Genomic DNA, 56,910 nt, shown 5'->3' with positions numbered 1-56,910 from the left:
CATGTATCTGGCGATGCAGAACCCCAACATGACGTCGGAGCAGCTCACCGAATATATCGAGCGCGTCATCCGGCCGCGCGTCTCCACCATCGAGGGCGTGGCCGAGGTGCAGGTGCTGGGCGCCGCCAACTATTCGATGCGCGTGTGGATCGATCCGGTGCGGCTGGCGGCGCGCGGCCTCGCCGCCTCGGACGTGCTCGCGGCGATCAACTCGTCGAACTTCCTGGCCGCGCCGGGCAAGACCAAGAACGAATACGTCGCCTACGCCATCACCATGAAGTCGACGCTACAGACCCCCGAGGCCTTCGGCGCGCTGCCGCTCAAGTCGGCCGACGGCAGCGTGGTGCGCCTGCGCGAGGTCGCCAATGTCGAGCTCGCCGCCGAAAGCACCGATACGATCGTGCGCTTCAACGGCCAGCCGGGCACCTTCATCGGCATCTTCCCGACGCCCGCCGCCAACCCGCTCGACACGGCTGGCGCGGTCATAAATGAACTGCCGGCGCTCCAGGCGAGCCTGCCCGAAGGCATGACCATCACCATGGTCTACGACGCCACCGAGACGATCAGCGCATCCATCCGCGAGGTCTTCACCACCATCGCCGAGGCGGTCGCCATCGTCGTGGTGGTCATCCTCCTGTTCCTAGGCTCGTTCCGCTCGGTGCTGATGCCGGTGGTCACCATCCCGCTGTCGCTGATCGGCGTCTGCTTCCTGCTCTTCGCCGTCGGCTATTCGATCAATCTGCTGTCACTGCTGGCCATGGTGCTGGCCATCGGCCTGGTGGTCGACGACGCCATCGTGGTGCTGGAGAACGTGCACCGCCACATCGAGGAAGGCCTGTCGCCGATGCAGGCGGCCTTCGTCGGCATGAAGGAGATATCCGGGCCGGTCGTGGCGATGACCATCACGCTGGCCGCCGTGTTCGCGCCGCTGATGTTTACCGGCGGCCTCACCGGGGCGCTGTTCCGCGAGTTCGCCCTCACCCTGGCGGGCGCGGTCGTCATCTCCGGCATCGTGGCGCTCACCGTCACGCCGATGATGTCGGCGCGCATCCTCAAGGCCGGTGGTCACAGCCGCTTCCAGCAGTTCGTCGACCGCACCTTCGACCGTCTCGCCAACGGCTACGAACGCCTCGTCTCCGGCTCGCTGAACTACCGGCCGGTGACGCTCATGGTGGTCGTCGCGCTGGTCGCGGTGACCGGCTACATGTTTACCAAGACTTCCAGCGAGTTGGCGCCGGAAGAGGATTCCGGCGCGCTGTTCTCGCTGATGACCGCTCCGCGCTACGCGACGTCGGACTACACGGCGCGCTACGCCCAGCAGATCTACGAGCTGACCAAGGACATCCCCGAACTCAGGGCGACTTTCTCCATCGTCGGCATCGGCGGGGCCACCAATTCCGGCTTCTCGGTGTGGGCGTTCAAGGACTGGGCGGAGCGCGGCCGCTCGCAGAAGGAGCTGCAGGCCGACATCCAGGCGCGGCTGTCGCACGTGGCCGGCGTCGAAGCGCTGGTGTTCGCGCCGCCTTCGCTGCCGGGCGCCGGCGGCGGCCTGCCGATCTCGATGGTCATCCAGTCGACCGGCTCGCCCGACCAGGTGTTCCAGGTCGCCGAGGAGATCAAGAACCAGGCGCAGGCCTCCGGCCGCTTCATCGTCGTGCAGAACTCGCTCAGCTTCGACGCGCCCGAAGTGACGGTGACGATCGACCGCGACCGCGCCGCGGCGCTCAACCTGCCGATCAGCGACATCGCCTCGACGCTCGGCCTGCTGGTCGGCGGCGGCAAGATCGCGCAGTTCGACCGCGACTCCAACAGCTACGACATCATCATGCAGGTGCCGGACAATTACCGGCACAATCCGGAATCGCTCGGCAAGTATTATGTACGCAGCATCAGCGGCGACATGGTGCCGCTGTCGGCGGTGGTGAACATCGCGGTGAACTCGTCGCCGGCGTCGATCGAGCAGTTCAACCAGTTGAACTCGGCGACCATATCGGCGCTGCCGGTGCCCAGCGTGACCACCGGCGACGGGCTGGCGACCATCGAGGACATCGCCCGGCCGCTGCTGCCGGAAGGTTTCTTCGTCGACTATGCCGACCAGTCGCGGCTGGAGCGCGACCAGGGCAACACCATCATGATCGCCTTCGGGCTTGCGGTGGTCGTCATCTACCTGGTGCTCGCCGCCCAGTTCGAGAGTTTCCGCGATCCGCTGATCATCATGATGTCGGTGCCGCTGTCGATCTTCGGCGCGATCGTGCCGCTCAATCTCGGGCTGGGCACGCTCAACATCTACACCCAGGTCGGACTGATCACGCTGATCGGGCTGATCACCAAGCACGGCATCCTTCTGGTGGAATTCGCCAACCAGCAACGCGAGGAGCACGGGATGAGCCGGCATGACGCGATCATCGCCTCGGCCAAGGTGCGGCTGCGGCCGATCCTGATGACGACGGCGGCGATGGCGCTGGGCGTGGTGCCGCTGATCATCGCCCAGGGCGCCGGCGCAGCCGCGCGCTACTCCATGGGCCTGGTCATCTTCACCGGCATCCTGGTCGGCACGCTGTTCACGCTTTTCGTGGTGCCGATGTTCTACACCTACATCTCGCGCCGGGAGCTGGCGGCCAAGGTTGAGGCGCCGACGGCTCGGCCGCCCGGCCACGGGGCACCGGTGCCGCACTGAGGGATCGGCCCGCGGTCGATCCGGCAAGGCCCGCCCGCCAGGCGGGCCTTCGTTTTTCAGGACGCGGGATGCCGGCAGGGGCCGATCAGACGATGAAGTCGCTCACATCGAGAACGTGGCGGCCGATCAGCACGATCTGGAACTCGGCTGATGTATCGTTGTCGATGTTGCCGACAATGACGGTGTCGCCGGCCGAATTATACGTATAGCGTAGCTCGCCCGGGCTGTTGGCGACAAAGCTGTCCCGGCCGATGAAGTCGAACGCCTGGTTGCCGGCACGCGTCAAATCGGCGTCGAGCTTCGAGAGATCGATCAGGTCGTCATAGCCGGCGCCGTCGTTGATCTGGAAATCGGCGATGACGTCGCGGCCCGAGGCACTGGTCATCTCGGAGACGCTGACGAAGCGGAAAACGTCGTCTCCAGAGCCGCCCGACATCAGGTCGCTGCCGACCCCGCCCCAGATCTGGTCGTTGCCGCTTTCGCCATAGATGTCATCGTCGCCGAGACCGCCCAGAAGCTTGTCGCTGCCGCCATTGCCGTCGATCAGGTCGTGGCCGCGGCCGCCGAACAGCACGTCGGCGGAATTCGTGCCGGCGATGTCACGGCCCCGCGTCGAACCGTCGAAGACGAAATCGGCGGAGACGAACTCGCCGCGGGTGACGTCGGCGATCTCGATGACATGGTTCACGCCGCCGTAGTAGGCATTGAGGAGCGAGCCGCCGTCCGAGGTGTTGCCGAGCAGCGCCTGCACCTGGCTGAAATCGGACACGCCCCATTCGCGCAGGTCGATGCGGTCCTGGCCCAGCTCGAAATCGGCAATGAAATCGTCGCTCAGGCCGGTCGAGCGGTCGCTCGAGCGGAACCAGTCCGCGCCGGAGCCGCCATAAAGCGTATTGATGCCGCTGTCGCCATAGATGTCGTCGTCGCCGGAGCCGCCGTAAAGCGTGTCGTTGCCGGCCCCGCCGGAAACAAGATCGTGGCCCTCATAGCCGTAGATCCTGTCATTGCCGCCGAAACCGTAGATCTCGTCGCTCGCGGTCGTGCCGCGAATGACTTCGCCGCCATTGGTGCCCTTGATCAGTGCCATGAACAAATCTCCTCATCGCCCCGCGGCGACCGTCCTACAGAGAGCCTGGTGAACCGGGAATGAATGGGGGGCGGCTGGTCGCGGGGTAGTCGCCGTCAAACCGACAGGCCGATCGAAGCGGGACCGGGTTTACGGTCCGCTCCTGCTGGTCATGCGCGGGCAGATATCGTCCATGGGCTTTCAGAGGCCGTGTCGAAGCGATTGCTGATGTGGATGAGATCGATCTCGATCTCTGCGGCGACGCGGCCCGGATTGGAGGAGAAGATGAGGATGCGGTCGCGATGCAGGGAGTCTTTTCCTTCAGGATGCTACCTTCAGCCCGCCTCCCCCACCACCCGATTCAGATAGCTCGCCAGCGCGGAAAAATCCTCCCCCGCCCCCCTCGCCGCGACGACCTGGTCGGGCCGCACCAGCACCCAGCCCGGCGCCGAGACGTGGTAGCGGTCGCGCACCTCGCCTTTCGGGTCGCTCGTCTCGTCCAGCGCCACAATCCTCATCGCATCGGAAAAGCCCTCCGGGACGCCGCCGAGCCCGATCGGCTTGCCGGGTTGCGAAAACAGCAGCAGCGTGTGGCGGGTCGGCGAAAATTCGCCCCACAATGCGCGCGGCTCGCCGCTCGCGGCGTCGAGGAACGTCGCGTCGAGCGCGCGCGTGCCGACGTCTGTGCGCTTCGGCCGCCGCGGCGGGTTGCCCAGCGCCACCAGCGGGCCGTCCTCGTAGACGATCGTCGTCTCCGACAGCTCGACCGTCAGCATCTTCTGCACCGCCGGCAGGTTGCCCACCACCGTCACCGCGATGTCGCGCAGGAAGGTCGCGACCTTGCCCGGGGCGAAGGCGACGTGCAGCCGCTGCGCCGAGCCGCGGATCACCTCGCGCGCCACCGGCCGGCGCTCCGCTTCATAACTGTCGAGCAGAAGCTCGGCATCGCCGCGGCCGTGCAGAACGTGGCCCAGCTTCCAGCCCAGATTGAAGGCGTCCTGGATACCGGTGTTCATCCCTTGCCCGCCCGCCGGGCTGTGGATGTGAGCGGCGTCGCCGGCCAGGAACACGCGGCCGACCCGGAATCTTGCCGCCAGCCGCTCGTTGGTGCGGAAGGAGGAGAGCCAGGTCGGGCCGCTGATGCGCGCGCCGGGCGGGCCATGCCGGTCCATCAGCGTCTGCAATTCCTCCAGCGTCGGCGGCGACGCGTCCTCGCTGTTCTCGCGCATGGTGAAGATGCGCCAGATGCCATCCTCGAACGGGAACAGCGCCACCGTGTTGCCGCCGTGCCACCAGATGTAAAGGCTGCGCCGGTCGAGGTCGGCGCCGTCGATCTTGACGTCGCCGAGCAGAAACATCTGCGGCTCGGTATAACCCTCGAACGCGATGCCGACGCCGTGGCGCACGGCGCTGCGCGCTCCGTCGGCACCGACGAGGTATCTCGTCCGCACCCTCTCCTCGCTGCCATCGGCATGTTTCAAGGCCGCGCTCACGCCGTCATCGTCCTGGTCGAGGCCAGTCAGCTCGACGCCGCGCTCCACCGTGGCACCGAGTTCGGCCAGCCGTGCGGTCAGGATCTGCTCGGTGCGCGACTGCGGCAGAAGCAGCGGATAGGGATAAGGGCTGTCGATGCCGTCGCCGACCGAAATCGCACCGAGCCGGCGCCTGCCGTCGCCGGCGATCAGCGATTTCAGCCGCACCCCGCGTTCCAGAAATTTGTCCACCACGCCCATGGCGTGCAGCGCCTCGAGGCTGCCGCTCCACACGGCCAGCGCCTTCGACACGGCAGCCGGCGCGGCGTTGCGGTCGACGATGCGCACGGGCACGCCGTGGAGCCGCAGCATGATCGCCAGCGACAGGCCGGTCGGGCCCGCGCCGACGACGAGAACCGGAATTTCCGACGCCATGACGATGCCCCTCCCCCGCGAGCGCCTGGCGTTCGCGCGTCGAGAATGACCGAGCCGTGCCGGAATTCAAGCGGTCTGGCCAGCCCGGGCATGTGTTCGCGCGCCCAAGTCACGCCATCGTATACGCAAGCTTAACGGCGGCGGAAACGGCGGGGATCATCGGGATATCCTTGGCCCACGTGATCTGGACAGATCGAATTCGCCATCTGCTCCACTGGCCACAAGCAGGAATTGCAGCTAGAAATTCTCCTACAATTGCCAACGGGGGTTGGGGACAATGATGAAATCGTGCCTTCGGGCGGCGCTGGCTATTCTCGCCGCCTCTATTCTGGTCGCCGGTCCGGTCCAGGCGGAGTCACTTGCCGGGAAGATCGGCAAGAAGCGCTATCCCGTGCAGTTTCCGGTCGGAATGAAAGGACCCTGCCAGCAGGTCTACGAGGCTTATATCGCGGCGCCCGGCCACTCGGCCTATGCGCAGACGCCGCTCAGCTACAGCGTCGAAGCCTTCTTCTGCGGGCGCGCCTTCAATGCGCCGTCGCAGAAGGAAGCCGAAAGGCGCGCCCTCGCCGACTGCAATTCCGTCGGCACGAAATACAAGCTGAAGGTCGCCGGCGCCTGCGCGGTCTACGTTTCGAAGTAAGCACCGCAGCGCGAGCGCCGGACACGCTGGGGACGGCGGCGCCGGCGTGCGGCCTCCCGGCGAATGTTGCCCGACGGCCGGAGGCCGCCCGGGATCGCAATCGTTGCCGGCTACGGCACCGCTACGCCGGGCAACGGCGCCACGCCCGGCAAGGGTGCCACGTCCGGCAGCGGCATCTCCCCCGGAAGGGGCATCGCTTCGGGCGGCATCGCGCGGTCGCCGTTCACCAGCCTCAGCACCAGCCGGTGCACATTGCCGCCGTCGCGCAGCTCCTGCCTGTCGAAGTCGCGGCCGCGCGTCCGCTGCTCCTGCGACAGGGCCGCTAGGTGCTTCGTCAGTTCCTCGCGGATCTTCGTGCATTTGCGATCGTCGGCCACGGTGAGGCCGACCGACACCGCCTCGATCTTCCTGACCATGTCGACGATGAATTCGCCATGCACGCGCTCATGCGCCTCGATGCCGGCGATGAAGTAGCCCCACAGCGCCTGCGTGGCCGGCGGCAGTTTTTTGGCCGGTTTCGGCAGGTGGTAGACGATCGTCAGCTTGGGTTTTGCCGCGGCGAGACGGCAGCCCCCGCCTTCCGGCCGGTAGTCGCGCGACCAGGTCAGCTTGAAGGTGGTGACCGCGACGGCGCGGCCGATGCCGGCCTTGGGCCCACGCTCGCCGATCGATTCGTAGAGCTCGATGCCGCTCTGGCCGGTAATGGCGTAGGCCTCGATCTTCTCCACCGGCTGCCAGGCCTGCTGCGCCGCCAGGGGCGAAGGCGCGAAGCAGGCGGCGGCGAATGCCAGCCGCAGGCCTGCCTTCATCGGAAACGTCATGTCCATCCCTCCCCATCGTCAATGAGCTGCGGTTTGGCAACCGGCGGGCGCCGCAGCCAGCTCACTTTTCCGCTTATCCGGCGCGAATTTCTGTTCTTCCCGGCACGAATTTCTGCTCTCCCACGACGAAAAATTCCTCGGTTCCCACGAAAACAAGGCCAAATCCGTCCGCCGGCATGCTGTTTGGCACCGTATGCGCCCCAGTCATGCCGCTGTCGCCATCGCGCTGTCAGCATGCTCGCGCCGGTCGGTTGCCGTTTGCCGTGGGCAGGCGCATCGTCCGGTACAGCAGCGGGCGGCGGACGCGGACAACAAGGGAGCGAACCATGGCCTCGAATTTCGTCTGGTACGAACTGATGACAAGCGATGTGGAGGCGGCGGAAGCCTTCTACACCAAGGTAGTGGGCTGGACTGCGGAAGCCTTTCCCGGCTCCGACTTCCTCTACAGGATCATGAAGACCGGCGAGGTCGGCCTCGGCGGGATCATGGAGATACCGCAAGAGGCGCGCGCCATGGGCCAGCCGCCCGCCTGGCTCGGCTATATCCATGCCGCGAATGTCGACGGGGCGACCGAGGGCGTGCGCAAGGCCGGCGGCGCGGTGCATCGCGAGCCCTCCGATATCGCAGGCGTCGGCCGCTTCTCCGTCGTCGCCGATCCGCAGGGCGCCGTGTTCCTCCTGTTCGCACCGCAGGGCGATGGCGGGCCGACGCTGCCCGCCACGGCTCCCGGACGCGTCGGCTGGCACGAGCTCTACACCAGCGACTGGCAGGCGGCGCTCGACTTCTACTCCGGTCAGTTCGGCTGGACCAAGGACGAGGCGATGGACATGGGGCCGATGGGCACCTACCAGCTGTTCGCCGTCGACGGCCAGCAGACCGGCGGCATGATGAACATGCCGGAGCAGGTGCCCGCGCCGGCCTGGCTGTTCTATTTCAACGTGGAGGCGATCGACGCCGCCGCCGAGCGCGTCAGGTCGGGCGGCGGCCAGGTGCTCAACGGACCGATGGAAGTGCCCGGCGGGAGCTGGATCATCCAGTGCATGGACCCGCAGGGCGCCATGTTCGCGCTGGCTGCGCCCGCAAGGTGAGGCGTCGTCCGGACCTTCCGCACGCGGGGAGAAGGTGGCCGAAGGGCCGGATGAGGAGCGGCTTGCACTAACAGGCACCCCCACCCCTAGCCCCTCCCCACAAGGGGGAGGGGGACTTTGCGGCCGCCATGCAACGCAAAACCGTCGACGATTAGTGCTCGGCGGAAAGGTCAGCCGGTCCCCCTCCCTCTTGTGGGAAGGGGTTAGGGGTGGGGGTAAAACCCTGCCCGCCGAGGGGGAGAAGAAAGCCCGCCTTCTCACGCCTCCTGGATGGCGGAAAGCTTCCAGTCGCCGCCGCTCTGGCGCACGAAGGTCCAGAGTTCCGTCGTCTCGGTGATCTCGTCGGGGTCGCCGGACACGATCTCGCCGCTGGCACGGTCGCGCATCACGTCGCGGGATTCGTAGCGGAACGCGGCGGTGGCGTAGTCGCGGCCGTCCTCGCGCCAGCTTTCGGCGACATCGGCCTGCAGCAGGTGCACGTCCGTGACCTCGTTGCGGACGCCGTTCTGCGCGTTGTCGGCGAGTTCCTCGGAGAGGAACGACACCATCTCAGGGGTGACGAGGCGGCGCAGCGCCGCATGGTCCTCGGCGGCGAACGCCCCCTGCACTTCGGCCAGCAAGTGCTGGAAGGTGTCGAGGTCGCGCTGGTCGAGCGAAATGTCCTCGCTGACGGGCGCAGCCGGCGCGGCAGACCCCGAGCCGATGCTCGGAATGCGGAAGCCGCCGCCGGTGCCGCCTGCCTCGCGCGGCGTCTCGTCGCGGGCGTAACCCATCGGCGCCCCGGCGCCGGCCAGCGCCGGCTGTTGCCGCGAGCGGAAGAAACGCAGCGCCAGCATGACCAGGCCGCCGATCAGCAGCACCTGCAGGATGAGGCCGAGCATGCCGGCCAGGCCGCCGAAACCCTGGCCGAGCAGCAGGCCGATCAGGCCACCGATCAGCAGGCCGCGCATCATCGTGCCGCCGAACCCGTTCATGAAGCCCGGCCGCAGAGGCCCGGCCTGCGGCTGGCGCGCGGCGCTGTTGGTGGTGGACGGGCCCGGATTGGGGGTCATGGTGCGCTCGACCGGGGCTGCCGGCTGCGGTGCCGTACGGGTCGGCGGCGCCGACTGGAAAGTGCGCGTGCCCCGGCTGCCGAAGCTGCCGCCGCGGCGCGCTTCGGCGTAATCCACCGCGACCACGGACAGCGCCAGCGACAGGCCTGCGAACAACACGGCCAACCGCGGCCAGCGGGACAATTTCATCGCACCTTCTCCTCTTGCGAATGCATCCGCCTCCATATGGGGAGGCGGTGTGGAGATTTCAGCGTTTGTATGAACTGTCAACCGCATGGCAGGCGATGACGGTGCGTCAATCCGCCATTGCGGTTCGCGTCAAAGCGCAGCACCATGCGCCTTGACGCTTCCGGAGGATCGATGTTCCAAAAAATCCTGATCGCCAACCGCGGCGAGATCGCCGTCCGCGTCATGCGCACGGCACGGCGCATGGGCGTGCGGACGGTGGCCGTCTATTCCGACGCCGACCGGCGGGCGCTGCATGTCGGCCTCGCCGACGAGGCGGTGCATATCGGTCCCTCCCCGGTCGGAGAGAGCTATCTCCGGGCGGACCGGATCATCCAGGCGGCGCTCGAGACCGGCGCCGAGGCGATCCATCCCGGCTACGGCTTCCTCTCGGAGAATCCGGATTTCGTCGACAAGGTGACGGCGGCCGGCCTGGTCTTCATCGGCCCGTCGGCCAAGGCGATCCGCGCCATGGGCCTCAAGGACGCCGCCAAGACACTGATGGAGAAGGCCGGCGTTCCGGTGGTGCCGGGTTACCACGGCGACACCCAGGCGCTGGTGCTGCTTGCCACCAAGGCGCGCGAGATCGGCTATCCCGTGCTGATCAAGGCGCGCGCCGGCGGCGGCGGCAAGGGCATGCGCCGCGTCGACGACCCCGACGATTTCGCCGATGCGCTGGCCGGCGCCAGGCGGGAGGCGAAATCCGCCTTCGGCGACGACCATGTGCTGATCGAGAAATATGTCGAGAAGCCGCGCCACATCGAGGTGCAGGTGTTCGGCGACAATCTCGGCAACGCGGTCCACCTTTACGAGCGCGACTGCTCGGCGCAGCGCCGCCACCAGAAGGTGATCGAGGAGGCGCCTGCCCCCGGCATGACCGAGGCGATGCGCGCCGCCATGACCGACGCCGCGGTGAAGGCGGCCAAGGCGATCAGATATTCCGGTGCCGGCACGATCGAGTTCATCGTCGACGCCTCCGAAGGGCTGCGGCCCGACCGCTTCTGGTTCATGGAAATGAACACACGCCTGCAGGTCGAACACCCGGTCACCGAGATGGTCACCGGCATCGATCTGGTCGAATGGCAGTTGCGGGTGGCGTCCGGCGAGCCGCTGCCCAGGGCGCAGGACGAGATAAAACTGTCCGGCCACGCCTTCGAGGCGCGGCTCTATGCCGAGGACGCCGCAAAAGGTTTTCTGCCGGCCACCGGCACGCTGCATCACCTGAGCTTTCCCGACGCCACGGCAGCGGGCACCGCCCTGCGTGTCGAGACCGGTGTCGGAGCGGGCGACGCGATCTCGCCCTATTACGACCCGATGATCGCGAAACTGGTCGCGCATGGGCCGGACCGCCCCGGCGCGCTGGCCGCGCTGGCCACAGCTTTGGAGGCGACGGAGGTCGCCGGCTCGGTCACCAACCTCGCCTTCCTTGCGGCGCTCGCCGCCGATGCCGACTTCGCCGCCGGCGACGTCGATACCGGCCTGATCGGCCGCAAGCAGGAGGCGCTGACGCAGCGTCCGCCGCCGGACGAAACGGTCGTCGCCGACGCGGCGCTTGCCGCGTCAGGTCTCGACGAGCGGGCTCCGTCGGCCGATCCTTGGTCGGTGCTGGCCGGCTATGCCCATTTCCATGCCGCGCCGTGGCGGACGACGCTGCGCTACGGGCAGGAGGAGATTCTCGCGCGGATCGCGGTCGAAGGCGGTACGGTCAAGGTGGCGATCGAAGGTGCTGCGCCCTCCCTCCCCCTCGAGGGGAGGGTCCGGCCGAAGGCCGGGGGTGGGGTCGTCCCGGCCGTGCGCGACGCCACCGTGCAACCTGCGGGGAAAGCGGGGTCGAGCACGGCCGTACCGACCCCCTCTGTCGGCTTCGCCGACATCTCCCCCTCGAGGGGGGAGAGGCGCGTGGTGCGTTGGCCCGGCCACGTCACCGTGTTCCGCGGCGCCGTAGGCTACGACTTCATCGTCGCCGATCCGCTTGAGCGCAGCGACGACGCGGAGGCGGCGGGGTCGATGCGGGCGCCGATGCCGGGCCTGGTCAAGGTGGTGCGCGCGGCGGCGGGCGATGCGGTCAAGAAGGGGCAGCCGCTGCTCGTCCTGGAGGCCATGAAGATGGAGCACACCATCGCCGCCGCGCATGACGGCGAGATCGCCGAGATCGCGGTCGAGGGGGCGCAGGTGTCTGAGGGTGCGGTGCTGGTCAGGTTCGCGGAGTGAGCGAGCAGCGAGCGGCCGTCCTCCAGGGCGAGCTTCGAAGGACGCACCGTCATAAAAGCAAACGGCCGGGACGAAGCCCGGCCGCCGGCTGCCTGAGACCGCAAACCTACTGGGCGATCGGCGCGTATTTGCCGTCGTGCCACTGGTTGATGTCGTAGCTGGCGTTCTTCAGGTCGCCCTTCTCGTCGAAGGTGACCTCGCCGACCACCGTGCTGATCGGCTCGCCGTTCTTCAGCGCCTCGGCGACCTTCATCGGATCGTCGCTGCCGGCGCGTTCGACGCCCTGCGCGATCGCCTGGACCACCGCGTAGGAGAACAGCGTAAACCCTTCCGGCACGAAGCCGCCGGCCTTGATCTTCTCCACTGCCTCCTTGGCCTCCGGCTTCGCCTGCGGGTCGGACGGGAAGACGAACATGGTGCCTTCGCCGGCCGGGCCGGCGATCTGCCAGAATTCCGGCGAGGCGATCGAATCCGGCATGATCAGCTGGAACTTGAAGCCCTGCTCGGCCGACTGGCGCAGCATCAGGCCGGCCTCCGGGTGATAGCCGCCGAAGTAGACGACGTCCGCCTTCAGCTCCTTCAACTTGGTGACCAGCGCCGAATAGTCCTTCTCGCCGGCGTTGAGGCCCTCGTAGAGGATTTCCTTCAGGCCGGCCGTGTTCATGGTCTCTCGCACCGCGTCGGCGACGCCCTGCCCGTAGGCGCTCTTGTCGTGCAGCACGACGACGTTCTTGCCCTTGAATCTCTCGGCGATCCACGGGCCGATGAAGGCGCCCTGCGCGTCGTCGCGGGTATAGAGACGCATGATCGTCGGCCAACCCTTCTCGGCCGCCGCGTCGGTCAGCTCCGGATTGGACGAGGCGGGGCTCATCATCAGCACGCCGCTTTCGGCATAGACGGCGGAAGCCGGGATGCTCGATCCCGAGCAGGCATGGCCGTCGACGAACTTGATGCCCTCGGCGACGATGCGGTTGGCCACCGACACCGCCTGCTTGGGGTCGCACACGTCGTCCTCGATGACGATGTTGATCTTGCGGCCGCCGACGCCGCCCTTCTCGTTGATCGCCGCCGCGGCCGCCTGGGCGCCCTGCTTGAACTGGTCGCCGATGTTGGCGAGCTGGCCCGTCATCGGGCCGACCACGGCGATCGAGATGTCCTGGGCGAAGGCGGGGCCGGCGAGAACAAGGCTGAGCGCGGCCGCGCCGAAGAGATGTTTCAGTCTTTTCATGGAAAACTCCTCCCTTTTGTCGCCGCAGGATAGTCGAGCGGCGTCCCCTTGTCAGGTGGCTGGGATGCCATGATGGGGCGACGCAACGTCAGCGCCAGCGACGGCCCGGCAACTGGTCCATGAGCCTGCCCGGAAAAGCGCGATGCCGCGACCGGCGGAGGAACCGGTCGCGGCATCGGGGCAAGCTCTCGCCATGCCTCGCCTGTCGTGCCGCGCGGTCTGCCGCCGCGCTGGCGGTCGATCGGATACCGTCGCCCGGGACGGTTTTCCGCCTCCGGATCGTATCCGAGCCTGCCGCGAACGCGTTGGAGCGCGTTTGCCGCGGCGGGAATTCCCTGTCAGTGGGTCGTCATCCACTCGCGCGCCTGGCGCAGCGCCAGCGCGATCTCCTGCTTCGACATGCCGGCCGAAAGCTCGGAGCGCAGTTCCGCGGCGCGGACCGAGCCCTTGATCGCGGCGATGTTGAACCACTTGTGCGCAGCAATCGTGTCGACCGCGCAGTCGCGGCCGGTCGCATACATCAGCCCGAGCTCGCACAGTACGTCTGCCTGGGCCGAAGCGCCGAGGGTTCCGCTGTCGACGTCGAATATCTCAAAGCGTGCCATTTGCCTGTCCCTGTCCCTTGTCCCGAGAGCCCGGCTGTCCCGTCCGGTTCGCTCGTTCGATGGTTCGAAGGATGCCGGGGAGGCTTGAAACCGGCGTTAAGCGGCGTCGTTAACCGGCGGCAAACAAAACCCAAACAAGCGGTAAACCTCGGAATTCATTAAGGATCGTATCCCTTGCAGACTGGGCGGTGCCGTGAAAATTCTCCGAAAATTTACGCTGCCGCCGTCAACGCTTCCTTCACCACGAATGCGCTTCGCGGCCGGTGCCGAGGGCGTGAGGCGTCGAAAAAATTACGGCGATCTGCCGCAGCGGCACCGGCTTTCCGCCGGACCGGACTTCGATTAGCTTACGTTTTCGTAAGATGCCGGAACGTGAAACCACGCCGGATCGATGGGAGGACGGAAATGTTTCGCAGGACGACGATGATCTTCGCGGCCATGATGCTGACGGCCGGGACAGCCTATGCCGACCCGATCGAGGGCAACTGGCGCACCCAGAGCGGCGAGACCGCGGCGATCGGCGATTGTGGCGGCGGCTACTGCATCACGCTGAAGACCGGCAAGCACAAGGGCAAGGGCATCGGCAAGGTGTCGGCGCAGGGCGGCGGCCAGTATTCCGGCACCATCACCGATCCCGCCACCGACAAGACCTATTCCGGCAAGGCGACGCTGACCGGCGGCAGCATGAAGATGCGCGGCTGCGTGCTCGGGGGCCTGATCTGCCGCAGCCAGACGTGGACGAAGCAATAGGGAATAGCGAATAGCGAATAGCGAATAGCGAATAGCGAATAGCGAATAGAAAACAGGTTGCGACTGTGGGGGGCTCGCGCAAGCCAAACCCTATTCGCTACTCCCTATTCGCTATTCGCTCCTTCGATCGCTATTCGCTCCATTTCACGCTCTCGCCCGCTGCCCGAACAGCACCTTCTGCGCTTCCTTGTCGTCGGCGATGTTGCGGCGGTGCTCCTCGCCGACGGCCAGGCCGCGCTCGACGGCGGGGCGCGCCAGCAGGGTCTCGAACCAGCGCTTGAGGTTGGGGAATTCCTCCAGATCCTGGCCCTGGTTCTTGTAGGGCCTGACCCAGCCGATGCAGGCCATGTCGGCGATCGAATAGGCGCCGGCCAGGAAATCGCGGTCGGCCAGCCGCTTGTTCATGACGCCGTAGAGGCGGTTTACCTCGTTGGTGTAGCGGTTGATCGAATAGTCGATCTTTTCCGGCGCATACTGGCGGAAATGATGGGCCTGGCCGGCCATCGGCCCGAGCCCGCCCATCTGCCAGAACAGCCACTGGTCGACCTCGGTGCGCTGGCGCTCGTCGGCGGGATAGAATTGTCCAAACTTCCGGCCGAGATATTGCAGGATGGCGCCGGACTCGAACACCGAGATGGGCTCGCCGCCCCATTTTCCGCCTGAAGAAGGCCCTTCCGGATCGACGATCGCCGGCATCCGGTTGTTGGGCGCGATCTTGAGGAAGGCCGGCTCGAACTGCTCCCCCTTGCCGATGTTCACGTATTTCACCGTGTAGGGGACGCCGAGCTCCTCCAGCATGATGGAAATCTTCCAGCCGTTCGGCGTCGGCCAGTAGTGGAGCTCGATCGGCTGCGTCTGCGTGGTCATGCGAAAAGTCTCCCGGTTTGCGCTGCCGAAGACTTAGGCGGCGAAAGCCCCCACGCAAGGCGCTGGGCGGCTGTGCTTCGATGAAAAAAGCTGAACGCCGAATGAACGGCGCTCTCAGGACGGGTTCAGCGCCGGACCGGCATAGTCCCGTTACAAACAAGACGTAGTCTCCACGACTGAGGGCAAAGACATGCTCCGCCTCGCCGCCAAGACGCTGAAGATCGTGCCGCTGATGGCTCGCGCCGCGCTCGTCAGCCTGCTGCTCGCCGCGCCGGTTCTCGCCGTCCCGGCCGTCGGCGGCGACCGCAGCCTGCAGATCGAGGCGCCGCAGGCCAAGAAGATGGGCGCCGGCTTCGTCCTGCTGGTCAGCCTGCAGCGGGGCTAAGCCGCAAGGAGGCCGGACACGGCCGCGAGGCATTTCCAACTCGCGGGAGCCTCTGCCTCAATCGATCGGCCGCTCCAGCCCTCTCCCGGTTGTCATGTTTGCCCTCTATAATGGCTCATGGAAAAGCGAATCTATCCCGAACCTGCCCAGACCATCGTCTCGCCGGAGCCCTTTGTCCGGCAGACCTTCACCGACGCCACCAAGGCGGTCGAGGCGCTGAAGCGCCTTTATGCCCGCAATACGGAATTCCTGCGCTCCTCCTTCGCCGGCATCGGCAGCGACAAGGACCTGAAGGGCCGCTACCGCGCCTATTATCCGGAGGTGGGCGTCACCACCCTCTCCTATTCCCAGGTCGATTCCCGCCAGGCCTACGGGCACATGTCGGTGCCCGGCCACTTCACCACCACGATCACCCGGCCCGACCTGTTCGAGACCTATCTCGTCGAGCAATTGCAGCTCATCATGAAGAACCACGGCGTGCCGGTGGTGGTGTCGGAATCGGATACGCCGATCCCGCTGCATTTCGCCTTCCTCGAAGGCACGCATGTCGACGGCTCGGTCGCCGAGCGGCTGCGCCGGCCGATCCGCGACTTCTTCGACGTACCGGACCTCGACGGCACCGACGACCTGATCGCCAACGGCACCTACGAGCCGATCCCCGGGGAGCCGCGGCCGCTGGCGCCGTTCACCGCGCAGCGCATCGACTATTCGCTGCACCGGCTGCCGCACTATACGGCGACCACGCCCGACCATTTCCAGAACTTCGTGCTGTTCACCAACTACCAGTTCTACATCGACGAGTTCTGCATCTACGCCCGCGACCTCATGGCCAAGGGCGGAGGCGGCTATTCCGAATTCGTCGAGCCGGGCAATCTTCTGACCCCGGCGGGCGCCACCGCGCCCGTCTCCGGCGCGCTGCCGCCGCGCACGCCGCAGATGCCGGCCTACCATCTGAAGAGACCGGGGCATGCCGGCATCACCATGATCAACATCGGCGTCGGCCCGTCCAACGCCAAGACCATCACCGACCACGTCGCCGTGCTGCGGCCGCACGCCTGGCTGATGCTCGGCCACTGCGCCGGCCTGCGCAACACCCAGGCGCTGGGCGACTACGTGCTGGCGCATGCCTATGTGCGCGAGGACCACGTGCTCGACGCCGACCTGCCGGTTTGGGTACCCATTCCGGCGCTGGCCGAGATCCAGGTGGCGCTGCAGGAGGCCGTGGCCGAGGTCACCGGGCTGGAAGGCTACGACCTCAAGCGCATCATGCGCACCGGCACGGTGGCGACCATCGACAACCGCAACTGGGAACTGCGCGAGCAGCGCGGACCGGTGCGGCGGCTTTCGCAGTCGCGGGCGATCGCGCTCGACATGGAATCGGCCACCATCGCCGCCAACGGTTTTCGCTTCCGCGTGCCGTACGGCACGCTGCTCTGCGTCTCCGACAAGCCGCTGCATGGCGAGCTGAAATTGCCGGGCATGGCCAGCGAATTCTACAAGCGGCAGGTCTCGCAGCACCTGTCGATCGGCATCCGCGCCGTCGAGAAGCTGGCCGAGATGCCGCTCGACCGGCTGCACTCGCGCAAGCTGCGCAGCTTTCTGGAGACGCCGTTCCAGTAGGGCCGTCCTTCACCGGCTCGCTTCGCTCGCCACCTCTCCCCTGTCGATCGGGAGGGATTTTCACCAGAGGTGGCGACTTGCCACCGCGGCATGATCGCCCGTCGACGGTTTGCTCTTGCGTCCACAGGCAGCATTGGCTTGAAGATCAGCATCGATGATCATCCTCAAGCCGCTCCGTCCCCTCATCCTTCTGGCCGCGCTCGCCGTCGGCGTGCCGCTCGCCGCCGGCTTCTTCAACGCGCTGCATCCCGCGCTCGATTCCTTTGCGCATTTCAGGGCGCATCTTGCCGTGCTGCTTGGGATCGCCGCGCTGGCGCTGCTGGCTGTCAGGCTCTGGGCGTTCGGTGCGACAGCGCTTGTTGCGGCGGCGCTTACCCTGGCGACGACCTCGGGCAGCTTGCCCGCCATCGGCATGCGCTACGGAGCGCTGCACCCGGCCGACCCGGAACGTCCCGTCTACAGGCTGCTGCAGTTCAACCTGCGCTACAACAATCCGGAGCCGGCGCAAGTGCTGTCGCTGATCGGGCGTGAACAGCCCGACGTGCTGACGCTCGACGAGGTCACCGCCGCCTGGAGGGAGAAGCTGCGGCTGATCGAGGCCACCTACCGCTACAGCCTGTTCTGCCCCTATCCGAACGGCCTGTTCGGCGTGGCGATCCTGTCGCGTCGGCCCTTCGTCGAAGGCAGCGAGCCGTTCTGCGACGGACGCGGCGCGCTCGGCATCGCCGCCGTCAATTTCGGCGGCCAGACCGTCGACGTCGCCGCCCTGCATCTCGGCTGGCCGTGGCCGTTCCCGCAATATTGGGAGGTCGGCGGCCTGTGGCCCTCGTTCGGCCGGCTCGGTCCGACGGCGATCCTGGCCGGCGATCTCAACGCGACGCCATGGAGCCGCACACCCGCCCGCGTCGCCGAGGCCGGCGGGCTGACGCTGATGCAGTCGCCCGGCCCGACCTGGCTGTCGCGACACCTGCCCAAGGCGCTGTTCTTCGCCGGCCTGCCGATCGACAACGTCTTCGCCAAGGGCGACGTCGAGATGCATTCGATCCGGACGCTCGAGCCGACAGGCTCGGACCATCTGCCGGTGCTGGTGGAATTTTCGCTCAGGTCGAGCCCGGCCGACCCTGGCACCGACGTCGCGGCACTACCAGGCGCCGATCCTGGTTAGCGCATGATCCCGACAAGTTGCAGACTTTTCGGACAAAGATCATGCGGCAAAACAAGAAACAGAGCGGAATCCCGATCATCCTGATCGGGTTCCGCTCTAGCGCCGGCGGCCGATCAGGGCACCGACCATCCGGTCGACCGGGCCGCCCGGCTGGTGTTCCAGGACGTCGAACCGCTCCTGCCGCGCCTCGTAGTCGGCATAGACATCCCGCACGACGCGCGCCACCTCGCGCTTGGCGCTCCAGCAGCAGCGGATGCAGAACCAGTCGTCGTCGGCAACCACGCGCAGCGCCGCCCGGCGCGCCTTGACGGTCATCTGGCGGGCGAGGCGCCCGTGCGTCTCCTCGTGCCGTCGCACGCCGGCGAGAAAGCGAGCCCAGCGTTTCCGCAGGGCCGGCGACGCCTTGCCGACAAGCTCCGGATAGCGATAGTTGACCGACAGGGTGACGTCGGCAGCGTCCAGCCGGCACTGCCCATCCTCCACCTTCCAGCCCATTTCCCAAGCGACGGAATAGCGGGTCTGGGCAATGGCGCGCGCGGCAAAGCCGTGGCTGGGGCCGTTGCGATCCATCGCCGCCATCAGCGCCTCGCCGCTGCCGCCGCTGACCCGGTATTTCTCGATCCTGACAAGCGTCTTGACGTCCGCCGCGGCGTCAGCCGCCGCAAGACAAGTCATCGCCAACACCACCAAACCGAGCGGCCGCACCGAACTCTCCGAAGCCGAGAGGGCATTATGCGCAGCCGCCGGGCCGGGCGCAACAACGTCGGAGCCGGCGCGCGACGCAACCGGTCACAAGCTGGTATAGACCGGTCCCTCGCCGCCCTGCGGCGGCACCCAGTTGATGTTCTGGTTCGGATCCTTGATGTCGCAGGTCTTGCAGTGGACGCAGTTCTGCGCGTTGATGACGAAGCGCACGTCCTTGGCATTCGGATCGGCCGCGGCATTGCCGTCAGCGTCGACCCACTCGTAGACGGCGGCCGGGCAGTAGCGGGTGGACGGGCCGGCATAGACGTCGTGCTCGGAACGAACCTGCAGCGCCATGTCCTTCACCTGCAGGTGGACCGGCTGGTTTTCCTCGTGGTTGGTGTTGGAGAGAAACACCGAGGACAGCCGGTCGAAGGTGAGCACGCCGTCCGGCTTGGGATAGTCGATCTTCTGGTGCTGCGCGGCCGGTTCCAGCGAGGCGGCGTCGGTCTTGCCATGCTTCAGCGTGCCGAACGGCGAGAAGCCGAACAGCGTGTTCAGCCACATGTCGAGACCGCCGAGCCCGACTCCCACCAGCGTGCCGAAGCGCGACCACAGCGGCTTGACGTTGCGGACCTTCTTCAAATCCTTGCCGATGTCGCTGCCGCGCCAGGCCTGCTCGTAGCCCGAAAGCTCGTCATTGGCGCGGCCCTCGGCGATCGCCGCCGCCACGTTGTCCGCAGCCAGCATGCCGGACAGCACCGCATTGTGCGAGCCCTTGATGCGCGGCACGTTGACGAAACCCGCCGCGCAGCCGATCAGCGCGCCACCCGGGAAGGACAGCTTCGGCACCGACTGCCAGCCGCCCTCGGTGATGGCGCGGGCGCCATAGCCGATGCGCTTGCCGCCCTCGAAGGTGCCGCGCACGGCCGAATGCGTCTTGAAGCGCTGGAACTCCTCGAAGGGAGCGAGATAGGGATTCTTGTAGTTGAGGTGGACGACGAAGCCGACGGCTACAAGATTGTCCTCGAGGTGGTAGAGGAAGGAGCCGCCGCCGGTCTTGAAGCCGAGCGGCCAGCCGAAGGAATGCTGCACCAGGCCGGGCCTGTGGTTCTCCGGCTTCACCTGCCACAACTCCTTGAGGCCGATGCCGTACTTGCCGGGCTCGCGCCCCTCGTCGAGCTTGAATTTCGCGATGAGCTGCTTGGCGAGCGAGCCCCGCGCGCCCTCGCCGATCAGCACGTATTTGCCGAGCAGCGCCATGCCCGGCGCGAAGGCGGGTCCGTGCGAGCCGTCGCGCTCGACGCCCATGTCGCCGGTGATGACGCCCTTCACAGCGCCCGCCTCGTCATAGATCAGGTCGGCGGCGGCGAAGCCCGGATAGATCTCGACGCCGAGCGCCTCGGCATGGCCGGCAAGCCAGCGGCAGACATTGCCGAGCGAGACGATGTAGTTGCCGTGATTGTTCATTAGCGGCGGCATCAGGAAGTTGGGCAGCCGCACCGAGCCCGCCGGCCCGAGAACGAGAAACTGGTCGTCGGTCACCGGCGTCTTGAAGGGATGGTCGGTCTCGGTGCGCCAACCGGGCAGCAGCCGGTCGATGCCGATCGGGTCGACGACCGCGCCGGAGAGGATGTGGGCGCCGACCTCGCCGCCTTTTTCGAGCACGACGACGGAAAGGTCGGGATTGATCTGCTTGAGGCGGATCGCCGCCGCCAGCCCCGCCGGCCCGGCGCCGACGATGACGACGTCAAACTCCATGCTTTCGCGTTCGATCTCGCTCATCGATCCTCCGAACTGGCTGCGCTATCCCCGGCGCTTGCTGGTCATCGGCTCCATAGCGCATCGTCGAGTGTGACGAAACCGCATCGGCGAAAAGGCAAGGCGGCAAAGTGACGCTTCGGTGACTGGCTCTCCTCTCCGGTGAACAAGGCAAAGGGATTGCAATCCCAGTATTCGCCGGGTTCTTTATCCGGCATAGTTCGCAAATGCCGTCGGCCGCCCGCTTCCGCCACCCGGTGCAGCGCCTGCGTTCGGTCCGTCTTCTGGTTCGGACCCTCGCAGCAACAGCCTGGCTTTTTGCCTTCGCCCTCCCCGCCTATGCCCAGGACGAAAGGCCGTTCGAATGGCTGGCCGGCGCCTATTCCTTCTCCGACGAACTGGGCGGCTTCGTCATCGATTCCGTCTCCGGAACCGGCACACGCACCGACCCCATCGTCATCCGCGAGACCTTCGTCTCGGCGTCGCCGGCCACCCTGGTGATCCGCGCCAGACGTCCCATCCGGTTCTTCGACACCGGCACCTTCTACGCCAACGGCATCCTGCACATGCGCATCCTGGCGCGTAACGGCAGCGGTCATGGCTGGGTCGAGTTCGAGTTCGAGCTTCAGGAGATCCTGCACAAGGCGAGCGTCTTCGGCGACGGTCTCTCCTTCGACCAGCGCAGCGAGAACAGGGAACTGATCTCGTCCGACAGTTTCGCCGAGTTCAGCCGCGACTTCGAACCTTACGACAAGCTTTTGTTCCGCAACGGCAAGATCGACCCCGGCCGGACCGGGGGCTTCTCCTTCCTCATCACCGACTTCACGCCGAGGAGCCAGTTCTACCTGGTGCAGGATCCACGCGTCCCGTCGACCTGACTTGCATTCGGCGGCCCGGCGCAGCATGGTCCGGCCATGTCCATGTCGATCGAAGGAGAGCGCGAGACGCTCAAGAGCCTGCTTGCCTTCTATGCCGAGGCGGGCGTGGACGAGCCGTTGCTCGACGATCCGGCCGACCGCTTCGCCGAGACGGAGCGGGAGAAGGCGCGGCGGACCGCGGCGAAGCCGGCGGAGCGGCCGGCCCCTCCGCCGATGGCCGCAGGCGGCGAGGCGAACCGACCAATCCCGCAAAGGCCCCCGGCCCCCGCGCCTGCCGCGCCGCGGCCGGCAACGGCCGCTGTCCCCGACGGCGCCCAGGCGGCGCTGGCGCGCGAGCTCGCCCGCTCGGCCGGCTCGCTCGAGGAACTGCGCCAGATCATGCTCGGCTTCGACGGCTGCAACCTCAAGACCACGGCGAAGAACCTGGTGTTCGCCGACGGCAATCCGCAAGCCGACCTGATGCTGGTCGGCGAAGCGCCTGGCCGCGACGAGGATCTGGAGGGCCTGCCCTTCGTCGGCCGCTCGGGGCAGTTGCTCGACCGCATCCTGGCGGCGATCGGCCGCGACCGGACGTCGGCCTACATCGCCAACGTCATCCCGTGGCGGCCGCCGGGAAACCGCACGCCGACGCCGCACGAGACGGAAATCTGCCGCCCCTTCATCGAGCGGCAGGTGGAGCTCGCAAACCCCAAGGTGCTGGTGACGCTGGGCGGACCGTCGGCGAAAGTGCTGCTCAACACCACGGATGGCATTTTGCGCACCCGCGGCGCCTGGCGCGATCATGCCACGGCATCGGGGATGTCGATCCCGACGATGCCGACGCTGCACCCGGCCTATCTGCTGCGCAACCCCGCGCACAAGAAGCTCGCCTGGCGGGATTTTCTCGAGGTGCGGGCGCGGCTTGCGGCGCTTTCCTGAGAGGCTGATTCAGATCGCGGTGCTTCCCTCCCCTTTGCGGGAGGGTGGTTGCGAAGCGGCCGGGTGAGGTCGCCGCGGCAGCGCTCTACGTTCTTTCGGCGTCGCGGCCGGCCGCATGTACCCCACCCGGCCGCTTCGCGGCCACCCTCCCCTCAAGGGGGAGGGAGGCGTCGGCGCTCAGGCCGCGACCGCCTGCGCACGCCGCATTGCGACGAGCTGCAGCTCGGCGAACAATGCGACGGCCGCTGCCTGGGCGATGACGAAGGCGTAGCCGAGCATGGTCGGCGCCACCCAGCCGGTGAACAACAGGCCGATGCTTGCCGCCACCCACAGCGCGTTGATGCCGATCACGTCGACCAGCAGCAGCCGCGGGACCGAGGGGCGGCGTGACAGGACGACCAGCAGCGCCACGAACGGGACGAGCGCGATGCCCGCCCAGAACAGCAGCGGCTCGGGCAGGCCGAGAAGCGGCGAAAGCAGCGCGGAGCCACCGGCCATCAGCACGGCCGCGGCACCCGAGACGACGGCGTCCAGCAGAAGCGCGTTGCGCAGGAACGGCGTGATGGAAATGGTCATGGCATCATCCTTTCGGTTGGACCGGCCTTTCGCCGGGATGCTTCCAGGATGGCCGAGGCCCTGCTGCCTGGCGATTACGTCGGAGGTAATGGAATTGATCCCGGCAGCCGCCTAAACTCCTCGCCATGCGTACCGCCCTCGCCTCCCCCGGCCCGCTCATCCGCGAATGGCGCACCCGCCGCCGCATGAGCCAGCTCGACCTCGCCTTGGAGGCCGAGATCTCGCAGCGGCATTTGAGCTTCGTGGAGAGCGGGCGCGCAAAACCGTCGCGCGAGATGGTGCTGCTGATCGCCGAGCGGCTCGGCCTGCCGCTGCGCGAGACCAACCGGCTGCTGCTCGCCGCCGGCTATGCGCCGGGCTTCGTCGAGCGCGGCCTCGACGAGGCGGCGATGGCGCCGGCGCTGGCCGCGGTCGAGATGGTGCTGAAGGGCCACGAGCCGAATCCCGCGCTCGCCGTCGACCGGCACTGGAACCTGGTGCGCGCCAACGCAGCCCTCGCGCCCTTCCTCGCCGAGGTGGCCGACCCGGCGCTGCTGGCGCCGCCGGTCAACGTGCTCAGGCTCAGCCTGCATCCGCAAGGCGTGGCGCCGCGCATCGTCAACTTCACCGAGTGGCGCGACCACATCGTCGAGCGGCTGCACCGGCTGAACCAGGCCGTCGCCGACCCGGAGATCGTCGAGCTGGAGCGCGAGCTGCGCGGCTACCCCGTGCCGAAGCGGACCGGCCCGCCGCCGTCCCCGCAGAACTACTCGCCGATCGCCGTGCCGCTGCGGCTGCGCATGGGCGACGCCGTGCTGTCCTTCATCTCGACCATCACCGTGTTCGGCACGCCGCTCGACGTGACGCTTTCGGAGCTGGCGATCGAGTCGTTCTTCCCTGCCGATCCGGAGACGGCGGAGACGATGCGGCAGGCCTTCCCTCCCCCTTGAGGGGAGGGTGGCCGCGAAGCGGCCGGGTGGGGTGGCCTCAACTGCCTCGACGCAGAAAGAACGTAGAGCGCTGCCGAAGCGACCCCACCCGCCTCGCTTCGCTCGGCACCCTCCCCTCGAGGGGGAGGGAAGGTGCGCCCTATTGCGGCGGGGCGGCCTCGCGCGCTTTCGCCCGCTCGATGCCGAGCTGGCGCTCGCGCAGGATGATGAACAGGCCGGCGCCGACGACGATGGCGCCGCCGACCAGCATGTGCAGCGTCGGCACGTCGCCGAACAGCAGGTAGCCGACGGCGATGCCGAAGATCATGGAGGTGTATTCGAACGGCGCCACCACCGAGGCCTCGGCATGGCGATAGCCTTCGGTCATCAGCAATTGGCCGATGCCGCCGCATATGCCGGCGCAGACCAGCAGCGCGGCCTGGCCGGCGGTGAGCGCGCTCCAGCCGAACGGTATGGTCACCAGCGACAGCACCGTCGCCGACAGCGAAAACCACAAAACGATGGTGCCGGTCTTCTCGGTGTGGACCAGGCTGCGCACCAGGATCATCGCCAGCGCCGACGCGCCCGCCGCGGCGAGAGCGGCGATCACCCCCGCCGCCTCGTCGCCGCCAAAGCTGCCGGCACCGCCGAACAGCGTCAGTTTCGGCCAGGCGATGATGAAGACACCGAGCAGGCCGACCACGACGGCGCTCCAGCGATAGACGCGGATGGTCTCGCGCAGGATGATCGCGCTGAAGACGACGACCAGCAGCGGCTGGGCGTAGTTGAGCGTGATCGCCTCGGGCAGCGGCAGCCGCGCCAGCGCGTAGAAGCCGAGGCCCATGGCCGTGACGCCGACGCAGCCGCGCGCCACATGGCTGAACGGCCGCGCCGTGTGGAAAGCCTTCGCCAGGTCGCCGCGCAACGCCAGGAAGGCCATGATCGGCAGCATGGCGAAGAACGAGCGGAAGAACACGACCTCGCCGGCCGGCAACGGGCCGGCCGCCTTGATCGTGCTCGACATGGCGACGAAGGCCACCACGGAGGTGACCTTGAAGGCGATCCCGGTGAGCGGCCTGTCGGGGTGGGCGCTGCCGCCCGGACTCACCGCGCAGACGCTTCGGCGATCGCCGCCCACACCCTGGCCGGCGTCGCCGGCATCTCGATATGGCCGATGCCATAGGCACGCCACAGCGCGTCGGTAACGGCGTTCATCACTGCCGGCGTGCCGCCGATCGTGCCGGCCTCGCCGGCGCCCTTGATGCCCATCGCATTGGTGGTCGAGGGCACGTTGCGCGTCTCGAAATGGAAGGACGGCACGTCGTCGGCACGCGGCATGCCGTAGTCCATGAAGCTCGCGGTCAGGAGCTGGCCGTCTTCGCCATAGACGGCATCCTCGGTCAGCGCCTGGCCGAGGCCCTGGACGACGCCGCCATGCACCTGGCCGGCCAGCAGCAGCGGGTTCACCGTCACGCCGAAATCGTCGACGATCGTGTAGGCGACCACCGCGGTGCGGCCGGTGTCCGGGTCGATCTCCACCTCGCAGATATGGGTGCCGTTCGGATAGGTGCATTCCTCCTGCACGAACTCGCCAAAACCCTTCAGGTCGTCGGGGCGCTTCGCCGCCTTGGCAAGCGCGGCGAAGCTCATCGCCCGGTCGGTGCCGACGATGCGCGCCTCGCCGTCGACGAGCTCGATGTCGGAGGCCGAGGCCTCAAGCTCGTCGGCCGCAAGCCTGCGCAGCTTGACGGCGAGGTCCTCGCCGGCGCGCGACGCCGAGACGCCGCCGAGCGGGATCGAGCGCGAGCCGCCGGTGCCGCCGCCGTCGTCCAGCTTGTCGGTGTCGCCCTGGTGGACGATCACCTTTTCGATGTCGAGGCCGAGCTTCTCCGAGACGAACTGGGCATAGGCGGTGGCGTGTCCCTGGCCGTTCGATTGGGTGCCGATGAACAGGGTGACGGTGCCTTCCTCGTTGAGCTGGACATGCGCCGGCTCGGAGCCGGGGAAGGCGCAGGCCTCGATATAGGTCGCCATGCCGATGCCGCGGATTTTTCCGTTCGCCCGCGCCGCCTCGGCGCGGGCGTCGAAGCCGGCCCAGTCGGCGCGCTCCATCGACTGCGTCATGTGGCCGTCGAACTCGCCGACGTCATAGAGGCGCCCCGTCGCCGTGCGGTAGGGGAACTGCTCGGGCCTGATGAAGTTGCGCCGCCTTATCTCCTCGCGCGGCAGGCCTAGGTCGCGGGCGCAGGCATCCACCAGCTTCTCCAGCAGGAAGGCCGCCTCGGGCCGGCCGGCGCCGCGATAGGCGTCGACCGGGCAGGTGTTGGTGTAGACGCCGGCGATGGCGACATCAAGTTCGGGGATGTCGTAGACGCCGGTCGACATGGTGGCGCCGACATAGGGGATGAACGGGCCGTACTGCGAGATGTAGGCCCCGATGTTTGCGGTGAGCTTCACGCGCAGCGCCAGGAAGCGGCCCTCGGCATCCATCGCCATCTCGGCCTCGACGACATTGTCGCGGCCCTGCGCATCGGTCAAAAAATGCTCGGTGCGGTCGCCCGTCCACTTGACCGGCCGGCCGAGCCGCCTAGCGGATTCCAGCACCAGCGCGTATTCGCGATAGACGAAGCTCTTAGGGCCGAAGCCGCCGCCGACGTCGGGCGTGATGACGCGAAGCTGTCCGGGATCGATGTCGAACACCTGCTTCGCCAGGATCGTCCGCATCGAATGCACGCCCTGCGAGCCGGTGGTGAGCACCAGGCGGCCGCTGCCCTCCTCGACCTCGCCGATCGCGGCACGGGCCTCCATGTAGTTGCAGACCAGCCGGTTGTTGTAGAAGGCGATGCGCGTGACGCGCTCGGCCTTGTCGAAGACAGCCCCGACCTTTGCCGGCTCGCCGAACTGGTAGGTGAAGGCGCGGTTCGAGCCGAGCTCCGGCCAGACCAGCGGCGTCTCCGGATCGAGCGCCGTGGCCGTCTTGCCGGCCGCCTCCTCCGAATCATAGTCGATCTCGATCAGCTCGGCCGCGTCCTGCGCCAGAGACCGGCTGTCGGCCACGACGAAGGCGACGGCGTCGCCGACATAGTTCACCCGGTCGGTGCACAGGATGGGAATGTCGCGGGTCGGCGCCTTGCTGCCGTCGGGCTGGCGCTGCATGACGCCGGATTTCAGCGCGCCGAGCTTGCGAAGGTCGGCGCCGGTCAGCACCAGATGCACGCCGGGCGCGGCGCGCGCCGCCTCGGTCGAAATTATGCGGAAGGAGGCCTTGGCAGCCGGCGAACGCAGCACGTAGCCATGCAGCTGGCCTGGCCTGGAGATGTCGTCGGTATAGCGGCCCTTGCCGGTGATGAAGGACTGGTCCTCCAGACGCGTCACGGACGCGCCCATCCCGAACTTGGGTGTAAAGACGGTCATGTCGGCTCCGGGAAATGTGTGGCGGGTTACGCTCTGGAGATAAGAGCTCCGTCAGTTTTGTCGAGAGACGGTTTCGTGTAAAGAGCAACACCCCGGATTTGTTGGGCCAGTTTCGCACTGGCCGTCGCCCCCAACAGGAATGCCCGATGATGCGTACCGATACCGGCCAGGTCTTCCGGCTTGAGGATTACCGGCCGAGCGACTACCTGATCCCGCGCACCGAGCTTCGGTTCGTGCTTTCCCCCGACAGCACCATCGTCACGGCAACGCTCACCATCCGCCGGCGCGATCCGAGTGAGCGCGGCGCGCCGCTGACGCTCGATGGCGACGGGCTGGTGCTGCGCCGGCTGGAACTGGACGGCATGCCGCTTGCGCAGGACGCCTATGCGGCGACGCCCGACCAGCTGGTGATCCATGCGCCGCCCGCCCAGGCGGAGTTCACGCTGGCCATCGAGACCGAGGTCGCGCCGTCGCAGAATACCGCGCTGATGGGCCTCTACCGCTCCAACGGCGTCTACTGCACGCAATGCGAGGCGGAAGGTTTTCGCCGCATCACCTATTTCCTCGACCGGCCGGACATCCTGTCCGTCTACACCGTGCGCATCGAGGCGCTGCGCCAGGAGGCGCCGCTGCTGCTCTCCAACGGCAATCCTACCGAGAACGGTGATCTCGGCGGCGGCCGGCATTTCGCCGTCTGGCACGATCCGTTTCCGAAGCCGTCCTACCTGTTCGCGCTGGTGGCGGGCGACCTCGGCGTGGTCGCCGACCATTTCACCACCATGTCGGGCCGCAAGGTATCGCTCGGCATCTATGTCGAGCACGGCAAGCAGCACCTCGCCGGCTATGCCATGGACGCGCTCAAGCGCTCCATGACGTGGGACGAGCGGGTGTTCGGCCGCGAATACGACCTCGACGTGTTCAACATCGTCGCCGTATCCGACTTCAACATGGGCGCGATGGAGAACAAGGGCCTCAACATCTTCAACGACAAATACGTGCTGGCCGACGAGAACACCGCGACGGACGCCGATTTCGCCAACATCGAGGCGATCATCGCGCATGAGTATTTCCACAATTGGACAGGCAACAGAATCACTTGCCGCGACTGGTTCCAGCTCTGCCTGAAGGAGGGGCTGACCGTTTTCCGCGACCACGAATTCTCCGCCGACCAGCGTTCGCGCCCGGTCAAGCGCATCGCCGAGGTGCGTACGCTGCGCGCCCACCAGTTTCCGGAGGACCAGGGACCGCTGGCGCATCCGGTTCGGCCGCGACGCTATCGCGAGATCAACAACTTCTACACGGCGACCGTCTACGAAAAGGGTTCGGAAGTCGTGCGCATGATCCGCACGATCCTCGGCGCCGAGGATTTCCGCAAGGGCATGGACCTCTATTTCGAGCGGCACGACGGCGAGGCCGCCACCATCGAGGATTTTCTCAAGGCGTTCGAGGACGCCGCCGGCAAAGATCTCGGCCAATTCGCGCTGTGGTACCATCAGGCCGGCACGCCCAACGTCACCGTCACCTCCTCGCATGACGCCGCTGCCGCGCAGTTCACCCTGCAGATCGAGCAGTCGGTGCCGCCGACGCCGTCCGAGAGCCGCAAGCGCCTCATGCACATCCCGCTGGCCTTCGGCCTGGTCGGGTCGGACGGGCGCGATCTTGCCTATGCGGCGGCGGACGGCGCGGCGGTGGAGGACGGCGTCATCCACCTGCGCAAGCGCCGGCATACGGTCACCTTCTCCGGCATCGACGAGCGGCCGGCCATCTCGCTCAACCGCGGCTTTTCGGCGCCGATCACGCTGTCGGTCGAGCAGCGGCTCGAGGACCAGCTCTTCCTTGCCCGCCACGACGGCGATCCGTTCTCGCGCTGGCAGGCCTTCAACACGGTGATGACCGATGCGCTGATCGCCGCCTCCAGGCACATCCGCGACGACCGGGCGCCGCCGTTTTCGCCGGCGATCGCCGAACTGGCCACTGCGGTCCTGGGTGATGACGGTCTGGAGTGGGCGTTCCGGGCGCTGGCGCTGACGCCTCCCGGCGAGGCCGACATCGCCCGCGAGATCGGCAGCAATATCGACCCCGATGCCATCTTTGCCGCCCGCGAGGCGCTTCTGCGCGGCATCGCCCAGGTCAATGCGGACCTCTTCGCGGCCGCCTATGAGCGCCTGGCGGACAGCGGACCGTTCAGTCCCGACGCGGCAAGCGCCGGGCGCCGGTCGCTGCGCAACGTGCTGCTCGACTACCGCTCGACGCTCGCCGGCGGCGCCGATCTCGCCGCCCGGCATTTTCATGCCGCGAGCAACATGACCGACCGTGCCGCCGCGCTGACCGTTCTGGCGCACCGCCATCAGGGCACGCCGCAAGCGCTGGAGGCACTGACCCGGTTCGAAAAGACCTTCTCCAGCGACGCGCTGGTGATGGACAAGTGGTTCGCCATCCAGGCGGCGGCGCCCGGCCCGGCGGCGGTCGAGGCGGTGCGCGGCCTCTCCGCCCATCCGGCCTTCTCCTTCGGCAACCCCAACCGGCTGCGCTCGCTGTTCGGTACCTTCTTCAGCGGCAACCAGACCGGCTTCCACCGCGCCGACGGCGCCGGCTACGCGCTGTTCGCGGAAACCATACTGGAGATCGAGAAGCGCAACCCGCAGGTGGCCGCACGGCTGGCGACCGGCCTGCGTTCATGGCGCTCGCTCGAGCCGAAGCGGCAGGAGTTGGCGCGCCAGGCGCTGGTCCTGATCGCCTCGACGCCGGGACTGTCGGCCGATCTCAGCGACATCGTGGAACGCACGCTGGCGTGAGCGTATAGTGGCCCAAACGGCCTTTTCGCGATGGACGAGACAAGCAGCCAAAGCCACTGGCAGAAAACCTATTCGGAGAAGGGGGAAGCCGGCGTGAGCTGGTTCGAGGACCGGCCCGCCGTTTCGCTCGACCTGATCGGACGGACTGGAGCGAACGCCGCATCCTCGCTGATCGATGTCGGCGGCGGCGCCTCGCGCCTGGTCGACGCGCTGCTCGGCCATGGATGGCACGCCCTTGCCGTGCTGGACGTCTCGCAGACGGCACTCGATGCGGCGAAAGCCAGACTCGGCGGGGCTGCGGACGCTGTCGAGTGGATCGTTGCCGACGTGACCCGGTGGCGCCCTGCCCGCACCTATGATGTCTGGCACGACCGGGCGGCCTTCCACTTCCTCACCGAACCGGACGAACGGGCCGCCTATGTGGAGCGGCTCGCGGCAGCGGTGAAGCCCGGCGGACATGCCGTCATCGCGACCTTCGCGGCCGACGGTCCGGAACGCTGCAGCGGACTTCCGGTAATGCGCTACGAGCCGGCAGCGCTCGCGGCGACCGTCGGATCCTCGTTCCGACTCGTCGACGAGCGCCGCCATGTCCACACGACACCCTGGGGCACTAAGCAGGCGTTCCAGTTCAGCGTGCTGCGCCGCTGCGGACCCTGACCGGTCCGCTCACGCCGAACGGGCAACCTCCGCCTGATAAGCGGCAAGCAGGCCCGGCCATCCACCTTCGGCGTCATAGGCGCGGCGCGCCGCTTCGGCGGCATCGCCCATGTTCTCGAGCAGCCGGTGCTCCAGTTCGACACGCGTCTGCTGGTCGCCGACCGGGACGAAGCGGACTTCGACCTCGGTGTGCAGCGCGGCGTCGTAGCGCCAGTCGGCGCCGATCCGCCAGGCAAGCACGAGCAGCGTCGGCGCCTCCCATCTCAGCACCTCGCCCCAGTCGCATTCGCTTCCGTCGTCGCCGATCTCGTACCAGCGGCCTCCGGCGCGCGGCTCGATAACCGCCTTCCTCAGCGGCGAGGTGCCGATCGAATGCGTGGCCGGCCACCAGCGGCCAAAGCCGGCCGTGAACACGTCGAAGGCCTTGGCGATCGGCACTTCGACGGTCGTGGATTTCCGTACCGGCGCGGACTTGATCATGGCGTTCATCGCTCCTTCTCCCTGCTGTCGTTGATCTCCTTGCGAAAAGCGTCCAGCGCTTCCCCCCATATGTGGTCGAGCCAGGCGCGCATCTCTCCCAGCCCGTGCGGATCGATATGGTAGATGTTGCTCGCGCCACGCGGCTCGGCGTGCACCAGGCGCGCGTCCTTCAGGACCTTGAGATGCTGCGAGACCGCCGGCTGCGACACCGGCAGGCAGCGCGTCAGTTCGGCAACCGAGCGCGGCTGCTCCGCCACGAGTTCGAACACCTGGCGGCGCGTGGGATCGGCGAGCGCGATCATCGCGGCATAATCATAAGACATTGCTTATCATAAGCATAAACTTATTCTTCTTGCAACAGTATCCTGGGTGCGGTACGCGAGCCTGCGCGCAAATTGTTCACATCCGCAGGGATCGGCTTGACGGTTTTTTAACAGCCCACTGGACAAGGCGAATCGCGTCTGATTCTTTAGGGCAGATTCGGGCGTGCGGCTTACCCGGATCATCTGGAAAATCGGGGAGCCATTCTCATGGCAAGGACGGACGCGTGGATCGCGCCCGACAGATCGGCTTTTGCCGGGCGCAAGGGGGTCCGCACCAGCGGCAGCCTGTTCCTGGCCCCCACCTATCGCCGGCTGCTGGCGATCGAGCCGCTGCTCAGGCGTTCCATCCCCATCCTGGTGATCGTCTTCCTGATCGTCATCGCGACAGTGCGCGTGCTGTCGCTGCTCGCCCAGCATGACGAGGTCGAGCGCAATGCGCGCACCGTGCTGGCGCTCGCCGCGGCGGGCCTGCAAGCCGAGCTGGCCAACACCGACGAGGGCGACAGGGCGACCGATGCGCGCGCGCTCGTCGACGACGCGAACCGTCGGGCCATGCCCGGCTCCCGCCATGTGCTCGCGGTGACGGACGAGCGATTCACCGTGCTGGCGGTCACGCCGTCCGCTTCGGCCTGGCGCGGCGCGCGCCTCGACGCCATCGTCTCCGGCGGGCAGCCGCTGTTCATGTTCGGCGACCGCGCCGGCGTGGCGGCGGTGACCATAGACGGAAAGCCGTGGTTCGCCGCCGTCGACCTTTCGGCCGACCGCAGCGTCGCCGCCGCGGCGCTGGTCCCGCAGGATGCCGTCTTCGCCGACTGGCGGCGCGCCGTCTCGCTCAACATCACCCTGTTCGTGCTGACCGGCAGCGTGCTGATCATCGTGCTCTACGCCTATTTCCGCCAGGCGGGACGCGCCCAGACGGCGGACCGCGTCTATCGCGACGCGCACCAGCGCATCGACCTCGCCCTCATCCGCGGCCGCTGCGGCCTATGGGACTGGGACATGGTGCGCGGCAAGATGTACTGGTCGCGCTCCATGTACGAGATGCTGGGCTACGAGCCCTGCGAGTCGATGCTGTCCTTCGGCGAGGTCGCCGGCATCATCCACCGCGACGACCACGACCTGTTCCACCTCGCCGAAAAGATCGTGGCGCGCGAGATCGACAACATCGACCAGGTTTTCCGCATGCGCCATGCCGAAGGGCGCTGGATCTGGGTGCGGGCGCGCGCTCAGGTGATCGACGCCGAGGCCTCCGAGATCAAGCTCATCGGCATCGCCGTCGACGTCAGCGAGCAGCGCCATCTCGCCGCGCGCTCCGAGGCCGCCGATCTGCGACTGCGCACGGCCGTCGAGAGCATCAGCGAATCCTTCGTGCTGTGGGACGCGGCCGGCCGTCTGGTCATGTGCAACACCAAATACCAGCAGGACAGCGGCCTCTCCGACCGGGACACCTTGCCCGGCACTCCGCGCCAGGAACTGGAAGGGCGCATGACCGCCTTCGTTGCCGAGCGGCGCATCGCCAACCCGAACGGGCCGCGCGGCGGCGCCACCTACGAGCGCCAGCTCGCCGACGGCCGCTGGCTGCAGGTCAACGAGCTCAAGACGCGCGACGGCGGCACCGTCTCGCTCGGCACCGACATCACGCTGATCAAGCAGCACCAGGAGAAGCTGCTCGACGGCGAGCGCCGGCTGATGGCCAATCTGCACGATCTCAGCCAGGCGCGCCGCAACGAGGAGGAGCGCACGCGCGAGCTGGTCGACCTCAACCGGAAATACATGAAGGAGAAGGACCGCGCCGAGGCCGCGAACCGCGCCAAGTCGGAATTCCTCGCCAACATGTCGCACGAGCTGCGCACGCCGCTCAACGCCATCATCGGCTTCTCCGAGCTGATGGCGTCAAAGCTGTTCGGGCCGCTGGGCTCGCCGCGCTACGAGGAATATGCCGGCGACATCAACAGCAGCGGCAAGCACCTGCTCGGCGTCATCAACGACATCCTCGACATGTCGAAGATCGAGGCCGGCCAGTTCTCGATGGAGCGCGAGGAGATCGACGTGCACCCGCTGATCAGCGAGACGGTGCGGGTCATCTCGCTGCAGGCGGCGCAGAAGTCGATCGCCGTGGAGACCCGCATCGCCGAGGCGATGACGCTGGTCGCCGACCGCCGCGCCATCAAGCAGATCGTCATCAACCTGCTCTCCAACGCAGTCAAATTCACCGGCGAAGGCGGCCACATCCTGGTGCGCGCCAAGAACGTCGCCGGCGCGATGATGCTGACCATCGAGGACAATGGCTGCGGCATCCCGAAAAGCGCGCTGACCAAGCTCGGCCGGCCGTTCGAGCAGGTGCAGAACCAGTTCTCCAAGAGCCATGCCGGCTCCGGGCTCGGGCTCGCCATCTCGCGCTCGCTGGCGGAGCTGCACGGCGGCAAGCTGAAGATCCGCTCGACCGAGGGCGTCGGCACCATCGTGTCGGTGCGCATCCCCGCGCGCAAGACGCCGGCGGTGGCCCGCGCCGAGCCGATGCGGGAAGCGGCGGAGTAAGGCGCAGCGACTGCCCTCCCCCTTGAGGGCAGGGCAATCGCATATGGCAGACGGCGACGAATTTCGCTGCTCCGTTACCCCCACCCCTAACCCCTCCCCTCAAGGGGGAGGGGGACTTTGCGGCTGCTATGCAATGCGAAACCGTCGACGATTCGTGGTCGGCGGAGACGCCAGCCGGTCCCCCTCCCCCTTGAGGGGAGGGGTTAGGGGTGGGGGTAGCTCCATATGCGATTGCCCTCCCCTCAAGGGGGAGGGAAGCAGCGTTACCGCCGCCAGTTCCTGCCCTGCCGCATCTCCTCCGGCACGATCTTGCCGTCGTCGTTGCGGTCCATCAGCGCGAACATCTTCTTCTGACGTGACTCGATCTCGGCCGCCGTCAGCATGCCGTCGCCGTCCGTGTCGAAGCGCTCGACGATGCGCCGCGCCCGCCGCTCGGCGCGCATGCGCTCGATCTCGGAGGCGATCTCGGCCACCGTCATCTTGCCGTCGCCGTCGGTATCGGCCGCGCCGATGCGGCTCTTCATCGCCGCCGCGAACTCCTCGAAGGTCACGTCGCCGCTGGAATCGGCATCCGCGCGCTCGAAGCGGAGGTTCTCGCGTTCGCCGCGCTCGCGCGGCCTCTCGTCGGCGAAGGCCGCGCTGCCGGATGCCGTGGCCACCGCCAGGAAGGCCATCGCCAGTTTCGTGGAAGTCTTCATTCCTGCTCTCCTTTGCATCGTCACCCCCGATGCGGTTCCGGCGCGACGTGACGGCGTCCGGCCGTCAGGTCCCCCCGGCACGAAGCAGCCGGCCGAAATGGCTTCGGACCCGCTGCGCCGTCTCCTTGACGTGCGCTTCAAGCACGCCGATGTCTGGCAAGTCGGTCGCCCCCATGAGAAGATCGATGAGGCCGGGCGGCGCCTCCTTGCGCTCGAACGGACCGGTCAGGCAAAGCCGGATCATCTGCGTGAGCGCGGCGTACAGCGCGTCGGCGTCGCAAAGCTCCTGCCGCGTCTGCGCGTCGGCGAAGGCGGGCGAAAGCCGTGCCAGCACCTCCGCCGTGCCGGTGACGCGGTCGCCCTCGGCATTGCCGGTCAGCACCGCGCATTGCGCGATGAATTCGAGGTCGATCAGCCCGCCGGGGATCAGCTTGATGTCCCACATGTCGCGCGGCGGCTTCTCCTCCTCGATCAGGCGGCGCATGTCGGCCGCTTCCTTCAAGACCTTGGCCGGCTTGCGCGGCAGCGCCAGCACCGCCTCGACCTCCGCCTCGACCTCGGCGCAGAACCCCGTGTCTCCCGCCACCGGCCGGGCGCGCACCAGCGCCATGTGCTCCCAGGTCCAGGCGTCGTTGCGCTGGTATTTGCGGAAGGCATCGATATGGGTGGCGACCGGCCCCTTGTTGCCGGAAGGCCGGAGCCTGAGGTCGAGCTCGTAGAGCACGCCTTCGGCGGTCTGCGCCGAGACCGCGGCGATCAGGCGCTGCGTCATGCGCGCATAATAGTGCGAGGGCGCCAGCGGCTTGTCGCCGTCCGATTCCTCGGCATCCTGGTCGTGGTCGTAGAGCAGGATCAGGTCGACGTCGGAGCCCGCCGTCAGCTCGCGGCTGCCAAGCTTGCCCATGCCGAGGATGGCGACGCGCCCGCCGGGCACGTGGCCGTGGCGGATGGCGAATTCGGCGATCACCGCGTCGAGCGCCGCCCCGATGGTGAGGTCGGCAAGGTCGGAAAACGCCTTTCCCGCCCGCGCCGCATCGATCGCGCCGGCGAGCAGCCGCACCCCGATCAGGAACTTCTGCTCGGATGCGAAGATGCGCAGCCGGTCGAGCACCTCCTCGTGCGTCGTGGCGCTCGCCACGAAAGAAGCCAGGCGGCCGGCCAGGTAGTCGCGGCTCGGCAGCTCGGCCAGCAGCGCCGGGTCGAGCAGCCCGTCGAAGACGTGCGGCCGCCGGGTGATGATGGCGGCGAGCGCGGGTGCTGCGCTCATGATGGTGGCGAGCAGCTTCAGCAGCGCCGGGTTGGACTGCAGCAGCGAGAACAGCTGGATACCGGCGGGCAGGCCGGCCAGGAAGGCGTCGAAGCGCAGCAGCGCCTCGTCGGCGCGCCGCGTCTTGCCGAAGGCCTGCAGCAGCGCCGGCGTCAGCTCGGTCAGCCGCTCGCGCGCCTCGGCCGAGCGGGTCGCCCGGTAGCGGCCGAAATGCCAGGAGCGGATGACCCGGCAGATGTCGCTCGCCCGTTCGAAGCCGAGCCGCTTCAGCGTCTGCAGCGTGTCGGGATCGTCGACGTCGCCGGTGAAGACGAGATTGCCGACGCCCGAGGAAAGTTCGGGCGCGCTCTCGAACAGCGCCGCATAGTGGCTCTCGACCTCCTGCAGCGAGGCGCGGAACGCCGCCGAAAAATCCTCGCAGCCGTCATAGCCCAGCATGCGGCCGATGCGGTCGAGCCCCTCATCTGTCTCCGGCAACGTGTGTACCTGTTCGTCCGCCACCATCTGGATGGCGTGCTCGACCCGGCGCAGGAACCAGTATTGCGCGGTGAGCGCGTCGCGAGCCTCCGCCGTGATCCACCGATGCTTCGCCAGCTCGGCCAGCATCGGCACGGTCTGGCGGCCGCGCAGCTCCGGGAAGCGGCCGCCGGCGATGAGCTGCTGCGTCTGCACGAAGAACTCGATCTCGCGAATGCCGCCGCGCCCCAGCTTGACGTTGTGGCCCCTGACGGCGATCTCGCCATGGCCCTTGTGCGCATGGATCTGGCGCTTGATCGAATGCACGTCGGCGATCGCCGCGAAATCCATGTACTTGCGCCAGACATAGGGCTGCAGCTCCTTCAGGAACCTCCCGCCGGCAGCGATGTCGCCGGCCACCGGCCGCGCCTTGATCATGGCGGCGCGCTCCCAGTTCTGGCCGCGTGCCTCGTAATAGTTGAGCGCGGCCTCAACCGGGATCGCCAGTGGGGTGGAGCCGGGGTCCGGCCGCAGCCGCAGGTCGGTGCGGAAGACATAACCGGCCTCGGTGCGGTCCTGCAGGATGCGCACCAGCCTTTTGGTGAGCCGCGAGAACAGGTCGGTGGCCTCGAGCGGATCAAGGATCGCCGGCGCCTCCGGCTCGAAGAACACCACCAGGTCGATATCGGAAGAAAAATTGAGCTCATGCGCGCCGAGCTTGCCCATGCCGAGCACGATCCAGCCGGAACCTTCGCCGGGTTTTGCCGGATCGGGCAGCTTCAGCTTGCCGGCCTCATGCGCGTCGCGCAGCAGGAAGTCGATCGCCGCGGCCGTGCAGGCGTCGGCCAGGTCGCTCAGGCGGCGCACCGACTTGTCCGCGCCGGCGGCGCCGGCAAGATCGTCGAGCGCGATCAGGAAATGCGCCTCCAGCTTCAGCCGGCGCAACTCGGTCATCAGCACCTTCTCGGTGACGCCTTCGCCAAAGGGCAGGCCGCGCACCGCCGCGACGATCCCCGCCAGCCGGTCGTCGATCGCGGTGTCGAAGAGCTGGTCGAGCATCTCCGGCCGGCGGCGGGCGCAGTCGCGCATGAAATCGGACAGGTCGAACACGGCGGCGAGGAACTCCGCCTCGGCGTCGCGGCCCGACAGCAGCGCCGACAGGCGCGGCAGATTCTTCTCCTTCGCCGCCTCGGCGACATCGCGCAGTTCCCGCCTTGCCTCCGCCGGATCGAGCGGCTTCAGCCGGGCCGGCCTGCCTTCGAACAGACGCGGTTTTGCCACTGCCTTGTCCGCCGCTCCCGCCATCTAGGTCTCCTTCCCGACCGGAAAGCTCATGATGACGGATAGTCCGGGATCGCGCGGCTCCAGATCAAGACGGCCGCCGTGGAATTTCATCACCGCCTTGGCGAGGCTGAGGCCGAGGCCGGAGCCCGGCTGCGACCGGCTCTGCTCCAGCCGTACGAAGCGCTCGGTGGCGCGCTTGCGGTCGGCCTCCTCCGGAATGCCGGGGCCGTTGTCTGAAACGGCGAGCACGATCTCGCCGCCCCGCTTCTCCAGCGCCACCGTCACCCTGGGCGCGGCGTTGGTACCGGCCGTGTATTTTATGGCGTTGTCGACGATATTGGAGACCGCCTGGGCGATCAGCTCGCGGTTGCCCTCGATCGTCATGCCCGCGGGGACATCGGCAGCCAGCGCCACCTCCGTCTCCTCGGCCACCGGCTCATAGAGCTCGACCACGTCGCGAACCACCTCGCTCAGGTCGACCGGCGCCGTCTGCTCGGCCGAATAGCCGGCCTCCAGCCGCGAGATCATCAGGATGGCGTTGAAGGTGCGGATGAGCTGGTCGGATTCAGCGATCGTCGCCTCCAGCGCCTCGCGGTAGCCCTTGTCGCCCGGTGCGCCGCCCAGCGCCGCCTCGGCGCGGTTGCGCAGCCTCGTCAGCGGCGTCTTCAGGTCGTGGGCGATGTTGTCGGAAACCTGCTTCAGGCCCTCATTGAGCTCGGCGATGCGGCCGAGCATGACGTTGAGGTTTTCCGACAGCCGGTCGAACTCGTCGCCGGCCCCGGTCACCGGCAGGCGTCCGCTCAGGTCGCCGCCCATGATGCGGCGGCTCGCCTCCGACACGTTGTCGATGCGCTTCAGCGCGCGGCGGCCGACGAAGAACCAGATCAGCAGCGCGCCGAGGCCCATGATGCCGAGCGCCGCCATCAGCGAGCGGCGCACGATGACGCGGAAGCGCTCAGGCTCGCCGAGGTCGCGGCCGACCAGCATGATCATCTGGTTGGGCATCCTCAGCACCAGCGCGATCGCCGCATGCCGGACCTCGGATTCCGCCGCGGGCGCTTCGGGCACCGCGGCGGAGCGCGCGCGGCGCTCTCCCTCGCCGAACCGCTGGTAGGAGAACGGCCGCTCGGTCCAGCCTTCCACGTCGAGCACGCCGGGCTCCAGGCTCTCGACATTGCCGGAAAGGATGCGGCCGTTGGCATCGGCGATCAGATAGAGATTGGCACCGGGCTGGCGCGAGCGCCGCTCGACGGTGCGCACCAGCAGCGGCAGCCCGCCGCGCTGGTAGGCGTTGGCAAGCCCGACCACCTCCTCGTTGATGGTGTCCTGCGTCTGCGAGGCGAGCATGCGCGCCGACAGAGCGGTCATGTAGAAGACGAGCGCCACCGCGCACAGGCCGAACAGCAGCAGATAGAGCGCCGAGAGGCGGGCGGCCGTGGTCCTGAAGCTGGCGGGAAGCCGCATCCGCTATGCAGCCTTCAGCATGTAGCCCGCGCCCCGCACCGTGTGCAGGATCGGGCTGTCGAACCCCTTCTCGATCTTGGAGCGCAGGCGCGAGATATGGACGTCGATGACATTGGTCTGCGGATCGAAATGATAGTCCCAGACGTTCTCGAGCAGCATGGTGCGGGTCACCACCTGCCCGGCATGCCGCATCAGATATTCCAGCAGCTTGAACTCGCGCGGCTGCAGGACGATCTCGCGGGAAGCGCGCCGCACCGTGTGCGACAGGCGGTCGAGTTCGAGGTCGCCGACCTTGTAGACGGTCTCTGCATCCTTGATGTTGGCCCTGCGGCACAGAACCTCGACCCGGGCGAGCAGTTCGGTGAAGGCATAGGGCTTCGTCAGATAGTCGTCGCCGCCGGCGCGCAGGCCGGTGACGCGGTCGTCGACCTCGCCCAGCGCCGAGAGGATCAGCACCGGCGTGCTGTTGCCGCGCGACCGCAGCCCGGCGATGACCGACAGGCCGTCGCGGCGCGGCAGCATGCGGTCGACCACCATGACGTCGTAGTCGCCTGTGTCGGCGAGCGTGAAGCCGCTGTCGCCGTCGCCGGCGACGTGTACGGTATGCCCCGCCTCCGAAAGCGCCCTCTGCAGGTAGTCCGCGGCTTCGCGATCGTCTTCGATGACCAGAATCTTCATCGGATCACCATACGCGAATTCGCGAAATTCTGCCGGCAGGATGCTCATCGCCTTTCCTCGCAATTGTGCGGCAGCGGCCCGATGGACCGCTGCCGCCGAACCGGCCGTGACAGACTGACTACGCCGGCCGGTCCGACGTTGCCGGCGGCGCCCGGGGGGGTGGTCGGGCGGAACGCCGGCAACACCGGTCAGCTGCGGCCGATGGGCAGCGCCACGAAGCGGCTGGTGTCGTCGCGGCTGAGCTGCATGAGGACGGCCTTGCGGCCGGCCTTGGCGGCATCGTCCATGGCGGTGGTCACGTCGCTCGGACCCTTGACCTCGCGCGAATTGACCGCGGTGATCACGTCGCCGGGCTGGATGCCGCGGTCGGCGGCATCGCTGTCCGGGTCGACATCGGTCACGACCAGGCCTTTGCCGTCCTCGGACGGAGCGACGGTCAGGCCGAGATCGGCGAGCGAGGACGGCTCGACCTGCTGCGGCTTGCCGTCGTCGGCCGAAGCCTGCGTGTCGCTGCCCGGCAGCGTGCCGAGCTCGAGCTTGACCTGCTCGGACTTGCCGTCGCGCCACACGGTCAGGTCGACCGACTTGCCCGGCTGGATGCCGCCGATGAGGCGGGCCAGCTCACGCGGCGAGCCGACCGGCTTGCCGTCGACGGCGGTGATCACGTCGCCCGACTTGATGCCGGCCTTGACGGCCGGACCGTCGGCCTGCGGCTCGGAGACGATGGCGCCCTTGGCGTCGGCCAGGCCGAGCGAATCGGCGATGTCCTTGGTCACCGGCTGGATCTGCACGCCGATCCAGCCGCGCGACACGCTGCCGTCGCGGATCAGGTCCTGCACCACGTCGCGCGCGGTCGAGGCGGGGATGGCGAAGGCGATACCGACATTGCCGCCCGACGGCGAGAAGATGGCGGTGTTGATGCCGACGACCTCGCCGTTCAGGTTGAAGGCCGGGCCGCCGGAATTGCCGCGGTTGACCGCCGCGTCGATCTGGATGAAGTCGTCATACGGGCCGGCGCCGATGTCGCGGCCGCGCGCCGAGACGATGCCGGCCGTCACCGTGCCGCCGAGGCCGAACGGATTGCCGACCGCCACGACCCAGTCGCCGACGCGCACCTTGCCGTCGTCGGCGAAGTCGACATAGGTGAACTTGCGGCTGTCGTCGACCTTGAGCACGGCGAGGTCGGTGCGCGGGTCGGTGCCGACCAGCTTGGCGTCAAGCTCGTCGCCATTGTCCATCACCACGGTGAAGGCCGAACCGCCTTCGACGACGTGATTGTTGGTGACGAGATAGCCGTCCTCGGAGATGAAGAAGCCGGAGCCCTGGGACATGGGACGCGGACGCGGGTTGTCGCGATTGCCGCGACGCTGCTGCCAGCGGTCGCTGCGATCGCCGTCGCCGCGGAACTCGCGGAAGAAGCGCTTGAGCGGGTGGTCGTTGGGAAGATCATCGAAGCCGGGGCCCGAGAAGACGTCGGGACCGCGATCGGACGCGGGCGAGATCTTGGCCTTGACCTGGACGCTGACGACGGCCGGCGAGACCTTCTCGACGACGTCGGCGAAGCCGGGGGCCTGCGGTCCGTCGATGCGGACGGCTTCGGCGAACACGGGCGCCGTGCCGCTGGTGACGGCACCGAAGCCGATCGCACCGGCAATGGCAAGGGACGCGGCCGCTGCAAGCAGGCGCGTGCGGGTCCGCGAAACGGGAGTGTTGGGGGTGTTCATGGTCGCTCTATTCCTCTTGAAGGGATGCGTCTCGAGCGGCATCCGCTGGCAAGAGAAATAGGAGCCGGCACATTACGGCGCCATTTCCGGCACATGAAATTTAGGTAATGTTCGCGGGAGCTTGGACTTCGCTTGTCCCGGCCCTCCTCCTATATGTCCGGTGCGTCTCGGCGCAGGAGGACATCGTGGCCGACCTGGAAAATTCACATCTGCAGCCGATCGCCGCCTGGCTGATCGGTCCGGCGCGCAAAAGCCTTCCGCCGGAGGGTATCGTCGGAGGGCTGGCGGAGCGTCTTGTCGTCGCCGGCGTCCCGCTGTGGCGGGTGCGGATCGGCCAAAGGGTTTCCAATCCGCTGATCGGCGCCTGGGGCGTGATATGGACCAGGGACGGCGGCGCGGAGCTCTACACGGTGCCGCGCAGCATGCTTTCCACCGCCTCCTATCGCGGCAGCCCGTTCGAGCACGTCATCACCACCCGCACGAGCTTCCGATGTTCGCTGGAACATCTGGTGGCGGGCCGCGACCATCCCGTGCTGTTCGAGCTGGCGGAAGCCGGCAGCACCGGCTATCTGGCCCTGCCTATCGAATATGGCGACGGCTCGGTGCAGGTCGGCGCCTTCACGACGGACCGGCCGAGCGGCTTCGCGGATCCGGAGGTGGCGTTGATCGAGGAACTGGCGCCGGCGATCGCCGCCGCCCTGGAGCCGGCCGCCATGCGCCATTCCATGGAGAGCCTGCTCGAGGTCTATCTCGGCTCCGGCCCGGCAAGCCGCGTCGTCAAGGGCGACTTCCAGCGCGGCCAGATGACCGAGGCGGAAGCCGCGGTGCTGGTGACCGACATGCGTGATTTCACCGGCCAGTCGGAACGGCTGGCCCCCGACGCGCTGCTCGACCGGCTGGGACGCTATTTCGAGGTGGTCGTCGATTCGGTCCGCGCCGAGGGCGGCGACGTGCTCAAGTTCATCGGCGACGGCGTGCTTTCCGTCTTTCCCGCGCGCGACTCCGGACGCCGGGATGCCTGCCTGCGCGCCGCCCGCGCCATCGCCGCCGCGTTCGCTCACGAAGCGGCCAGGGATCTGCCCTTCGTCGCCGCCCTGCATGTCGGGCCGCTCGTCTACGGCAACATCGGCAGCCGCGACCGGCTCGACTTCACCGTGGTCGGCCCGACGGTCAATTATGTCAGCCGGCTGGAAGGCATCGCCAAGGCGCTCGACAAGCGCGCCGTCTGCTCGGCCGAGGCCGCCGCCGAACTGCCGGCCGAAGCGGTCGGGGACCTCGGCAGGCACGCGCTCAAGGGATTTGCGGAGGAGCAGCGGGTGTTCGAGTTGATGACAGCGATCGGCAATCACCCGTAGCTCGCAGTCGGCCACCAAAGCGTCAGGGGTGGCTGTCAGTCAGGCGCCTTCTGGCCGCCCCTTGCCATTCTCATCGAGAATCCGCCGCAGCGCCGCCTGCTCCTCGCCGGAAAGCTTCTCGCTTGCGTATCGCCGCCTTGATCGGCCGAACGCGAAAACGACAGCGCCGCCCACCACCAGCAACAGCACGGGCGTGCCCCACAGCAGCGCGTTGCGGGCGTTGAAGCGCGGCTTGAGCAGCACGAACTCGCCGTAGCGGGCGACGACGAAGTCGAGCACCTGCGCATCCGTGTCGCCGGCCGACAGCCGCTCGCGCACCAGCACGCGCAGATCATGCGCAAGCTCCGCGTCGGAATCGTCGATCGACTGGTTCTGGCAGACCATGCAGCGCAGCTCGGCCGAAAGCGACCGCGCCCGCGCCTCCAGCGCCGGATCGGCCAGCCTCTCGCCCGGCTGCACCGCGCCGGCGGGGATTGCAGCCGCGACGGCGAGCAGCAGCGCGGCGGCAAGGATGCCGAGCCGCCTCACGCCTTGGCTCCGGAGGGCACGGCCGACGGCCGGGTACGCCGCGACGGCGCGCCGACGCGCAGCCGCCGATCGGTCAGCGAGACGGCGCCGCCCGCCATCATGACCGCCCCGCCCAGCCAGATCAGGGTGACCAGCGGCTTCCACCAGATGCGGACGACCATGCCGCCGTCGCCCGTCTCGTCGCCAAGCGAGACATAGAGCTGGCTCAGGCCCCGCGTCAGGATGCCGGCTTCGGTGGTCGGCATCTGGCGGGCCGTGTAGATGCGCTTGGACGAGATGAGCGCGCCGCGCGAAACTCCGCCCTGCATCAGCACGAAGCGCGCCTGCGTCTCGGTGAAGTTGGGCCCCTGCACCGGCGCGACGCCCTCGAAGCGCAGCGTGCGCCCGGCGATCTCGGTGGTCTCGCCCGGCTTCATGACGGTGATGTGCTCGACTTCGAAGGCGACCGTCGCGACGATGCCGAGAACGCTCAGCCCCATGCCCATATGCGCCAGCGCCGTGCCGAACACCGAGCGCGGCAGTCCGGCGAAGCGCCGCGCGGCGACGCCGAGCGGCACCGCACCGAGGGCGGATTTCTGCGCCAGGTCGGTGAGCGCGCCGAGAACCATCCAGACCGCGATCCCTATCCCGAGCGCGGCGAACACCGACGCGCCGTCGACCAGCAGCAAGGTGGCGAGCACGGCGAGCAGCGCGCCGCCGAACGCCGCCATCAGCCGCTGCGCCACCGCAAAGACGTCGCCGCGCTTCCAGGCGAGCAGCGGCCCGAAGGGGATGAGCAGGAGCAGTGGCAGCATCAGCGGCCCGAAGGTCAGGTTGAAGAACGGTGCGCCGACCGAGATCTTGTCGCCGGAGATCGCCTCGACCACCAGCGGATAGAGCGTGCCGACCAGCACCGTCGCCGTCGCCGTCGTCAGGAACAAATTGTTCAGCACCAGCGCGCCTTCGCGCGAGATCGGGTGGAACAGTCCGCCGGCCGTCAGGCTGCCGGCGCGCAACGCGAACAGCGCCAGCGAACCGCCGATGAAGACGACGAGAATGCCGAGGATGAAGACGCCGCGCGTCGGATCGGTGGCGAAGGCATGCACCGAGGTCAGCACGCCGGAACGGACCAGGAAGGTGCCGAGCAGCGACAGCGAGAAGGTGAGGATGGCGAGCAGGATCGTCCAGATCTTCAGCGCCGAGCGCTTTTCCATGACGATCGCCGAGTGCAGCAGCGCGGTACCCGCCAGCCATGGCATGAAGGAGGCGTTCTCGACCGGATCCCAGAACCAGAAGCCGCCCCAGCCGAGCTCGTAGTAGGCCCAGTAGGAGCCCATGGCGATGCCGCCGGTCAGGAACACCCAGGCGGCCAGCGTCCACGGACGCACCCAGCGCGCCCAGGCCGCGTCGATGCGTCCTTCGATCAGGGCGGCGACGGCGAAGGAGAATGAGATGGAGAAGCCGACATAACCGAGATAGAGCAGCGGCGGATGGATGGCGAGGCCGATGTCCTGCAGGATAGGGTTGAGGTCGCGGCCCTCGAACGGCGCCGGCTCGAGCCGGACGAACGGGTTCGAGGTGGCCAGCACGAACAGCAGGAAGGCGGCGCCGATCCAGCCCTGCACGGCCAGCACGTTGGCGCGCAGCGTCGCCGGCAGGTTGCGCCCGAACACCGCCACCAGCGCGCCGAAGAAGGCAAGGATCACCACCCAGAGCAGCATCGAGCCCTCGTGGTTGCCCCAGGTGCCGGTGACCTTGTAGAGCATCGGCTTCAGCGAATGCGAGTTCTGCCAGACATTGGCGACCGAGAAGTCGGACTGGACATAGGCCGCCGTCAGCGCCGCGAAGGCGAGCGCCGTCAGCGCGAAGCCGGCGATGGCCACCGGCCCGCCCGCCGCCATCAGCCGCGCTTCGCCGGTGCGCGCCCCGACCAGCGGCACCACCGACTGGACCAGCGCCAGCGCGAAGGCCAGCACGAGGGCGAAATGGCCGGTTTCGACGATCATGTCACGACCCCGATCCCGCCGTCTCGTCCTTCCACACGCCCTTCTCCTTCAGGCTGTCGGCGATTTCCTTGGGCATATAAGTCTCGTCATGCTTGGCGAGAACGCTGTCGGCGGCGAAAACGCCGTCCGGCCGCAGGGTTCCTTCGGCGATGATCCCCTGCTCTTCTCTGAAAAGGTCCGGCAGGATGCCGACATAGGCGACCGGCACCGATCTTTCGCCATCGGTCACCGAGAAGGACACTTCCGTCCCCTGCCCGCGCTTCACCGTGCCGGCTTCGACCAGCCCGCCGAGCCGCACGCGTTGGCCTGGCTCCAGGGCTGCTGCCTGCAGCTCGGCCGGCATGTAGAAGAACGACGCCTTCTGGCCGAGCGCGTAGAAGGTGAGCGCCGTGGCGGCGCCGAGGAAGGCGAGCGCGCCGGCAATCACGGACAGTCGCTTCTGCTTGCGGGTCATCGGCGTCTCACTCCGTCGCCGGCAGGCCGAGCGAGGCGGCGAGCGCCAGCAGGCGCCTGCCGTCCTCGCTGTCGCCGTCGAGCGCCTCCAGGCCGCGCGCCAGCGCATCCCGGGCCGCATCCGTCCGGCCGAGCATGGCATAGGAACGCACCAGCCGCATCCAGCCTTCCGGATCGCGCGGATTCTCCCTGAGCTTCTGATCAAGCCCGGCCACCATCTGCTCGATCATGGCGGCGCGGTCCTGCGGCGACATCTTCTGCGCCGCTTCGATCTCGCTTTGGCTCGGCCCGGCGGCGGGAGGCGCATCGGCCGCGGCGATGCGGCGGTCCGCCTCGGCGATCGCCTGCTGCACCGCCTCGCGCCATGGATTGTCGGCCGGCAGCGCTGAAAGCATCGTCCGCCACGCCTCCCCCGCCTCCTTCAGCCTGCCCTCCTGGGCGAGCGCGGTAGCGAGATAGAAACGCGCCTTCGGATTGGCGGGGTCCGCCGCCATTGCCCGCTCGAAGGAAGCTCTTGCCTCGGCGGTGACCAGCCCGCCGGCAGCGCTCGCCTGCGCCTCGCCGAGACCGGCAAGGCGGTCGGGCGTCTCGCCGAGCAGGCGGATGGCGTTGCGATAGGCGGAAACCGAATCGGCGAAGCGCCCGCCGCGCAGGTAGATCGGCGCCAGCACGTCCCAACCGCGTCCATCCTCGGGATTGGACACGAGATGACCCTCGGCGCGGGCGATCAGTTCCTCGAGCGAGCTGTCGGCAGGATCTTCGGCCAGCCGGGCGCTCAGCGGCTGGCCGGGCAATGCCGGCGAGCCGGTGACGGCGTAGACGCCCCAGGCGATCACGGGAACCGCAAGCACGGCGGCAACGGCGACCATGCGCGGAAGTTTTGCGCCGGCCCTTGCGGAATCCGCGTTCTCGGGCCCGGCCAGCCGCAGGATGCGCCGGCCGATCTCGGCTTTCGCCTCCTCTGCCTCGGCAGGGCCGATCAGGCCGCGCGCGGCGTCGCGCTCCAGCTCCTTGAGCTGGTCGCGATAGACCTCGATGTCGTGATCACGCGGGTTGTCGGCGCGGGTCCGGCCCGCCAGCGGCAGCATCACCGCCAGGCTGGCAGCCAGCGTCAGCAGCGCGGCGACGATCCAGAACAGCATGCGCCTTCCAATATCCGTGTCGGCGGCCCCTGCCAATCGCCGGCGCTGCGGCTGATTGACCGGGCGTCGGCCGTCCGGGCCGGGCTGTCAGCTCAGCGTCGCCCAGCTTCCGTCGGCATTGCGGCAGGCCGTGCCGCGCGCCGTGCGCGTGGCGCCGTCGATCACAACCTTGTGCGTATACTGGCGGCAGTCCTGCGATCCGACCCGGTAGGGCTGCGCCGGCACCACGTCGCCGGAGCGGCCGGCGCGGCCGCCCGTCCAGGAGACCGTCTGCCCGCTCTGGGTGTATTCGAGCGCGTGGTATTCGGCGGCGAGCGCCTTCTGCCTGTCGCCGGAGCCGAGACCGGAGCCGAGCGACCCGGTGATCAGCCCGCCGACCATGCTGGCCTTGCCGGAGCCGCTCGGCGGCGTGACGTCCGTGCCTGCGCCGCCACCGGCGCCCGAGATCGTCGCGCAGCCCGAGATCGCCAGAAGAGTGGCAAGCAGCACCGTACGAATAGCCATTCCCACCACCGACCGATGCCGCGCACGACATTGTGAATGCCGCCGCGATAGGGTTGATATTTGGCCGAAATTTGGCCGCGGCACCTTGCCACGGCCAAGCCTCAGCCTCTACTCGACGCGGCGCAGGAGGACAACCGCCTTCAGACCGCCGATGCCGGCGCGGCCCAGTTCGATCGCGCCACCGTACTCGCTGACCAGATCGGAAACGATCGCCAGGCCGAGTCCGGTTCCCGGCTTGCTCTCGTCCAGCCGCCTGCCGCGCTTCAGCACCTCGCGCGCCTTGTCCTCGGGAATGCCCGGCCCGTCGTCCTCGATGGTGATGGCGAACATGCCGTGCTCGTCCCTCGGAGCGGCCGGCGCGAGCGACACCGTCACGCGCCGGTTCGCCCATTTCATCGCGTTGTCCAGGAGGTTGCCGACGATCTCCTCCAGATCCTCGCGCTCGCCGGCGAACAGGATGTCGGCCGCGGGCGGCGCGAACGACACGCTGACGCCGGCATTCAGCTTCGCCATCACCCGTACCATACGCTGCAAAAGCGGCGTTACCGGCGTGCGGTAGACGACGCTGTCGCGCTGCGCGGCGATGCGCGCCCGCTGCAGATAGTGTTCGAGCTGGCTCTGCATGGCCGTCGCCTGGTCGGCGATGATCTTGCCCTTGTCGCCGCCCAGCGCCCGCGCCTCGTTGATCAGCACGGCCAGCGGCGTCTTCAGCGAATGGGCGAGATTGCCGACCTGGGTGCGCGAGCGCTCGACGATTCGGCGGTTGTTCTCGATCAGCGCATTGGTCTCGTTGGCGAGCGGCTCGATCTCGGTCGGAAAGGTGCCGCGCAGCCGCTGCGCCGTGCCCTCGCGCACCTTCGCCAGCGCTTCGCGCACGCGGCCGAGCGGTCGCAGGCCGAGCAGGATCGCGGCGGCGTTGATGGCGATCATGCCGATGCCGAACAGCGACAGGTAGGTGAACAGCCGCCACTCGAAGACGTCGATCTCGCGCTCCAGCTCCGAGCGGTTGCCCATGACGCGGAAGCGCGCGACGCGGTTCTGCTGGTCCAGCACGAACTCGCTCTCGAGCACTTCCAGTTCCTCGCCGCCGATGCCGTCGGTGAGATAGTTGCGCTGGAAGCTTTCGTTGAACGGCGCCTCCTCGGCGCTCGGCGAGGGAACGTCCTGCGTCATCGACAGCGAGCGCAGGTCGCCGGTGAGCCCGCGCGCCACCGGCTTGACCTCCCAGTACCAGCCCGATTCCGGTTCGGAGAAGCGCAGATCGCCGAGATCCGGCGAGCCGGTGAGCATACCGGAGGCCGACACGCCGACGGAGCCGATGAGGTTGAACAGATGCGCCGAAAGCAGGCTGTCGAAGCCGCGCTCGCTGGCCTGCTGGTAGAGCGCGGCAATCACCGTGTAGATGGCGATCAGCGCGATGATCGCCCAGATGGTGGAGAAGGCGACGACGCGGACGGCCAGCGAGCGCGGCGCCAGCCTCGGCGTCCAGCGCCGCGGTTTTTCCGCCCGCGGCGCGACGTCCGTCACGCCGCCGGCTCGCGCATGCGGTAGCCCATGCCGCGCACCGTCTCGATCATGTCGACGCCCATCTTCTTGCGCAACCGGCCGACAAACACCTCGATCGTGTTGGAATCCCTGTCGAAATCCTGGTCGTAGAGATGCTCGACCAGCTCGGTGCGCGAAACCACCTCGCCCATGTGGTGCATCAGATAGGCCAGCAGCCGGAACTCGTGCGAAGTCAGCTTCAGCGGCATGCCGTTCATGTCCGCCTTCGACGCCTTGGTGTCTAGCCTGAGCGGCCCGCAGGTGAGTTCGGATGAGGCATGCCCGGCGGCGCGGCGGATCAGCGCCCGCAGCCGCGCCAACACCTCCTCGATATGGAACGGCTTGGTGACGTAGTCGTCGGCGCCGGCGTCTATGCCGGACACCTTGTCGCTCCAGCGGTCGCGCGCCGTCAGGATCAGCACCGGCATTTTTCGCCCGTCGCGGCGCCAGCGCTCGACCACGCTGATGCCGTCCATCTGCGGCAGGCCGACGTCGAGCACGACGGCGTCGTAGGGCTCGGTGTCGCCGAGGAAATGCCCCTCCTCGCCGTCGAAGGCCTTGTCGACCGCATAACCCGCATCCGTCAGCGCCTGGGTGAGCTGCCGGTTCAGGTCCTTGTCATCCTCGACGACCAGTATCCGCATGGAATCATCCGCCAGAACAGGGGAAGGGCATCTTACAGGACCGGCGGCGCCACGCGAACCGAGCTCAGTTCAGCGGCACGACGACTTCGGTGCGGCGCGGGCGCTGGCCGTCCTTGCCGGGGATGAGGACGACGATCACGCAGACCGGCCGCCCGCCCTGGTTCGACTGGCTGGCGCGCGCCAGCGTGCCGCCCCGCTGCGCCGCCACTTCCTGGCCGATCGCATAGCAATCCGCCTGGACCAGCAGCACGGGGCGCTCGCCACCGGAGACCGGCGGCAGCATCACGGGACCGGCAACCGCTTCGGAGGCCAGGAAGCCCGCCGCGCCGAGCGCCGCAAGGCCGGACCGGAGGTGGGAAAGCAAGCGTTTCATGCCGCCGTTTCTAGCGCATTCCTTCTGAACGCGGAATGAACGATTCCAAGGGCAACTCGGTAGGAAATCTCACCCGATCCGCGCCTTCGCGGCCAGCCGGCCGAGCAGCGCCACCACGCCGGCGACCGCCGTCGCCGCCTGCAGCAGCGTGTCGACTAAGGCCGCATCGTCGAAGCCGTCGGTCGGCACGCCGAGCAGGCCGAGCAGCGCGACCAGGATGGTGACGACGGCGGCCCACACGGTGCGCGACAGGTACCAGGGTTTGCTGTCGGACATTTGTCGAATCCTTTCAAGCAATTGGGGGAAAGATCGAAGACGCCGATTCAGGCCGTTCAGACACTGAATCATCTTCATGAGAGACCGGGCCAGCCGAGTCGTCAGAGAGCGAACCGCCGCGTCGCCGGAATGCCCCAGCCGGCGGGAAGGCTGAGCTGGCGCACCGTCACGTCGAGTTCCGAAGGCATCCCGCCGAAATCGGCAAGGATCTCGGCTACCGGATAGGTCCACGCCGGCAGCACGACGGTCACGCTGCGCACCACCAGCCCGCCCACGGCGGCGACGTCGATCCGGCATCCCTGCCGCTCCTCGCCCAGCGGGATTTCCGTCGCCGCCCAGTCGTCGGCGTCGATCCGGCCGCGCCGCACCCAGGAGAAGGCGAGGTCGCCGCCCGTGACCTTCCTGCATCTCAGATGCACCGGCGCCAGCGGCAGCCTTGCCCGGAGGCCGCCGGTGCCGGAATGGCTGGCGAAGGTCTCGACGGACAGCACCGCGCCGGCCGGACCGACCCGCCAGTTCAGCGGCAGCCCGATCTCGCCGGCCGCCAGCCCGGCGGCCCTCACCCGCTCGTTGAGCAGGACGAACGGCGCGCCGGCCGCCGCGCCCGCCGCCATCGCATCGCCGGTGCCGAGCTGGCCGCGCAGCAGCCGGCCGAGCCGCCACAGATCCGGCGCGATTTCTTCGGCCGTCTCGAACTGCAGCACCTCCCAGACGCCATTGGCAGCCAGCACCGCCGCCGCATTGGCGCCGTTCAGCAGCTGCAGCCGGCTGACGCTTTCGGCCTCGGCATCGAACAGCGTGACGAGAAGCGCCGTCGACCGGTCGACCCGCCCCTCGAAAGCGCCCGGTGGCAACGGGTCTGCAAGTTCACCCAGATCGGCCGGCCGATCGATCGTCGCGCGCTGCGAAAACCCGGTCGTGTCCGGCGAGGCGAGCAGCACCTGGCTGCGCCACGGCCTTTGCCAGGCGGCAACGCGGAAATGATCCTGCGGCGCGGTCGTCGCGGCGCGGCCCGGCAGGTCGAGGAACAGCACATGCGGCTGGCCGGCCTCGATCACCGGACCGGGCTGCGTCTCCGGCGGAACATTGGCCCACACGGACGGCGCGGCCCGCTCGATGCGGCGTGCCTTCAGTCGCCGCACCAGCCCGTCCTCGACCTCCGTCACCAGATATTCGGAGATGTCCGGCCCCGGCAGCCGGATGACGGCCCCCGGCTCCAGCCCCTGCCTGTAGCTTGCGACCGAGAACGCCACGGTCTCGCGGCCGGCCCAGGCGCGGGCCAACCAGTCGGCGACAAGCGCTTGCGCCTGCTCGCGCTCGAGCACGCCGGGAAAGCTCACCGTCTGCTGGCGCTTTCCCGCCGCGCCCGCCCGCAGGCAACGCACGGAAGCCGACTGGAACGCCGCCAGCGGATCGCAGAAAGCGAGAACCGCCTCGACGGGAAGCTCGTGATCAGGCGCTCGCGTCCGCTCGACGGTGGCGGCGCCGTCCTCCACGACCATCGCCTCGATCGTCAGCGGCGCGGCCGAGCGCGCTCTCGCCGAGCGGAACACCAGCCCGCCGGGCTCCTCCCGGACGGCGAGGTCGAACAGATCGACCAGCGGCTCGAGCGCCGCCCGTGCCGAACCCGGCTCGTCGACGACATAGCCGTGCAGGCAGCCGTCGGCCTCGCTCGCATCCGCCGCCGGCAGCCCATGGTCGGAAAGAATGGCGTTGATCAGCGAGCCGGCGTCCGGGCCCTCCAGCCGGCCGTTCAGCCAGTGGCCGAGATGCCAGTTGGCGCCATCCGCCCAGACGTCCGCCTGCAGCGGAAATGCCGGAAACGGCCGCGCGTCCCAGCACCAGACATAGATCCTTTCATGGTCGAGCATGCGCCCGCCATAGACGGGCGAGAGCGGATTGTCGGCCGGCCGGAAACCTTGGCTCGCCGGATCCCAATGCGCGGCATGCGCCTCGAGAAAACGCTTGACCGCCAGGTCGCTGCGGCCGCCACTGGAGAAGTAGGGCGTGAAACTTTCGCTCGACTTCGGATCGACGAAGACGTTGGGCTGGTTCGGCCCCTTGTCGACGGCGGGGCAGCCCAGCTCCGTCAGCCAGATCGGCTTGCCGCGCGGCACCCAGTCGGTCGGCGTCGGCAGTTCCACGCCGCCTATCCGGTTGAAATGCGGGTTCGACCACCAGCCGACCAAATCCTTGTAGCGGAACACCCAGGGCTTTGCGTGGGCGCCGTCGGTGATCGGCGAACGCAGCCGCGCCTGGCGGTCGGCGAAGCCGGCATAGTGCCAGTCGAAGCCCTCGCCCGAATTGATCGCCGCGCGCAGGGCTTCCGGATCGTAGGGTCCGCTGGCGCCGTCGGGATTACCGGAAAAATAGTCGGCGTCGCGCCAGTCCGACAGCGGCATGTAATTGTCGATGCCGACGGCGGCGACCGACGGCCGCGCCCACAGCGGGTCGAGATGGAAGAACACGTCTCCCGACCCGTCGGCCGGGCGGTGGCCGAAATACTCGGTCCAGTCGGCACCGTAGCAGATCGCCGTCTCCGGCCCGAGCAGCGCCTTCACCGCGTCGGCCAGTTCGCACAGCGTCTCGACGAAGGGAAAGGCGTTCGCTCCGTCGCCCAATGTGGTGAGCCCGCGCATCTCCGAGCCGATCAGGAAGGCGTCGACGCCGCCCGCCGCCAGCGCCAGATGCGCGTAGTGCAGCACCAGCCGGCGAAATCCCCAGTCGCCCGCGGAGCCGTCGAACTCGACCGTCTCGTCGTCGATGGAGAAATCCGCCCGCTCGGCCGCCCCGCAAAACGCCTCGACCTGCAAGCGCGCTGCCGCGGTCTTGTCCGCGGACTCCGCCTGGCTTGGCCCGGGAAAGCAGGTGATGCGACCGCGCCAGGGATAGGTCGCCTGCTCCGTCCCGCCATAAGGGTCGGGCAGGTCGTTGCCGGGCGGCACGTCCATCATGACGAAGGGATAGAGCGTCACCTTGAGGCCCCGCGCCCTGATCTCGCGGATCGCGGCGACGACTGAGGCGTCGGTCGGCGTGCCGCCATAGGCCGATCCGCCGCCATGCGAGGACACCAGCCTGGCGCCGCCGCGCCCGACGCCGGAGACGCTCCACGGTTTCGAGAAATCGACGCCGGTCGCCTTGGTCACGCCGGGCCGCACGGTGCAGTGGCCGGCGCGCAAATCGTCGCCAAACCAGGAGACCACCAGCGCGATGTCGGCGAGGTTGGGGCAAAGCGCCTGCAATTCGTCGAGCGAGGCGGTGATGTCGGTCGCGCCGAACAGCACATGCCGGTTTTCCGGCACTGTCTCGCCCGGCCGCAGCCTTTTCGTGATCGGCCGCGGATCGAGCCCGTATTCGGTCGAGCCGGGAATCAGCGCCACGGCGCGGATGCCGTCGCGCAGCCCGCCCACCGGGCGCAGCACCTCGAACTGCATCTGCGGGATGCGGTTGCCGTAGTCGTTGAGCGGAAGCCGCTCGAACACGACATAGGCGAGCCCGCGATAGGCCGGCGTGTTGTCCGCGCCCTGCCTTGCCGCGATCAGCGGATCGGGCGGCTGGTCGGCAGTACCTCTGTGAACCCGCATCTCGAGCTTGGTGAGATCCAGCTCGCGCCCGTCGGCCCAGACGCGCCGCACGCCGGCGATCTCGCCCTCGCACAGCCCGAAGGCGGCATTGCCGAAATAGCTGTATTCGGTGACCTTGGTGCCGCCTTTGCCGCCCTGCCGGCGGGTGGTCGAGACCTCCTCGAAGCGCGTTGCCCAGATCAGCACGCCGCCCAGCCGCGCCGTGCCGTAGAGCCGCGGCACCGGCGCCCCCTCCTCGGCGGTCAGCGGGCGAGCGCCGGAAAGCCGCGGTCCCTCGATCCGACGTGTCCCGTCGAGCAGGGCGCGGTCGAGCGTGTAGCCCGCCAGCGCCCCGGCGGCCGTGCCGATCGTCGCGCCGAAGGAGCCGAACAGCCCGCCGAGATAGGCGCCGGCGGCTTGCAGGAGAAGAACTGCCATGGATCAGCCCTGACGATCAGGCGTCGAGATGTCGGGAAAGGCGAAAACCCCGGCGATGCGCTTTCGCCATTGCGGCACCAGCGGGCTCACCACCACCGTGCTGCCCTCGTAGGCATGCACGAAGCGGTCGGGCGCGATCAGGATCGCCGCATGTTTTGCCGGCAGGCTTGCACGCCAGCGGAACAGCAGCAGGTCGCCGGCGGCCGCCGTGCCGGCCGGCTTCTCGCGGCAGTGCCGCCGTGCCGCTTCAAGCAGGCGGTCCTCGCCGCCGGCCTCGGCCCAGTCGGCCGCATAGGGGCCGGGCTCCTCCGGGACGGTCCCGTAGACGCTTCGCCAGACGCCGAGCAGCAGGCCGAGGCAGTCGCAGCCCACGCCCTTGCGTGATCCCTGGTGCCGGTAGGGCGTGCCGACCCAGCCCAACGCCTCGGCGACGATCCGCTCCGCCGCGTCGTATCCCGCGCCCATGTTCATGGCACCAGCGGTCCGCCGTCGAACACGTCGCCGTCGACGGCGTAGCCATAGGCCGCGTCATTGCCGGGAAGATGCGGAAAGCCCTGGAAGTTCAGCGCGTTGCCGAACTTTTCCTTGCAGGTGGAAAAAGCCTTGTCGCAGCCGGCCCGGACGACGAAACCGTCGCCGAGTTCCGGGGCTACGCCCTCGCCCGGCTGGAGCGCCAGGCAGACGCCGGTCTGCTCCTTCACATGGCTGGTCACATGCGAGACCCGGCTGGCCAGCGCCCCGGTGGTCCATTCGACACGCCCGAGCGAGAACCAGCCGGAGGCGAATCCGTCCAGGCCCGAAACCGTCAGCAGGTCGGGAGTGGATGCGGCCAGCACCGTGCCGCTGCCGGAAAACGCCGGCTGATCGAGCATAAAACGACAGCGGCCATCGCCCAGCTCGGCATCGCATCTCTTGGAAAAATAGCGGCCGTTGACCTGGTCCAGCGCATGCGCGCGGCTCTTCAGCTCGGCGACGAAGGCGTGGTCGCGCCGCGTGATCTTGCCGATCGTGGCACTGCGCAGCACGGCGAACTGCGACGGCTCGGCCCAGTTGACCAGCAGCGTCTCGACAGTCGCCCCGTCATAGAGCCCCCGCGCGATGTCGGCCTCGTCGATTTCGTCGGAGGACAAAGCGCCCTCGACGTCCACCGTGTCGATCGCCAGGCCCAGCGTGTCGCGTGCCTCCGTCGCGCTGAAGCCGGTGAGCGGCCGGAAATCGGCAGCATCCACCTTGAGCGGCCGGTCGTGGTCGGTAAATCCCCTGACCGTGCCGTCGCGCCGCGTCAGCCGCCAGCAATGGCAGACGGTCGTCGTCTCGCCGTCGAGATGCGCGGCCAATGCTTCCGGATAGACGCTCAAAGCTGCACCTCCACCAGCGGGATCGAGGGGATGCGGCCGGCCTTGAAGGCGCTGATGCCCACCTCCAGCCGGTCTGTGTCGAAGCGCACCGGCACGTCGAACTCGTAACCGGCCGTCACGACCTCGCCCGCGCCCGGCACGGCTGCCGGCGCGAACACGATATCGCCGGTCGCCTCGTCGAAGCCGTAGTCGCCCGGCGCCGCCGGCGGGCTGCCCGCCACCGCCACCCGCAGCGTCTCGACCACGGGCTTGCGGATCGGCCGGACATAGGAGCCCGCCCCGTCGCCGTAGCGCTTGACCAGGGCAAACCGCGCCCTGCCGCCGTCGCCGGTGCCGAGCACCTGGTCCGCGTCGGACGGCGCCTGGTCGGCACGGCACGATTTCATGTCGAACGGGTCGCGGAAGCGGAAGCCGTGCAGCGAGCCGCGCCGCGCCTCGAAGAAGGCGACGATGTCATAGAGGTCGGCCAGCGAGCGCACGCCGGTGCCGGCGTCGTAGTGGTGGCGCGACTGCGCGAAGCGGGCGTTGCGCTTCTCGCGCCCCGAGGTCAGCGCCACGATCTCGTTGCGCCGCTCCGGCCCGCCGGTCGCCCCGAACGACACGGCGACGGGAAAGCGCACGTCATGAAAGGCGGAAAGTTCGGTCATGTGAATTCCCTGTAGGGCAGTAGGGCAGTAGGGCAGTAGGGCAGTAGGGCAGTAGGGCAGTAGAACTGCGAGCCGGAGGTCCCAAAGACGGTCAAGAAAATTCGGCCGACGGTCATGCCCTTCTGGAACTAAGCTCACGGAGGTTATTTGCAGGGAGTGGCAGCCCTACTGCCCTACTGCCCTACTGCCCTACTGCCCTACTGCCCTACTGCCCTACTGCCCTACTGCCCTACTGCCCTACTGCCCTACTGCCCTACTGCCCTACTGCCCTACTGCCCTACTGCCCTAC

Annotated in this window: 47 protein-coding genes (1 of these 47 only partly in view); 15 read left to right on the top strand and 32 right to left on the bottom strand. The window is 68.0% G+C overall.

The features are described from left to right. On the top strand, positions 1–2,677 hold the 3' portion of the coding sequence (locus C7I84_RS25130) for an efflux RND transporter permease subunit (protein ID WP_106774963.1). 413 nt of this gene lie to the left of the window's left edge; the window shows 2,677 of its 3,090 coding nt (coding positions 414–3,090); its start codon lies beyond the left edge, outside the window; the stop codon is at positions 2,675–2,677. Positions 2,678–2,762: 85 nt separating this feature from the next. Here the strand turns inward: C7I84_RS25130 and C7I84_RS25125 are convergent, their stop codons facing one another. Both C7I84_RS25125 and C7I84_RS25115 read right to left on the bottom strand, forming a co-directional pair. Beyond that, positions 2,763–3,764 (bottom strand): M10 family metallopeptidase C-terminal domain-containing protein, encoded by a 1,002-nt coding sequence (locus tag C7I84_RS25125; protein WP_106774962.1) that lies wholly within the window; start codon positions 3,762–3,764, stop codon positions 2,763–2,765. A 314-nt stretch (positions 3,765–4,078) separates the two neighbouring features. Continuing rightward, positions 4,079–5,650, bottom strand: coding sequence for an FAD-dependent monooxygenase (locus C7I84_RS25115; protein ID WP_106774961.1), 1,572 nt, complete (start codon positions 5,648–5,650; stop codon positions 4,079–4,081). Between the two features lie 280 nt (positions 5,651–5,930). Here C7I84_RS25115 and C7I84_RS25110 point away from each other — a divergent pair, with 280 nt between their 5' ends. Then, a complete protein-coding gene (locus C7I84_RS25110) occupies positions 5,931–6,290 on the top strand; it encodes a hypothetical protein (protein WP_106774960.1) in 360 nt (119 codons plus the stop codon). 110 nt (positions 6,291–6,400) lie between these two features. On the opposite strand, the gene C7I84_RS25105 is transcribed toward C7I84_RS25110, so the two are convergent. Beyond that, positions 6,401–7,111, bottom strand: coding sequence for a DUF922 domain-containing Zn-dependent protease (locus C7I84_RS25105; protein ID WP_245428604.1), 711 nt, complete (start codon positions 7,109–7,111; stop codon positions 6,401–6,403). A gap of 326 nt (positions 7,112–7,437) precedes the next feature. Between C7I84_RS25105 and C7I84_RS25100 the strand changes: the two genes are divergently transcribed. Next, complete coding sequence (locus C7I84_RS25100; RefSeq protein ID WP_106774959.1) at positions 7,438–8,199, top strand: VOC family protein; 762 nt, start codon at positions 7,438–7,440, stop codon at positions 8,197–8,199. 257 nt (positions 8,200–8,456) lie between these two features. Here the strand turns inward: C7I84_RS25100 and C7I84_RS25095 are convergent, their stop codons facing one another. Beyond that, positions 8,457–9,440 carry a Tim44 domain-containing protein gene (locus tag C7I84_RS25095; protein ID WP_106774958.1) on the bottom strand — a complete coding sequence of 328 codons (984 nt, stop codon included), beginning with the start codon at positions 9,438–9,440 and terminating at the stop codon, positions 8,457–8,459. Positions 9,441–9,611: 171 nt separating this feature from the next. On the opposite strand from C7I84_RS25095, the gene C7I84_RS25090 reads away from it, so the two are divergent. Next, the gene (locus tag C7I84_RS25090) at positions 9,612–11,687 is read left to right on the top strand and encodes an acetyl/propionyl/methylcrotonyl-CoA carboxylase subunit alpha (protein WP_106774957.1); all 2,076 of its coding nucleotides are present in this window, start codon (positions 9,612–9,614) and stop codon (positions 11,685–11,687) included. Positions 11,688–11,793: 106 nt separating this feature from the next. On the opposite strand, the gene C7I84_RS25085 is transcribed toward C7I84_RS25090, so the two are convergent. Beyond that, positions 11,794–12,915, bottom strand: a complete 1,122-nt coding sequence (locus C7I84_RS25085) for an ABC transporter substrate-binding protein (protein WP_106774956.1) — start codon at positions 12,913–12,915, stop codon at positions 11,794–11,796. A 338-nt stretch (positions 12,916–13,253) separates the two neighbouring features. After that, positions 13,254–13,520 (bottom strand): sel1 repeat family protein, encoded by a 267-nt coding sequence (locus C7I84_RS25080; RefSeq protein WP_106774955.1) that lies wholly within the window; start codon positions 13,518–13,520, stop codon positions 13,254–13,256. 405 nt (positions 13,521–13,925) lie between these two features. On the opposite strand from C7I84_RS25080, the gene C7I84_RS25075 reads away from it, so the two are divergent. Next, positions 13,926–14,270, top strand: coding sequence for a DUF2147 domain-containing protein (locus C7I84_RS25075; RefSeq protein ID WP_106774954.1), 345 nt, complete (start codon positions 13,926–13,928; stop codon positions 14,268–14,270). Positions 14,271–14,414: 144 nt separating this feature from the next. On the opposite strand, the gene C7I84_RS25070 is transcribed toward C7I84_RS25075, so the two are convergent. Beyond that, positions 14,415–15,137 carry a glutathione S-transferase family protein gene (locus tag C7I84_RS25070; RefSeq protein WP_106774953.1) on the bottom strand — a complete coding sequence of 241 codons (723 nt, stop codon included), beginning with the start codon at positions 15,135–15,137 and terminating at the stop codon, positions 14,415–14,417. Positions 15,138–15,327: 190 nt separating this feature from the next. Between C7I84_RS25070 and C7I84_RS25065 the strand changes: the two genes are divergently transcribed. From C7I84_RS25065 to C7I84_RS25055, 3 genes are all read left to right on the top strand, one after another. Then, positions 15,328–15,522, top strand: coding sequence for a hypothetical protein (locus C7I84_RS25065; RefSeq protein WP_106774952.1), 195 nt, complete (start codon positions 15,328–15,330; stop codon positions 15,520–15,522). 117 nt (positions 15,523–15,639) lie between these two features. Continuing rightward, positions 15,640–17,142 carry an AMP nucleosidase gene (locus tag C7I84_RS25060; protein WP_106774951.1) on the top strand — a complete coding sequence of 501 codons (1,503 nt, stop codon included), beginning with the start codon at positions 15,640–15,642 and terminating at the stop codon, positions 17,140–17,142. A 154-nt stretch (positions 17,143–17,296) separates the two neighbouring features. Further along, positions 17,297–18,307: an endonuclease/exonuclease/phosphatase family protein gene (locus C7I84_RS25055; RefSeq protein WP_106774950.1), complete on the top strand. Its 1,011-nt coding sequence runs from the start codon at positions 17,297–17,299 to the stop codon at positions 18,305–18,307. Between the two features lie 96 nt (positions 18,308–18,403). Here C7I84_RS25055 and C7I84_RS25050 read toward each other — a convergent pair whose 3' ends face one another. Further along, positions 18,404–19,012, bottom strand: coding sequence for a DUF922 domain-containing protein (locus C7I84_RS25050; protein WP_133170154.1), 609 nt, complete (start codon positions 19,010–19,012; stop codon positions 18,404–18,406). 84 nt (positions 19,013–19,096) lie between these two features. Next, positions 19,097–20,776 (bottom strand): electron transfer flavoprotein-ubiquinone oxidoreductase, encoded by a 1,680-nt coding sequence (locus tag C7I84_RS25045; RefSeq protein WP_106774948.1) that lies wholly within the window; start codon positions 20,774–20,776, stop codon positions 19,097–19,099. Positions 20,777–20,979: 203 nt separating this feature from the next. Here C7I84_RS25045 and C7I84_RS25040 point away from each other — a divergent pair, with 203 nt between their 5' ends. Together C7I84_RS25040 and C7I84_RS25035 are read left to right on the top strand one after the other, a co-directional pair. Further along, positions 20,980–21,630, top strand: a complete 651-nt coding sequence (locus C7I84_RS25040; RefSeq protein WP_245428603.1) for a hypothetical protein — start codon at positions 20,980–20,982, stop codon at positions 21,628–21,630. A 36-nt stretch (positions 21,631–21,666) separates the two neighbouring features. Beyond that, complete coding sequence (locus tag C7I84_RS25035) at positions 21,667–22,548, top strand: uracil-DNA glycosylase (RefSeq protein ID WP_106774947.1); 882 nt, start codon at positions 21,667–21,669, stop codon at positions 22,546–22,548. Between the two features lie 177 nt (positions 22,549–22,725). On the opposite strand, the gene C7I84_RS25030 is transcribed toward C7I84_RS25035, so the two are convergent. Further along, a complete protein-coding gene (locus C7I84_RS25030; protein WP_106774946.1) occupies positions 22,726–23,124 on the bottom strand; it encodes a hypothetical protein in 399 nt (132 codons plus the stop codon). Positions 23,125–23,249: 125 nt separating this feature from the next. Between C7I84_RS25030 and C7I84_RS25025 the strand changes: the two genes are divergently transcribed. Next, positions 23,250–24,053 (top strand): helix-turn-helix domain-containing protein, encoded by an 804-nt coding sequence (locus C7I84_RS25025; RefSeq protein ID WP_106774945.1) that lies wholly within the window; start codon positions 23,250–23,252, stop codon positions 24,051–24,053. 139 nt (positions 24,054–24,192) lie between these two features. Here C7I84_RS25025 and C7I84_RS25020 read toward each other — a convergent pair whose 3' ends face one another. Then, a complete protein-coding gene (locus C7I84_RS25020) occupies positions 24,193–25,140 on the bottom strand; it encodes a DMT family transporter (protein WP_245428601.1) in 948 nt (315 codons plus the stop codon). Further along, positions 25,137–27,446, bottom strand: coding sequence for a xanthine dehydrogenase family protein molybdopterin-binding subunit (locus C7I84_RS30735; protein WP_106774943.1), 2,310 nt, complete (start codon positions 27,444–27,446; stop codon positions 25,137–25,139). The genes C7I84_RS25020 and C7I84_RS30735 overlap by 4 nt, the downstream gene beginning before the upstream one ends. A gap of 149 nt (positions 27,447–27,595) precedes the next feature. On the opposite strand from C7I84_RS30735, the gene pepN reads away from it, so the two are divergent. Both pepN and C7I84_RS25005 read left to right on the top strand, forming a co-directional pair. Continuing rightward, positions 27,596–30,241, top strand: coding sequence for an aminopeptidase N (pepN, locus tag C7I84_RS25010; RefSeq protein ID WP_106774984.1), 2,646 nt, complete (start codon positions 27,596–27,598; stop codon positions 30,239–30,241). Between the two features lie 30 nt (positions 30,242–30,271). Then, positions 30,272–30,898 (top strand): class I SAM-dependent methyltransferase, encoded by a 627-nt coding sequence (locus C7I84_RS25005; protein ID WP_106774942.1) that lies wholly within the window; start codon positions 30,272–30,274, stop codon positions 30,896–30,898. Positions 30,899–30,907: 9 nt separating this feature from the next. On the opposite strand, the gene C7I84_RS25000 is transcribed toward C7I84_RS25005, so the two are convergent. Both C7I84_RS25000 and C7I84_RS24995 read right to left on the bottom strand, forming a co-directional pair. Next, positions 30,908–31,387, bottom strand: a complete 480-nt coding sequence (locus C7I84_RS25000; protein ID WP_106774941.1) for an SRPBCC family protein — start codon at positions 31,385–31,387, stop codon at positions 30,908–30,910. Further along, positions 31,384–31,701 (bottom strand): ArsR/SmtB family transcription factor, encoded by a 318-nt coding sequence (locus tag C7I84_RS24995; protein ID WP_106774940.1) that lies wholly within the window; start codon positions 31,699–31,701, stop codon positions 31,384–31,386. Before C7I84_RS24995 ends, C7I84_RS25000 begins: the two co-directional genes overlap by 4 nt. A 207-nt stretch (positions 31,702–31,908) precedes the next feature. Here C7I84_RS24995 and C7I84_RS24990 point away from each other — a divergent pair, with 207 nt between their 5' ends. Continuing rightward, entirely contained in the window at positions 31,909–34,239 is a 2,331-nt protein-coding gene (locus C7I84_RS24990) for a PAS domain-containing sensor histidine kinase (protein WP_106774939.1), read from the top strand. 263 nt (positions 34,240–34,502) lie between these two features. Here the strand turns inward: C7I84_RS24990 and C7I84_RS24985 are convergent, their stop codons facing one another. The 5 genes from C7I84_RS24985 to C7I84_RS24965 all read right to left on the bottom strand — a co-directional run bounded on the left by C7I84_RS24985 (position 34,503) and on the right by C7I84_RS24965 (position 41,810). Further along, entirely contained in the window at positions 34,503–34,937 is a 435-nt protein-coding gene (locus C7I84_RS24985) for an EF-hand domain-containing protein (RefSeq protein ID WP_106774938.1), read from the bottom strand. 64 nt (positions 34,938–35,001) lie between these two features. Continuing rightward, a complete protein-coding gene (locus C7I84_RS24980) occupies positions 35,002–37,965 on the bottom strand; it encodes a bifunctional [glutamine synthetase] adenylyltransferase/[glutamine synthetase]-adenylyl-L-tyrosine phosphorylase (RefSeq protein WP_106774937.1) in 2,964 nt (987 codons plus the stop codon). Next, positions 37,966–39,408, bottom strand: coding sequence for a sensor histidine kinase (locus tag C7I84_RS24975; RefSeq protein WP_106774936.1), 1,443 nt, complete (start codon positions 39,406–39,408; stop codon positions 37,966–37,968). It lies immediately after the preceding gene. Positions 39,409–39,411: 3 nt separating this feature from the next. Next, the gene (locus C7I84_RS24970; protein WP_106774983.1) at positions 39,412–40,086 is read right to left on the bottom strand and encodes a response regulator transcription factor; all 675 of its coding nucleotides are present in this window, start codon (positions 40,084–40,086) and stop codon (positions 39,412–39,414) included. Positions 40,087–40,274: 188 nt separating this feature from the next. Then, positions 40,275–41,810: a Do family serine endopeptidase gene (locus C7I84_RS24965; RefSeq protein ID WP_106774935.1), complete on the bottom strand. Its 1,536-nt coding sequence runs from the start codon at positions 41,808–41,810 to the stop codon at positions 40,275–40,277. Between the two features lie 185 nt (positions 41,811–41,995). On the opposite strand from C7I84_RS24965, the gene C7I84_RS24960 reads away from it, so the two are divergent. Further along, positions 41,996–43,165 carry an adenylate/guanylate cyclase domain-containing protein gene (locus tag C7I84_RS24960; protein ID WP_245428600.1) on the top strand — a complete coding sequence of 390 codons (1,170 nt, stop codon included), beginning with the start codon at positions 41,996–41,998 and terminating at the stop codon, positions 43,163–43,165. A 39-nt stretch (positions 43,166–43,204) separates the two neighbouring features. Here the strand turns inward: C7I84_RS24960 and C7I84_RS24955 are convergent, their stop codons facing one another. The 13 genes from C7I84_RS24955 to C7I84_RS24895 form a co-directional block, all read right to left on the bottom strand. Further along, positions 43,205–43,693, bottom strand: coding sequence for a cytochrome c-type biogenesis protein (locus C7I84_RS24955; RefSeq protein ID WP_106774933.1), 489 nt, complete (start codon positions 43,691–43,693; stop codon positions 43,205–43,207). Continuing rightward, a complete protein-coding gene (locus C7I84_RS24950; protein ID WP_106774982.1) occupies positions 43,690–45,675 on the bottom strand; it encodes a heme lyase CcmF/NrfE family subunit in 1,986 nt (661 codons plus the stop codon). The genes C7I84_RS24955 and C7I84_RS24950 overlap by 4 nt, the downstream gene beginning before the upstream one ends. Positions 45,676–45,679: 4 nt before the next feature. After that, positions 45,680–46,132: a cytochrome c maturation protein CcmE gene (gene ccmE, locus C7I84_RS24945; protein ID WP_106774932.1), complete on the bottom strand. Its 453-nt coding sequence runs from the start codon at positions 46,130–46,132 to the stop codon at positions 45,680–45,682. A 7-nt stretch (positions 46,133–46,139) separates the two neighbouring features. Next, a complete protein-coding gene (gene ccmI, locus C7I84_RS24940; protein WP_106774931.1) occupies positions 46,140–47,273 on the bottom strand; it encodes a c-type cytochrome biogenesis protein CcmI in 1,134 nt (377 codons plus the stop codon). Positions 47,274–47,360: 87 nt separating this feature from the next. Then, positions 47,361–47,777: a hypothetical protein gene (locus C7I84_RS24935; RefSeq protein ID WP_106774930.1), complete on the bottom strand. Its 417-nt coding sequence runs from the start codon at positions 47,775–47,777 to the stop codon at positions 47,361–47,363. A 108-nt stretch (positions 47,778–47,885) separates the two neighbouring features. After that, the gene (locus tag C7I84_RS24930) at positions 47,886–49,304 is read right to left on the bottom strand and encodes an ATP-binding protein (RefSeq protein WP_280954233.1); all 1,419 of its coding nucleotides are present in this window, start codon (positions 49,302–49,304) and stop codon (positions 47,886–47,888) included. After that, positions 49,301–49,966 carry a response regulator transcription factor gene (locus tag C7I84_RS24925; protein ID WP_106774929.1) on the bottom strand — a complete coding sequence of 222 codons (666 nt, stop codon included), beginning with the start codon at positions 49,964–49,966 and terminating at the stop codon, positions 49,301–49,303. Before C7I84_RS24925 ends, C7I84_RS24930 begins: the two co-directional genes overlap by 4 nt. 64 nt (positions 49,967–50,030) lie before the next feature. Then, positions 50,031–50,339 carry a hypothetical protein gene (locus tag C7I84_RS24920; RefSeq protein WP_106774928.1) on the bottom strand — a complete coding sequence of 103 codons (309 nt, stop codon included), beginning with the start codon at positions 50,337–50,339 and terminating at the stop codon, positions 50,031–50,033. Between the two features lie 69 nt (positions 50,340–50,408). Then, positions 50,409–50,615: a hypothetical protein gene (locus tag C7I84_RS24915; protein WP_106774927.1), complete on the bottom strand. Its 207-nt coding sequence runs from the start codon at positions 50,613–50,615 to the stop codon at positions 50,409–50,411. A gap of 101 nt (positions 50,616–50,716) precedes the next feature. Then, positions 50,717–54,616, bottom strand: coding sequence for a baseplate multidomain protein megatron (locus tag C7I84_RS24910; protein ID WP_106774926.1), 3,900 nt, complete (start codon positions 54,614–54,616; stop codon positions 50,717–50,719). Positions 54,617–54,619: 3 nt separating this feature from the next. Next, positions 54,620–55,087 carry an NlpC/P60 family protein gene (locus tag C7I84_RS24905; RefSeq protein ID WP_425351396.1) on the bottom strand — a complete coding sequence of 156 codons (468 nt, stop codon included), beginning with the start codon at positions 55,085–55,087 and terminating at the stop codon, positions 54,620–54,622. Then, positions 55,084–55,974, bottom strand: coding sequence for a DUF2163 domain-containing protein (locus C7I84_RS24900; RefSeq protein ID WP_106774925.1), 891 nt, complete (start codon positions 55,972–55,974; stop codon positions 55,084–55,086). The genes C7I84_RS24905 and C7I84_RS24900 overlap by 4 nt, the downstream gene beginning before the upstream one ends. Further along, positions 55,971–56,621, bottom strand: a complete 651-nt coding sequence (locus C7I84_RS24895) for a DUF2460 domain-containing protein (RefSeq protein WP_106774924.1) — start codon at positions 56,619–56,621, stop codon at positions 55,971–55,973. The genes C7I84_RS24900 and C7I84_RS24895 overlap by 4 nt, the downstream gene beginning before the upstream one ends. Positions 56,622–56,910 lie beyond the last annotated feature (289 nt).

This window comes from Kumtagia ephedrae (assembly GCF_003012745.1).
In the GTDB taxonomy this organism is placed as follows: domain Bacteria; phylum Pseudomonadota; class Alphaproteobacteria; order Rhizobiales; family Rhizobiaceae; genus Kumtagia; species Kumtagia ephedrae.
This window is presented reverse-complemented; position numbering and strand designations above follow the sequence as displayed.

Coding starts and splice junctions, on each gene's coding strand:
- C7I84_RS24920 (WP_106774928.1), bottom strand. CDS start 50,339: ATGAAACGCTTGCTTTCCCACCTCCGGTCCGGCCTTGCGGCGCTCGGC.
- C7I84_RS25045 (WP_106774948.1), bottom strand. CDS start 20,776: ATGAGCGAGATCGAACGCGAAAGCATGGAGTTTGACGTCGTCATCGTC.
- C7I84_RS25005 (WP_106774942.1), top strand. CDS start 30,272: ATGGACGAGACAAGCAGCCAAAGCCACTGGCAGAAAACCTATTCGGAG.
- C7I84_RS25085 (WP_106774956.1), bottom strand. CDS start 12,915: ATGAAAAGACTGAAACATCTCTTCGGCGCGGCCGCGCTCAGCCTTGTT.
- C7I84_RS25035 (WP_106774947.1), top strand. CDS start 21,667: ATGTCCATGTCGATCGAAGGAGAGCGCGAGACGCTCAAGAGCCTGCTT.
- C7I84_RS25075 (WP_106774954.1), top strand. CDS start 13,926: ATGTTTCGCAGGACGACGATGATCTTCGCGGCCATGATGCTGACGGCC.
- C7I84_RS24910 (WP_106774926.1), bottom strand. CDS start 54,616: ATGGCAGTTCTTCTCCTGCAAGCCGCCGGCGCCTATCTCGGCGGGCTG.
- pepN (WP_106774984.1), top strand. CDS start 27,596: ATGCGTACCGATACCGGCCAGGTCTTCCGGCTTGAGGATTACCGGCCG.
- C7I84_RS24895 (WP_106774924.1), bottom strand. CDS start 56,621: ATGACCGAACTTTCCGCCTTTCATGACGTGCGCTTTCCCGTCGCCGTG.
- C7I84_RS24970 (WP_106774983.1), bottom strand. CDS start 40,086: ATGAAGATTCTGGTCATCGAAGACGATCGCGAAGCCGCGGACTACCTG.
- C7I84_RS25100 (WP_106774959.1), top strand. CDS start 7,438: ATGGCCTCGAATTTCGTCTGGTACGAACTGATGACAAGCGATGTGGAG.
- C7I84_RS24935 (WP_106774930.1), bottom strand. CDS start 47,777: ATGGCTATTCGTACGGTGCTGCTTGCCACTCTTCTGGCGATCTCGGGC.
- C7I84_RS24985 (WP_106774938.1), bottom strand. CDS start 34,937: ATGAAGACTTCCACGAAACTGGCGATGGCCTTCCTGGCGGTGGCCACG.
- C7I84_RS25030 (WP_106774946.1), bottom strand. CDS start 23,124: ATGACCATTTCCATCACGCCGTTCCTGCGCAACGCGCTTCTGCTGGAC.
- C7I84_RS24915 (WP_106774927.1), bottom strand. CDS start 50,615: ATGTCCGACAGCAAACCCTGGTACCTGTCGCGCACCGTGTGGGCCGCC.
- C7I84_RS24925 (WP_106774929.1), bottom strand. CDS start 49,966: ATGCGGATACTGGTCGTCGAGGATGACAAGGACCTGAACCGGCAGCTC.
- C7I84_RS30735 (WP_106774943.1), bottom strand. CDS start 27,446: ATGACCGTCTTTACACCCAAGTTCGGGATGGGCGCGTCCGTGACGCGT.
- C7I84_RS24990 (WP_106774939.1), top strand. CDS start 31,909: ATGGCAAGGACGGACGCGTGGATCGCGCCCGACAGATCGGCTTTTGCC.
- C7I84_RS25040 (WP_245428603.1), top strand. CDS start 20,980: ATGCCGTCGGCCGCCCGCTTCCGCCACCCGGTGCAGCGCCTGCGTTCG.
- C7I84_RS24995 (WP_106774940.1), bottom strand. CDS start 31,701: ATGTCTTATGATTATGCCGCGATGATCGCGCTCGCCGATCCCACGCGC.
- C7I84_RS25125 (WP_106774962.1), bottom strand. CDS start 3,764: ATGGCACTGATCAAGGGCACCAATGGCGGCGAAGTCATTCGCGGCACG.
- C7I84_RS24980 (WP_106774937.1), bottom strand. CDS start 37,965: ATGGCGGGAGCGGCGGACAAGGCAGTGGCAAAACCGCGTCTGTTCGAA.
- C7I84_RS25070 (WP_106774953.1), bottom strand. CDS start 15,137: ATGACCACGCAGACGCAGCCGATCGAGCTCCACTACTGGCCGACGCCG.
- ccmI (WP_106774931.1), bottom strand. CDS start 47,273: ATGCTGTTCTGGATCGTCGCCGCGCTGCTGACGCTGGCTGCCAGCCTG.
- C7I84_RS25090 (WP_106774957.1), top strand. CDS start 9,612: ATGTTCCAAAAAATCCTGATCGCCAACCGCGGCGAGATCGCCGTCCGC.
- C7I84_RS24905 (WP_425351396.1), bottom strand. CDS start 55,087: ATGAACATGGGCGCGGGATACGACGCGGCGGAGCGGATCGTCGCCGAG.
- C7I84_RS25105 (WP_245428604.1), bottom strand. CDS start 7,111: ATGACGTTTCCGATGAAGGCAGGCCTGCGGCTGGCATTCGCCGCCGCC.
- C7I84_RS25110 (WP_106774960.1), top strand. CDS start 5,931: ATGAAATCGTGCCTTCGGGCGGCGCTGGCTATTCTCGCCGCCTCTATT.
- C7I84_RS25115 (WP_106774961.1), bottom strand. CDS start 5,650: ATGGCGTCGGAAATTCCGGTTCTCGTCGTCGGCGCGGGCCCGACCGGC.
- C7I84_RS24975 (WP_106774936.1), bottom strand. CDS start 39,408: ATGCGGCTTCCCGCCAGCTTCAGGACCACGGCCGCCCGCCTCTCGGCG.
- C7I84_RS25080 (WP_106774955.1), bottom strand. CDS start 13,520: ATGGCACGCTTTGAGATATTCGACGTCGACAGCGGAACCCTCGGCGCT.
- C7I84_RS25025 (WP_106774945.1), top strand. CDS start 23,250: ATGCGTACCGCCCTCGCCTCCCCCGGCCCGCTCATCCGCGAATGGCGC.
- C7I84_RS25055 (WP_106774950.1), top strand. CDS start 17,297: ATGATCATCCTCAAGCCGCTCCGTCCCCTCATCCTTCTGGCCGCGCTC.
- C7I84_RS25000 (WP_106774941.1), bottom strand. CDS start 31,387: ATGAACGCCATGATCAAGTCCGCGCCGGTACGGAAATCCACGACCGTC.
- ccmE (WP_106774932.1), bottom strand. CDS start 46,132: ATGACCCGCAAGCAGAAGCGACTGTCCGTGATTGCCGGCGCGCTCGCC.
- C7I84_RS25095 (WP_106774958.1), bottom strand. CDS start 9,440: ATGAAATTGTCCCGCTGGCCGCGGTTGGCCGTGTTGTTCGCAGGCCTG.
- C7I84_RS25060 (WP_106774951.1), top strand. CDS start 15,640: ATGGAAAAGCGAATCTATCCCGAACCTGCCCAGACCATCGTCTCGCCG.
- C7I84_RS24965 (WP_106774935.1), bottom strand. CDS start 41,810: ATGAACACCCCCAACACTCCCGTTTCGCGGACCCGCACGCGCCTGCTT.
- C7I84_RS25065 (WP_106774952.1), top strand. CDS start 15,328: ATGCTCCGCCTCGCCGCCAAGACGCTGAAGATCGTGCCGCTGATGGCT.